Below are 57,671 nucleotides of genomic sequence, written 5' to 3' on the forward strand. Positions count from 1 at the left end.
GCGGCGTCGACGGGTCCAGCCCCGCGCTGCCCCGCCGCGCTACCTCGGCCCCGAAAATCAGCGTCGGGATATAAAGCGGCAGCACCAAAAGCGATAGGAGCAATCCCCCGCGTTTGATCCCCACCGTCAGTGCCGCCCCGAACATGCCAATCACTGAAAGCGCTGGCGTGCCAAGCGCCAGTGAGGTCAAGAGCCACAGATGACCGGGAGCCGCGAGTTGCAGCATCACGCCCAGGAAAGGCGCCGCCAGAACCAAGGGCAGCCCAGTTGTGAGCCAATGCGCCAAAGCCTTCACCGCCAAAGCCCCTTCGAGCGGCAGCGGCGCGGTCAGCAGCAGTTCGAGCGAGCCGTCCTCAAGATCCAGCGCCAGCAAACGGTCGAGCGACAACAGACAGGCCAGAAGCGCGCCGAGCCACAGCACACCGGGCGCAATCGCCTGTAAAAGCGCGGCCTCTGGCCCAACGCTGAAAGGCACCAGCATCGTCACAATCAGGAAAAAGGCGAGCCCGAGGCCAAAACCCCCACCTGCCCGCAGTGCGAGGCGCAGATCACGCAGCAACAGCGCTGTCATAGAAAGACCGCGTCACTGGCACCGAAATCGGCGTCTTCGGCGGCACGGTAGGCGCGGATGTCGAGGGTGCGTGCCTCCAGCCCCAGATCGATATGCGTGGCCATCACAGCCGCCCCGCCCGCTCCCAGATGACCGCGCAGCACCGCGCCAAAAAGCGCGACAGCCTCCGCGTCCAGCGAGACTGTCGGCTCGTCCAACACCCAAATCGGCCGCCCCGTCACCAAGAGCCGTGCCAGCCCCAAACGGCGTTTCTGCCCGGCGGACAGCGTCCCGGCCAGCCGATCCGCCAAGTCGCGCAGGGCATACCCCTCAAGCGCGGGAGAAATATCAGACTGGCCAAAGACTTGCGCCCAGAATCTCAGGTTCTCGCGCACGGTCAGCATGGCTTTCAGCCCATCCGCGTGGGCGGCATAGGCGATGCGATCCTCGGCCCCGTCGATGCGGCCTGCGAGCGCGGGCTGCAGCCCAGCGATACAGCGCAACAATGTCGTTTTTCCGGCCCCGTTTGGGCCACGCAAGACCAGCGCTTCGCCCGGCGCCAAGGTGAATGACACATCGGACAGCACCGGCACCCCGCCACGCGCAACGCTCAGATTGCTCACCTCAAGGGCTGCGGCCATTGCGGCCTCAGACCGGCAACAGGGCCAGCGCGATCCGCCGCCCCTCGCTCAGCAGGATGTTATATGTGCGACAGGCGGCGGGGGAGGACATGACCTCAACCCCCAGACCAGCCTCCTCTATGGTCTCGCGCAGATCGTCGGGGATATGCGCGACCTCTGCCCCGGTGCCGAGAAAGACCACATCGACCTTCCCCGCCAGCGCCAGAACCGGCGCGGCATCGGCAAGCCCGCCCCAGCCGGTGATCCCGTCCGGGCCGATGACCTGCGGCCCATGAACGACCTCGCCGTCGATGCGAAAGAAACCGGGGCCGTAGCCGTCAATCGGTTTGGCGTCGGTGTAGGTGATTTCGTTCAAACGCATGTGATGTCCTTTCCGCTACAAAGCGACGCGACCAGCTTAGCGCAGTGTGGGGCGGGCAAACAGGGGGGCGGCTTTGGCCCCAGCCGAAACCGGGGCCAAGGCATAACCATCAGGCGTCAATATTGGCGAATTGAGTGCCCGCGCCTGCATCCGGCTTGGACCAGTCGCGTTTCACGCCGAGGTAGAGAACCACGTTCTTCGCCACATAGACCGAGGAATAAGTCCCCACCACGACGCCCCAAGTGATGGCGAAAACAAAGGCCCGGATCACGTCACCGCCAAGGATCAGCAGGGCGATCAGCGCCAGCAACGTGGTGCCGGATGTCATCAGCGTGCGGCTCAGCGTTTCGTTCACCGAGAGGTTCATCACATCGCGCAAAGGCCGTTTTTTGTATTTGCGCAGGTTCTCGCGCAGGCGGTCAAAGATCACTACGGTGTCGTTAATCGAATAGCCAATGATGGTCAGGATCGCGGCCACCACCGGCAGATCGAAACGGATTTGCAACAGCGAGAACAAACCAATGGTCAGCACCACGTCGTGGAACAGCGCCACCACAGCGCCCACCGAGAACTGCCATTCGAACCGCAGCCAGATGTAGATCAAAATCGCGGCCAGCGCCCCACCTACGGCCAGGAACGCCGTTTGGATCAGCTCGCCCGAGACTTTGGGGCCAACGGATTCAACCGAAGTAAATTTGATGTCCGGCGAGACCGCCTGCAGCGCCGTTTGGATTTCTTCGATGGTATCTGTGGTCGCCGCTTCCTGCCCCTCTTGCGCTTGAACCCGGATCATCGCCACATGCTGATCATCGCGGAAACTGGGATCAAAGACCTCGGAAATGGTCACATCACCTAGCTCAAGCGGGCCTAGTGCGTCGCGGTAAGCGCCCACATCCACCGCCTGCGCCGCTTCGGTCCGCAGCGTGGTGCCGCCCCGGAAGTCGATGCCAAAGTTCAGCCCCATCACGCCCCAGACGATCAGCGACAGAACCATCGCTACAACAGAGAGGCCAAAGGTAATCTTCGCATAGCCGAAGAAATCGAAGTTCGTATTGTCGGGTACCAGCTTCAGTCGCATGTCAAACCTCGATTGTCTTGGGACGGCGGCGTTCAAACCAGATCACCACCAGCAAGCGGGTGACGAAATAGGCGGTGAAGACCGATGTGACGATGCCCAGCCCTAGCGTCACGGCAAAGCCGCGTACCGGGCCAGAGCCGAGCGCAAAGAGGATCACCGCCACAATGAAGGTCGTGATATTGGCATCCAGAATGGCGCTGAGTGCGCGTTCATAGCCCAGCGAGATCGCGCGAGCGGCACCCTTGGCGTTGCGCTGTTCCTCGCGGATACGCTCAAAGATGAGCACGTTGGCGTCGACCGCCATGCCGACGGTCAGCACGATGCCCGCGATGCCCGGCAGGGTCAGCGTGGCGCCGATGAGGCTCAGCAGGCCAAAGATCAAGCCGACGTTGATGATCAGCGCGATATTGGCGAAAAAGCCAAACAGCCCGTAGGACGCCCACATGAAGAACAGCACCGCGGCGAAGGCCACTGCTGTCGCAATCTTACCCGCGTCAATGCTGTCTTGGCCCAGTTCCGGCCCGATCGTGCGTTCTTCGACAAAGCTCAGCCCCGCAGGCAAAGCACCGGCACGCAGCAGCACCGCGAGGTTGGTGCTTTCCTCGACCGAGAAGCGCCCGGTGATGATGCCCGACCCGCCGGGGATGTGGCTTTGGATGGTGGGGGCGCTGATGACTTCATCGTCCAGCACAATAGCAAAGGGTGCGCCGATGTTCTCGGCGGTGTAGTCGCCAAACTTGCGCGCGCCGTTCGTGTCAAAACGGAAGGAGACAGCAGGCGCGCCGTTCTGGTCAAAGCTCGGCTGGGCGTCGACAAGCTGCTCGCCGGTAACGACCGGAGCAGTCTCAATCGTGTAGAACACGCCTTCTTCGTCTGCCGACGGCAGGATCGCATTGCCGATGCCGGGGTTGTCGTTTTGGTTCGAACCACGGTTCACCACAGGGTTAAAGGTCAGTTGCGCGGTCGTGCCGATGATCGCTTTCAGCTCAGCCGCCGAGCCGATACCCGGCACCTGAATCAAGATCCGGTCCGCCCCTTGACGCTGGATCGTCGGCTCGCGGGTGCCGACTTCGTCGATGCGGCGGCGCACGATTTCCAAGCTTTGCTGCATGGTGCGCTCGTCCGTCGCCTGCTTTTCTGCATCCGACAGGGTGATCGAGATAATGCCATTTGCTCCGCTGACATTGATGTCGCTGCCGCCTGCCCCGGTAAGGGTGGTGACGGGCCGCGCCAGACCACGGGTGATCTCCAAGGCTTCGGCCATCTTGTCCGGGTCGTTCAGCCGCACGCGCAATTCGCCCGCCGGCGCTTCTTCGCGCCGCACCGGGGTCAGACTGCGCAGCGCATCACGCACTTCAGGCCACTGCGCTTCCATCCGGCTCTCATAGACATCGGCCAGTTGCACTTCGGCCAGCAGATGCGCACCGCCGCGCAAATCGAGGCCGAGGTTCACCAGCCCCGAGGGCATCCATTCGGGCCAAAGCGCGCGCTGCGCTTCAAGCTCGGGCGTGCTGCCCTGCACTTCGATCGCGGCGACCGCATCATTGTGCTGCTCGACAGGGGTGTAAAACGCATTGGGCAGCGCCAGCCAAAGTCCCGCCAAACAGGTCAGGACAATGGCAATCCGCTTCCACAGATCAATCTGAAGCATGGTTCCGCCTTTGGGTTGCGGCCTCGGGGGAGGGTTTATTTCGCCGGTTCGGTCTTGGAGACAACGGTCGCGATGGTGGCCTGCACGACGCGGATTTTCACGCCCTCAGCGATTTCCACCTCAAGCTCGCCATCGTCTTTGACCTTAGAAACCTTGCCGATGATGCCCCCTTGGGTGACGACCTGATCGCCCCGGCGCAGACCGGCAACCATGGCTTGATGTTCTTTTGCCTTCTTCTGCTGTGGGCGGATGAGCAGAAAATACATGATCGCGAAGATCAGGATCAGCGGCACAAATTGCTGGATGCCTTCCATGGGGGTCGTCCTTTTCGATGGGTATTGGGCCGCAAAACGGCCTTGAGAATTTGGCCAGAACCTATGCGCGGTGGCAGCGGGGTGCAAGGTGGAAAGCCTATGGGACATACGGCCCAAACCTGAGCCGGATCGCCGCAGGGTTGCGGCCCCTACCCCCGCGCAGCACTTTAAGGCATAACGCCGCCAAACCGACTCACCTGATCCCGAGGACAGACCATGCACGACATCCGCGCCATCCGCGACAATCCCGAGGTTTTCGACGCCGCTTTGGCCCGCCGAGGAGAGGCTGCAATGTCCGAAGCCGTGCTGTCGCTTGATGCCGCCCGCCGCGCCAAAATCGCCGCCGCCGAGACTGCGAAAGCCGAGCAAAACAAGGCCAGCAAAGAGGTCGGCGCGGCCAAGGCCAAAGGCGATGAAGCCGAATTCGAGCGTCTGCGGGCGCTGGTCAGCGACAAGAAGGCCGAAGTCGCCGCGATGCAGGCCGAGGCGCAGGAGTTGGACGCGCAGCTAAACGACATGCTTGCGCGCATCCCCAACAATCCGGCGGACGATGTGCCGCAGGGTGCGAGCGAGGATGATAACGTCGAAGTGAAAGTTTGGGGCGACAAACCCAGCTTTGATTTCACCCCGGTGGAGCATTACGAGATCAAGGGCGTCAAAACTGGCATGGATTTCGAGACTGCTGCCAAGACCTCTGGCGCCCGTTTCGTCATGCTGAAAGGTGCCGTGGCGCGGGTCCATCGGGCGCTGGCGCAGTTCATGGTGGACACCCACGTTGATGAGAACGGTCTGACGGAAGTCAACTCGCCCGTATTGGTGCGAGATGAGGCAATGTATGGCACCGATAAGCTGCCAAAGTTCGGTGACGACAGCTATCAGACCACCAATGGCTGGTGGCTGGTGCCGACCTCCGAGGTGCCGCTGACCTATTCGGTGGCGGGCGAGACATTGGAGCAAAGCGCCCTGCCGATCCGCCTGACCGCGCATACGCTTTGTTTCCGGTCCGAGGCCGGCAGCGCGGGGCGCGATACTGCCGGAATGCTGCGCCAGCATCAGTTTGAGAAGGTCGAGATGGTCTCGATCACCCATCCCGACGAAAGCGACGCCGAGCAGCAGCGCATGGTGGGCTGTGCGGAAGGCATATTGGAAAAACTCGGCGTGCCTTACCGCACGGTGATCCTCTGCACCGGCGACATGGGCTTTGGCGCACGGCGCACCTATGACATTGAGGCTTGGGTGCCGGGGCAGAATTCTTATCGTGAGATTTCGTCGGTTTCGACCACCGGGGACTTCCAAGCGCGGCGCATGAATGCGCGTTTCAAGCCTGAGGGCGGCGGCAAGCCGCAGTTCGTGCATACGCTGAACGGCTCAGGCTTGGCCGTCGGGCGGTGCTTGATCGCAGTGTTGGAGAATGGCCAGCAGGCGGATGGGTCGGTGAAGCTGCCGGAGGTGCTGGGGCCGTATCTGGGCGGGAAGACGACCCTGACCGCCGAGGGCGTTCTCGCCTAAGAGGGAGACAACCACTAGCCCGTTTCCGCGCCACAGGCGCCGGGCTCATCGCCTTCCCGTTCCGTCACGCAAAAGACGTGCCAGAACATATTGAGGCTCGCCAGCACCCTCACAGGTCTAAATTGCCACCGCTGCCCGGAATCAAGCCGTAGGCGCCGGACCATCGCCTGCCCCCTCGGACGGCTTGGCGATTTGATGAGGCCGGGTGAGACTTGCGAAGTCACTCCATGGCTGAACCATAAAGTGACACGGCCCAGCCCTTGGATCGCCCACCCACGGGCAGGCGCTGGCCTTCGGTTGCCGTGGCGGGCAAGCGCCCTAGGATTAGCTGTACCGCAACAGTTAATTTCGCGAGGCCCCCGCTTGCCCAAATCATCCCGCACCCTGATCGCAGCGCTTGCCTTATTGCTCAGCATCGCCTTTGCGATCTCTCCCTTCTTTGTCCCCAGCTTTTCGGGTTTTGACCCAAACCAATTCCCGATCCCCCAAGACAACCCACCCGCGCAGCCCGCGGGCTATGCCTTTTCCATCTGGGGGCTGATTTACCTGTGGCTGATCGTAGGCCTCGCCTACGGCCTGTTGCGCGCCCCAAGAGATGCGCAATGGCACGACATGCGCGTGCCGCTCTGTCTGTCGCTGGCGGTGGGCGCAACATGGCTGGCGGTCGCGGTCATGAGCCCTGTCTGGGCCGCCGTGCTGATCTGGATCATGCTCATCACAGCACTTATCGCGCTCTTCCTCGCCCCGGTCGAAGACCCGCTTTGGGCCGCCGCCCCGGTGGGCCTTTACGCAGGTTGGCTCTCTGCGGCTTCCTGCGTCTCACTGGCGCTGCTGGCAGCGGGCTATGGATATTTGGAGGGGCAGACAGCGGCGCTGGTCTTTGTCGGGCTGGCGATTGCCGTGGGATTGGTCGTTCAGACCGCTTTGGGCCGCACGCCAAGCTATGGCATTGCGGTGATCTGGGGGCTCGTGGGCGTTGTCGTCACCAACTGGGGCGAGACGCCGAGTGTCGCTTATCTCGCGCTCGGGGGCAGCATCCTGCTGGCGCTGCCCACCCTTTGGGCGTTTCGACGGGGCTAGGCCCGCCAGTCAGTCTTTGCGGCGTCCTGCGGTGTGTTTGCGCAGTTTTGACGGCGCGGCTTTCTTGCGGTTCTTGTAGGGGTTCGCATCCGACTGGCCGCGCATCCACAGGCGGATCGGCGTGCCGGGCATGTCAAAGTCCACCCGTAACCCATTGACAAGATAACGCGAATAGCTGTCCGGCACCTTGTCTGGATGGCTGCACATGACCACGAAACCCGGCGGACGCGTCTTGGCTTGCGTCATGTAGCGCAGCTTGATCCGCTTGCCCTGCGGCGCGGGGGGCGGATGCGCTTCCATCATGCCCGAGAGCCAGCGGTTGAGCTGCGCGGTGGTCACGCGGCGGTTCCATGTCTCATAGGCCCGCATGATTGCGGCTTGCAGACGGTCGAGCCCCCTGCCCGTCTTGGCGGAAACGGTGATCAGCGGCGCACCGCGAAGCTGTGGCAACAGACGCTCAAAGCTTTCCTTAAGATCGCGCAGCTTTTCCTGACGGTTCTCTTCGATGTCCCATTTGTTCACCGCGACAACAACCGCGCGGCCTTCACGTTCGGCCAGATCGGCGATGCGCAGGTCTTGCTGCTCGAACGGGATTTCGGCATCGAGCAAAACCACGACCACTTCGGCAAATTTTACCGCACGCAGGCCATCGCTGACGCTGAGTTTCTCCAACTTCTCCTGCACCTTGGCCTTTTTGCGCATGCCAGCGGTGTCAAAAATCCGCATCGGCACCGGCTCACCGTCCGGTCCGGCCCATTCGGTCATCAGCGAGATCGCATCGCGGGTGATCCCGGCTTCGGGGCCAGTAAGCAAACGGTCCTCGCCCAAAATCTGGTTGATCAAGGTCGATTTGCCCGCATTCGGGCGGCCCACCACGGCGACTTGCAGCGGCTTCGCGCGGGTCGGCATCGGGATGGATTCAGCCTCAAGATCAGCATCATCTTCTGGCAGGTCTACATCCGTTTCCGGCGCGTCCTGCACGGCGCGGTCTTCGAATTCGTCGGCCAGCGGCATCAGCATGGTGTAGAGGTCGTTCAACCCTTCGCCATGCTCTGCGGACAGGCGGATCGGCTCGCCCAGCCCCAGCGAATAGGCTTCGATCATCCCCGCATCAGCGGCTTTGCCCTCCGCCTTGTTGCCCGCAAGGATCACATGTGCGGATTTCTTGCGCAGGATCTCGGCAAAGACCATGTCAGAGGGCGTCACGCCGACGCGGGCGTCGATCATGAACAGGCAGATGTCAGCCATATCAACCGCACGTTCCGTCAGGCGGCGCATGCGGCCCTGCAGACTGTCATCGGTGACTTCTTCGAGACCGGCCGTGTCGATCACGGTGAAACGCAGGTCGGCCAGTTTGGCCGCGCCTTCGCGCAAGTCACGGGTCACGCCGGGTTGGTCATCGACCAAGGCAAGGCGTTTGCCGACGAGGCGGTTAAACAGCGTGGATTTCCCGACGTTGGGGCGGCCCACGATGGCGAGGGTAAAGGACATAATTCAGGCTCCGGGCCCCGGTTGGACCAGTTCAGACACGCGCCTTAGCCTATTTGCGGCCTAACGGAAAGCGTGCAATTGCCCCTTGGTGGACACGACGTAGAGTGTCCCACCCGCCACGACCGGCGCGGTGGTTGCCCCGCCGGGGATTTGGGTGGTGCCAGTGAGCCTGCCAGTGGTGGGGTTAAAGCTGCGCAAAACACCGTCGTTCGAGGCGACAATGACGCGCCCCCCGGCAATGATCGGGCCGTAATGCGCCACGACTTCGGACTGTTTCTTGGGCTTATCTTTGACGAAATTCGGCAGTGGGGTGCCCCAGATGCGGCGGCCGGTGCTGGCATCAAGCCGCACGAGTTCATTGAGGTCAGTCACCGCAAAGACGGAATCACCCGCAGGCCAGACCGGGCCAATCGCCCCATCGCGTGCGACCCACTTGCGCTCCCCGCTGTTGACGTCGAGCGCAGCCAAACGGCCCGAGAAATTGCCTACATAAACCGTATCGCCCGACACGACCGGCCCGCTGGTGACATCGGCCACAAAGCTCATCGCGCGGCCCGGACGGCGGCCCAAAACCGAAGTGGACCAACGAGCCAATCCGCCTTTGCGGAAGGTGGCCTGCACCTCGCCAGACCCGAAGGCGAAAATGGCAAGGTCATTGGTTACAGCAGGCGCAGGCGCGCCAAGAACGTTGCTGATGTTCGGGGTGCCTTGGGTCTGCCACTGGATGCGCCCGTCAGATTTGCGCAGCGCCCAGCCGGTGTCGTCCCCGGCGGTCAGATAGACGAGATCGCCCGATACGGTTGGCGTGCCGGAGCCTGTGGCGTTGAGGTCTTGGGTCCAGCGGACGCCCCCGGTGGTCACGTCCAACGCGGCCAATACGCCAAAACCTACGGAGACATAAAGCGTGTCGCCATCCACGGCCAAGCCGCCGCCTGTTGCCTGCCCCTGATGGTCAGAGGCGGGGGTCAGATCGCGGCTCCACAGTGTTTGACCAGAGGTCGATGTCGCTGTGACCTGTGCGCCTGCATCGAGGGTGAAGACGCGGCCTGCGGCCACGACCGGATCGGCGGTGATCCGGAGCTTGCGGCTGTCGCCTTCCCCAATCTCAGCGCTCCAGACAGGCTGAAGCGCCGTGCGCAACGCGGGGTGGCCAATGCGCGTGGGCGTGGTGCCGATGCTGTGGGTCCAACTGGCGTTGTTCACCGTTGCCCCCAGAGCAATCGCGCGGCTGGTGTTTGCAGGGACAGGACCGCTGACGGTCTCACCGATGGTGGCATCCGCAGGGCCGGGATTTTGCAAAACAGACCGGATGTCCTCACGTTTGCCGGGCAGATAGACCTGTTCCTCGGCACAGGCGCTGAGCAAGAGCGCGGCACCCACGGCCCCCGCGACGCTCAAACCACGCAGACCCGGCGTGCCGGAATCGGTTTTGCGATGCTTCGTCATGGCCCTGCTCACTTTCTGTCTTCTTACACCCGTCACGCCCGGCCTTTTGCCGAGCGGTCGCGCATCTGTCGTCCTATCACTCGCCCAGAGGCGCAGAGGCTTCAAGCGCGGCTTCGGCCTCGGCACCGTTCAGGCTCGGTTCCTCGCCCAGGGCCACAATCACCTGAAGGGCGCGTTGTTGCAAGGCCGGGCTGGTTTCTGCATCAGAAAGAATGGATTGGTAGCGTGCGATGGCTTTCTCGGGGGCGCCTTCGCTGATGTCGATCAGGGCCAATTGCTCTTCGGCCAGAAGGCGCAGCGGCGCGCCGGGTTGGGCCAGCGATTCCAGTGACTGACGCCGTTCGGCTACGGGGACGCTTTTGCCCTGAAGGGTCACGGCTTTGAACTGTGCCATCTGGCGGTAGATCGGATCGACCCCACCATCGGTGGCCACTGCGTCCAACTGCGCGACGGCCGCGTCGATCTCTCCGGCTTCGGCCAGCGCATCGGCCCGCATGAAGTTCAACACCGCCTGCGCCCCCGGCGCTACGGCTGAGACTGTGCTCAGCGCTTCGGCGCGGTCGTTGCTGGCGTCTGCTTCAAGCGCGGCCAACATGGCATCCCCCAGGGCTTGGGCCTCGGCCCGCTCCTGTGATTTGGTGTATTCGTTCCAAGCTGCTGCTCCGACGATAAGCACCACCGCCAAGATCGCGATCCAGCCATAGCGACGCAGATAGCCATAAAGCCGGTCGCGGCGGACCTCTTCGTTTACTTCGTCAATAAAACTGTCGGTATCGCTCATCGCGCCCTGCCCCCGGCTTGGTTTTGTCCCTCTTATCGCGCAAGGCCAGCCAAGCCAAGACCCCGCGAACCGCAGGGCCGGGATGCGGGGCGCTGAGGCTTTGGGCATGAGCCATTCGGAGAAGATACGGGGCAAGGCGAAACCCCGCCACACGGCTTGGCGCGGCAGGGTTTCGCGCTAGCTCTGCCACAGGTTTTGAAAGAGGAAATCCGCTATGATGAAAGCAATGATCGTCGCCGCCGGTGTCACGCTGGCCGGAGCGCCCACTTGGGCGCAGGAACTGGTCGCGAAAATGTCCCCGCATGACGTCGCCACGACGATGGACCGGCTGGAAAGCGCTGTAGAGGCCGCAGGTGCCGAGGTCTTTGTCCGCGTCGATCACGCTGCCGGGGCCGAGAAAGCCGAGATGGAGTTGCGCCCCACGCAACTGCTGATCTTTGGCAACCCGAAGCTCGGCACCCCTGCGATGCAAGATGCCCAGACCGTCGGGCTGGACCTGCCCATGCGGGTCTTGGTCTATGCCGATGATCAAGGGGCCGTGCATGTGACCTATGAAGCACCCGAGAAATTGGTGACTGCGCATGGCCTGCCCGAAGATGCCGGATATATCGAAAAGATGACCGAAGCGTTGGACAATCTGACGGCCAAGGCGATCAGCGAAGAGTGACCTTGCGCCCCCGCCCGGCCTTTAGGGTTTGGGCGGGGTGTTTTGCGCCTTGATCAGGTTTTCCAGATCATTAAGACGGGCCAACACCTCATCGCGGTAATTGTCCGTCTTTTCATTGCTTTCCTCGTGATGCGCGTCCTGCATTGAGTTCACGATCAAGCCGACGAGCAGGTTCACCACAGCAAATGTCGTGACCACGATGAACGGCACAAAGAACATCCACGCAAAGGGATAGACCTCCATCACCGGGCGCACGATGCCCATGGACCACGATTCCAGTGTCATGATTTGGAACAGCGAATAACCGGACCGGCCCAGCGTGCCGAACCAATCGGGAAAGACGCCGCCGAAGAGCTTGGTCGCCATGACCGAGCCGATGTAGAAAATCACCCCCATCAGCAAAAACACCGACCCCATACCGGGCAGCGCGTTGACCAGCCCCTCAACCACGCGCCGCAGCGAAGGGGCGACAGAAACCACGCGCAACAATCGCAGGATACGCAGGGCGCGCAACACGCTGAGGCTTTGCGTAGCCGGGATGAGCGCAATGCCGACGATCACGAAATCAAAGAGATTCCAGCCGTTGCGGAAAAAATGCGTGCCGCGGCCATAGAGTTTCAACGCAATCTCAACGACGAAAATCGCAAGGCAGATCCGGTCCAGCACAAGGATCAGCGGCCCGGCCTGCGCCATCACCGCGTCGGAGGTTTCCAACCCCAAGATTATGGCATTGAACAAAATCACGCCGAGAATGAAATTCTGAACCGCCGTGCTTTCGACAATGCGGGCAACGCGGCGGCGGGCGGAGGATGGGGTGCTGGGGCTGAGATCGGTCATGGCCGTAGATATCATGCGCCAAGGGCCGTGGCGCAAGAGCAGAACGACGCGCTTTTTGATGGGTGGCGATGCCCCGCCCCTGCGACCATAATGGCAACAGAGGCGGGGATCAGGGTTTATCCGTCCTCTTCCTCGGCCTGCTGACGCTGCCACAACTGGGCGTAGCGCCCCCCTTGGGCGATCAGCGCTTCATGGCTGCCCTGCTCGATGATTTCACCTTTTTCCAGCACAACGATCCGGTCGGCTTCTGCGATGGTCGACAGGCGGTGCGCGATGGTGATGACCGTGCGCCCCTGCCCAGCCCGGCGCAGCGCGTCTTGGATTTCATACTCGGTCTCACTGTCGAGCGCGCTGGTCGCCTCGTCCAGCAGCAGGATCGGCGGGTCTTTCAGCAAGGTGCGGGCGATGCCGACGCGTTGTTTTTCCCCGCCCGACAGTTTCAACCCGCGTTCGCCCACGGTGGTGTCATAGCCCTGCGGCAACGACATGATGAAATCGTGGATTTGCGCCGCGCGAGCCGCGTTCTCGACCTCTTCCTGCGTCGCCCCATCACGGCCATAGGCGATGTTGTAGCCGATGGTGTCGTTAAACAGCACCGTGTCCTGCGGCACCACGCCAATGGCCAGATGCAGCGAGTGTTGGGTCACGTCGCGGATGTCTTGCCCATCAATCTTGAGCGCCCCGCCCGCCACGTCATAGAAGCGGAACAGCAAACGCCCAATGGTCGACTTGCCCGACCCGGTCGAGCCGACGATGGCCACAGTCTCCCCCGGTCGCGCCTCCAGCGAGATGCCTTTGAGGATCTCACGGTCCGTATCATAGGCAAAGCGCACATTCTCAAGCGTGACATGGCCGCCAGTGACCTTGAGATCCGGCGCATTCGGCTTGTCGTCAATCTCTGCCGGTTGTTCGAGCAGGCCGAACATCTGCCCCATATCCACTAAAGCTTGCCTGATTTCGCGGTAAACCGTGCCGAGGAAATTGAGCGGCACGGTCAGTTGAATCATGTAGGAGTTCACCATGACGAAGTCGCCGACGCTTAATTCGCCACTTTGCACACCCATCGCGGCCATGACCATGACCCCCACCAGCCCTGCGGTGATGATCAGCGCCTGACCAAAGTTGAGCATCGCCAGCGACTGGTTGGTCTTGATCGCCGCATCTTCGTAATCGGCCATTGCGGCGTCATAGCGTGCGGCCTCACGTCCCTCAGCGCCGAAATATTTGACGGTTTCGTAGTTCAGCAGACTGTCGATCGCCTTTTGGTTCGCGTCTGTGTCGCTGTCGTTCATCTTGCGGCGCAGGCGCACGCGCCATTCGGTCACGGCAAAGGTGAACCAGACGTAGATCGCGATGGTCACAGCCACCACGGCCAGATACCAAATGTCGAACAGTACGGCGAGGATGATGCCCACCAAGATCAGCTCAAGGATCAGCGGCCCGATGGAGAACAGCAAAAAGCGCAGCAGGAAGTCGACGCCTTTAACCCCGCGTTCAATGATCCGGCTTAGCCCGCCGGTCTTGCGCGTGATGTGATAGCGCATCGACAGTTTGTGAATGTGCTGAAAGGTCTCCAGCGCCAGCATCCGCAGGGCGCGCTGGCCCACGCGGGCAAAGACCGCATCGCGCAGCTGTTGAAAGCCCACACCCATGAGCCGCGCCATGCCGTAGGCCACCGTCAGCCCCACCGCGCCAAGTGCCAGCATCGGCGCGCCCTCGCCCGCCAGCGCATCCACCGCGTCGCGGTAGAAAAACGGCGTGGCGACGATCACGATTTTTGACAGCAAGAGCGCTAGCAAGGCCCAGATCACCCGGCGTTTGACCCAAGGCATGTCCTTTGGCCAGAGATAGGGCGCGACCTTGCGCAGCACCAAAAAGCCCGACTGTCGTTCGGCGGCATCGAGCATTTCGGCCTCAGTCGGGATGCGGTCAGGCTTGGGCGTTTTCGCGGCGCGCCTGTTGCGGCCCTCGGGAACGGGGGTGTGGTCTGTATCGGCTGGCATGTAATTTCCTGATGTGGTTACGGGCTACATAGGCCAGCAACCTGCCCGTGGCCAGTAGGCGGCCCTGCACAGCCGCCCTGCACGGAGCCTATGGCTCACTCCGCCGGAGCGGTCTCGGGCAGGTCGAACACCTGTCCGGGATAGATCAAATCGGGGTCGCGGATGTTGTCGCTGTTGGCCTCAAAGACCTTCACATAGAGGAACGGATCCCCATAACGCTCCCGCGAAATGGCCCAAAGGGTATCGCCCTTTTGCACCGTGACCACGCCCAAAGGACCGGTGAGCCCTGCCGAGGCTTGCGCCAATGTCTGAGGGGATTCACGTTTGAAAGGGGTCTCGACCCGGCTGGTCACATCACCGCCTTCGGACAGTTCGTCCACGCGCAGGGTGTAGATGCCCTCGTCGACATTGGGCAGATCACCGCGCCACCGGCCCTGAGCGTCGACCGGCAGGCTGATGATCGCGTCGTTGTTCAGATAGACCCGCACCTCGCGGGTTTCCGGCTGCGCCCGACCGGCCAGTTGCACATCGCCCTGATCTGAATAGCCGATGGTATCGAGCGCGACATTGGTCATCACCTGAGGTGGGGCGGTGTCGATGCGCTCAACCCCTTCGGCAGTTGATTTAAGCACGGCAACCGGGGCGGTGGCGGGCGCGGATGGCTTGCTGGGCACGGTTGTGGCGTCCACGTCGGCGCTGGTTTGCGGTGTCGTCACGTCGGGGGTATCGCCTGTGGGGGCGGCAGGGTCGGGTTTTGCAGGCGCTGCGGCCACGGCCTCCGGGGTTTGGGGCGTGGTTTGGGTGGTCGCGGTCTGCGCGGTCGATGTCGGCACGTCATCTATGGGGATGTCGGGATCGGCTTCTGCTGTGTTGGTGGTTGTATCTGTCTCAACGGCAGGCGCGTCCTGCTGGGACGGCGCAGTGCCTGAAGGCGACGGGACAGGTTCTGTTCCCTCTGTTGCCGCCGAGGGTGTCTCAGCGACCGAACCTTGGGATTTTTCGGCTTGGTTCTCCGTCACCGGGTCCGTCTCAGCCGTGACCGTGCTGGCGGGCGCTGTAGTCTGATTTGTCGTGGCTATGTCTGCCTGCGCGTCCCCGTCGCTGCCCCTCTTGGCTTCAACCTCTGGCGCAGTTGTACTGGCCAATGGTCCATCCTCGGCAGGCACTTTCTCTTCCAAGGTCGCAACGGTCGACGTTGGCTCAGACAGTTCCGCAGCCCCGTCAGGCTCTGGCGCTGTGACTTCTTTTGTGGTGGGCGTGCTGACTGGCGGTGCTGGCTCGGCGCGAAGCTCGTCGCTCAGCGCGGCGATGGCGATGTCATCGTCCTCCTGCGCATCCGGCGTTTCTGCCGTGGGAGCGGATGGCTGCACTGGGGTCGATGTGTCGGCGGTGGCCGTATCTATGGGGGCCGCAATTGGTGCGAGGATAATCTCTTCTGCCGACGCGATCTGCGTATCGCCGTCTTGCCCCATCAAGGTCAGCACATGGCCTTCCCCATCAGGTGGAATCATCGCCAGAGTTGCGAATTTCCCGGCCCCGTCCGCGGTGGCGCGAGCCACCTCCTTGCCGTCTTTCAAGACTGTGACAACGCTGCCGGGCGCGGCGCGTCCTGCGATGACGGTCATCCCATCGGGATCGCGGCGCACCTCGTCAAAGGCGGGGGGAAGCGTCGCTTCGGTTGTCTGTGCCTCAGTAGCTTCAGGCTTGCTGGCTTCCGGCCCAACGGCTTCTGGCTTAGTGGCTTCTGGCTCAGTAGCTTCCGTCTCACGTCCTTCCGGCTCAGCGGCTTCCAGCTCACTTCCTTCCGGCTCAGTAGTTTCCGGCTCAGTAGTTTCCGGCTTAGTAGCTTCCGGCTTGGTGGCTTCCGGCTTGGTGGCTTCCGGCTTGGTGGCTTCCGGCTCAATTGCTTTCGGTTCCGTCGCAGCAGTTCCTTCCGGTCCGACGGAGGCCCCCTGCACCGCATCCTGCGCCAGCATCGCTGTCTCAGAACCGTCGCTATCGCGCGGTTGCGAAACCGTCTGGGTCATCTCGGGAACGTCACGCTTGCTGCCGAGCCAGACCCCAAGCGCCAGCACCGCCGCCGCAACGGCCCCTGCCGCCATCGCCGTCTTGCCGCCCGCGTGGCCTAATCCCTTGAACATCGCACCGTTCCCCTATGGTTGAGCCTTTTTAGCAAGCAGGCTAACAGGGGTCAAAAGCGCAAAGTGATCCGCGAAAAATTATTCTGAACCAACAGGAGCTTACCATGGTCCAACATTCTGTCTGTGTGTACTGCGGCTCACGCCCCGGCGATAACCCGGCCTTTACCAAAGACGCCGAAGCTTTGGGGCGCGGATTGGCCGAAGCTGGGATGCGTCTGGTCTACGGCGCGGGTGACGTTGGCCTGATGGGCAGTGTGGCGCGGGCCGCGCAGGACGCGGGCGGCGATACCTTTGGGGTTATCCCGGCGCATCTGGTAGCCTGGGAAGTCGGCAAGGTCGATCTGACCCGCTACATCGTTACCGAGACGATGCATGAGCGCAAAAAGGTAATGTTCATGAACTGTGACGCGGTGGCGGTTTTGCCCGGTGGCGCGGGGTCTTTGGATGAGTTGTTCGAAGTGCTGACATGGCGCCAGCTCAGCCTCCACCAAAAACCTATTTTTCTTGTCAATACAGATGGTTATTGGGACCCCTTCATGGCGCTTCTGCACCATGTCGTAGACCGCGGCTTTGCCGAAGCAAGCCTTCTGGACTATGTCACCGTGGTGGCAGATGCCGACGCCGCTCTGGCCGCCTTGCGGCGGGCCTTGTCCTGACGGAAAGTGGTCACCGAATAGAACGCCAAGGCGCACCAGATCAGCGCGAAGGCCTGCACATGCCAGCCTGTGAATGGCTCTTGAAACAGCACCACCGCGCAGAAAAACTGCAACGTGGGATTGAGATAGCTCACCAGCCCGGCCGTGGCCATCGACAGCCGCCGTGCGGCGTAGCTAAACAGAATAAGCGGTGTCGCGGTGATCGGCCCGGCCAGCATCAGCAAGGCGCTGTCGTGAAAGGACGCGCCAAAAGCGCTTGCTCCGATGTGACTTGTTTGCCACAGAACGAGCAGCGCAACCGGCGACAGCAGCAACACCTCTGCTGTAACCGACACGACCGGCCCGACCGCCATGCGTTTCTTTACCAGCCCATACAGGCCAAAGGACGCGGCCAGTGCCAGCGCCAACCAAGGGGCGGTGCCAAGCCCATAGGTCAATATCGACACCGCCACCGTCACCAGCCCCACAGCCAGCAACTGCACGCGGTTGAGCTGCTCGCCCATCACCAAACGGCCCAGCAGGACCGAGACCAAAGGGAAAATATAATATCCCAAGGCCGCCTCTGTGGCCTGACCTGATTGCACCGCCCAGATGAACAGATACCAATTCGTCGCAATCATAAGCGCAGCCACGAACATTAGCCCTAACGCGCGGGGGCCGGCCATGGCCTCAAAGATCATGCGCAACCGTCCCTGCACCCCTAAAACCAGCAGGAAAAAGACCAGCGACCAAAGGGTGCGATGGGCCAGCACCTCGGCCGCGGGCACATGCGATAGCAATTTGTAGAAGATAGACGACAGCCCCCAAATACAACAGGCCGCGACGATGGCGGCGAAACCTTTGGCGGGGTCGGTCATGGAAAATCCTTGGCGCGGTTTGCTGCCTTCCTTGTGAAGGCAATCAATTCCCGCGCCAAGGGAAAAAATCAGGCGTCAGCGAGTTCGCCTGCGACGATCTTTTCGATCTCGTCGATCGGATGGTTGGTCAGCGTCTTGGGAATTTCTCCGACAACCCTCTCCTGCACCTCTTTGTGCAGGTCACTGCGCAGGTCGCCAAGCACCGATGGGGGTGCAACGAGCACAAGACGATCATAACGGCCTTTATGCGCCAGCTTATACAGAATGTCCGACAAGTCTTTGGCAAAACGCTCCTTGCCCAACTCATGCCAATCCGTGTCCTCAAAGGCCGAGCGATGTCCGCTTGGACCATCACTCATCCGACCGGGTCTGTTCGCTGCTTGCTCGCCGGTGGGCGGGTTCTCCTGCTCTTCCTTGCGTACGACCTGGAGATAGGGGTCTTCGCCATCCGTGTGGTTTTGCAGGAAAAGGGCCTTTTCACCATCCGCGATCAGCACCCATGTGTCTTGGCTGAGTTTTGTCATGAAGGCTCTCCGTGGTTACGTTTATCTTCGCCGGTGACGCGTGTGACGCCATCCTCGCCCTTTTCAGCACGGCGCATGGCGTCTTGAGTGCCAACGTCCTTTTGCAGATCGCCGCCAGCGCGGCCGCCATGATCTGGCGTTTCGGTGTCGGAGACGAATTTCTCGGTCTCTTTCGACCCGTCGTTTGATCTCTTCCGCTCGGCCATGTGGTTCTCCTTTTGACATGTTGTGTCAGTGGAAAAACAGTTGCCAAAGGCTTTAAGTTCCGACGAAAAAACCCCGCAGACGGTCTGCGGGGTTTAGGGTTGAAAATGCAGGATTAAAGCTGCGACGTCAGATTACATGCGCGAGGCGACATTTTCCCAGTTCACTCAGCCTACGACACCGTCGTGGGCGTCAGTGACTGGGAGAACCACATCCGCAAAAAGCGCGGACGTGGCGAAACGCGGTCCGATGCGTCACATGCGCGAGGCGACATTTTCCCAGTTCACAAGGTTGTCGAGGAAGTTCGACAGATAGTCAGGACGCGCGTTGCGGTAGTCGATGTAGTAGGAGTGCTCCCACACATCACAGCCCAGCAGCGCGGTCTGACCAAAGCAAACAGGGTTCACGCCGTTTTCAGTCTTGGTGACCTTAAGGCCGCCGTCCTTGTCTTTGACAAGCCACGCCCAGCCAGAACCGAACTGACCAGCACCAGCGGTCTTGAACTCATCCTTGAACTTATCGACGGAGCCGAAGCTCTCAGTGATCGCTTTTTCCAGCTCACCGGGCATCTTGCTGTCGTTCGGGGTCATCATTTCCCAGAACTGGTTATGGTTCCACAGCTGGCTGATGTTGTTGAAGATGCCATTCTGGGCGACCGCATTCGGGTCATAGGTGCCTTTGATGATTTCTTCGAGGGTCTTGCCCTCCCACTCGGTGCCCTCGATCGCCTTGTTGCCATTGGTGACATAGGCGTTGTGGTGTTTGTCGTGGTGGTATTCCAGCGTTTCCTTGGACATGCCTTTGGATGCAAGCGCGTCGTGGGCATAGGGGAGATCGGGAAGTTCAAAAGCCATTTCTGGGCCTCCTCATTTGGAAATTTCGCTGCGGCCACTTGAGGGGGATCAAGCAGCAACGTCAAGGTCAACGTCTGCAAATGATAAGTGTTCCGAGCGAAATAGTCAGACTTTCTCCCGGTTTACCTCTGTCGTTGGTTGGAAGTACCCGACTTCGCTGCCGGGTTGGGCGGCGGCTTTGAGCAGGTCGAACATGTATTGCGCGACCGAGCGGAAGCAGAACAGTTGAAAGCTGCCATCCCCGCGCAGCCAGATCGCGGCAGGCACCTGTCCGACCCGGGTGCGACGGAACATGCCGGGGGTGAATTTTTCAGGCGCGAGGTCCACGGGGGCGAGTTTGGCCAGCACCTCGCGGGCGCGGGGGCCAGCGACGCGAAACACGGCCCGCGCACCAGAGACATTCGCGGCGAATGTATGGGTATCCTCAAAAGCTGCGTGCAACCGATTGAGCACTTCGCTCACCTGCACATGGGGGCAGAACAGCAGCAATTCATCGGGCGACATCCAGGCGATGCCTGCTTCGCCTTCGCTGTTGCACATGCCGCGCGCCGGGCGTTCGACCCCGGCGACTTTCTTGGCCACCTTGCGCACGAAAGGCGCGTCCAGATCGCCGCGAATGGTGATCATGCCAAGAGGGCCAATCTCAGAAATCTCTGCGATTCCAGCGCTATAGCGGGCGTTCTTCAAGGCGGTGACAGTCTCAGACATTCTGTTTCTCCCCTTTGGGGTCATAAAACACCGGATCGACGATCATCGCCTCATAGGTCTTGCCATCGGTGCCGGGGAAGGTGAGCACTTCGCCCATCCGGTCCGGCCCGTTCAGCACCAACCCCATGGCGATGCCCCGGTCGAGCGTGGGCGAGTGATAGGTCGATGTGACGCGCCCCTCCACGACCTTTTGTCCGTTCTCATTCTCCCCCCGACCAAGCGCATAGGCACCATCCGGCAGGGTGCTGCCGTCGGTGGTCTCCAGCCCCACCAGTTTCCACCGGTTGGGGTCTTGCATATGACTGCGCTGTTGAGCGCGTTTGCCGAGGTAGTCGTCCTTCTTTTTCGAGATCGCCCAGTTCAGCCCAAGGTCTTGCGGGATCACCGTACCGTCGGTCTCATCCCCGATCATGATGAAGCCCTTTTCGGCCCGCAGGATGTGCAGACATTCCGTGCCATAGGGCATGACGCCCAAGGAATGGCCCGCCACCAACAGCGCATCCCAGAAGGCTTGGCCCTGCCCGGCTTCCACCGCGATCTCATAGCTCAATTCGCCTGAGAAGGAGATGCGGAAGACCCGCACTTTGAAGCCGCCCAATTCACCGTCGGTCCACTCCATGAAGCCAAGCGCCTCGCGGCTAAGGTCCATCCCACCGAGCTTTTCCAGACACTTCCGCGCGTTCGGCCCGACCACGGCCACTTGCGCGTAATGCTCAGTCGCGTTGACCATATGCACTTTCCAGTCCCACCACTCGGTCTGAAGCCATTCCTCCATATGCGCATGGATGCTGTCGGCCCCGCCCGTCGTCGTATGGCAGAGGAAGGTCTGTTCATCGAGCCGCGCGACCACGCCGTCGTCGATCAGGAAGCCGTTCTCATTGCACATGAGGCCATACCGGCATTTGCCCGGCTTCAGCGTTGACATCATATTGGTGTAGAGCATGTCGAGGAACCGTCCCGCGTCCGGCCCGCGCACAATCAGCTTGCCCAAGGTCGAGGCATCCAGCAAGCCGAGGTTCTGGCGGGTGTTCGTCACCTCGCGCATCACCGCGTCATGGGTGCTTTCGCCGCTTTGCACATAGGCATAGGGCCGCCGCCATTGGCCGACCGGCTCCCACACCGCGCCATTGGCCTCATGCCACTCACACAAGGGCGTGCGACGGATCGGTTGGAAGGTATCGCCGCGTGCGTCGCCCGCAATCGCGCCCATTGAGATCGGGTGATAGGGCGGGCGAAAGGTCGTGGTTCCAACGCTTGGGATTTCAGCATCCAATGCGCCCGCAAGGGTGGCCAGACCGTTGATGTTGCTCAGCTTGCCTTGATCTGTTGCCATGCCAAGCGTGGTGTAGCGTTTGGCATGTTCGACCGAGACAAACCCTTCCTGCGCGGCCAGCCGCACGTCCGAGACTTTTACGTCGTTCTGATAGTCCAGAAACGTCTTTTCCCGCAGCTTGACACTCGCCCCCTGCGGCATCTGCCAGACCGGAGACATCGGCGCCTCTTCGCGCCGCTCGGCCACGGGGGAGCGGGCCTCTCGCGCGGGTTTGAACCCTAGCGTTGTGGCAACCCCTTCAGCGGCGGCATGGGCATCGTGCAAGACGTCATCCAGCGCGAACATGCCCGCAGCCGCCCCGGCAGGGGTGACAAAGCCCAAGCCATCGGCCCCGGTGGGCGGATGGTCTTGATCCGGACGGAAACAGGCGCGGGCTTTGTCCCACGTCAGCTTGCCGCCACAATGAGACCAAAGATGTACCACAGGCGACCAGCCGCCCGACATCGCCACCGCATCGCAGGCAATTTCCTCCAGCACCGCGCCTTCGCCCGCCTGCGAACAGACAGCGACCCCGGTGACCCGCTTGCTACCCTGCACCGAAGAGACGCCCTGCCCCATCAGCACCCGAATACCGAGCGCCTTGGCCTGCGCGACAAGCTGCGAATCCTGCGGCAACACGCGGGCGTCGAGGATGGCAGGCACGTCGAGCCCCGCATGTTTCAGCGCAATGGCGGTGAGATAGGCGTTGTCATTATTGGTCACCAGCACGGTCCGGTCGCCGGGCGAGACAGCATAATTCGTCACATAGTCGCGCACCGCCGAGGCCAGCATCACCCCCGGTACGTCATTGCCAGCAAAGCTCAACGGGCGTTCGATTGCACCGGTTGCGGTGATCACATGCCCCGCCCTGATGCGCCACAAACAGTGGCGTGGGCCGGGTGCGTCGGGCGTATGATCGCGCAGCCGCTCATAGCCCAGCACATAGCCGTGATCGTAGACACCCGCGCCCATTGTCCGCTCGCGCAGGGTGACATTCTCCATCCCGCGCAGTTGGGCCAGTGTCTGCGCGATCCAATCCTCCACCGATGCGCCGTCAATGCGGCCCCCATCCACCGGCGCACGCCCGCCCCAGTGGGGGGACTGCTCCAATACAATCACCCGTGCGCCGCTCTGCCCGGCAGCCAGAGCCGCTTGCAACCCGGCGACCCCGCCGCCGACAATCAGGACATCGCAGAAGGCGTAGAAGTGTTCATAATTGTCCGCATCTGCCGCCTTCGGCGCTTTGCCCAAACCCGCCGAATGGCGGATGATCGGCTCATAGACGTGTTTCCACAGCGGGCGCGGATGCATGAACATCTTGTAGTAAAACCCGGCAGGCAGAAAGCGGCTGAGGTGTTTGTTGATCGCACCTACGTCGAACTCAAGGCTCGGCCAGTGGTTCTGGCTCGCCGCCTCCAACCCGTCGAAAAGCTCGGTGGTGGTGGCGCGGGCGTTGGGCTCGAACCGACCCTCTTGGCCGAGATTCATCAACGCATTGGGCTCTTCCGGCCCAGAGGTGACGATGCCGCGCGGGCGGTGGTATTTGAACGAGCGACCCACCAGCACCTGATCATTCGCCAAAAGCGCCGAGGCCAGCGTGTCGCCTTCATAGCCGCGCATCTGTTTGCCGTTAAAGGAAAAACTTAGCGGAGCGGATTTGTTCAATAGGCGGCCGCCTGTGGCCAGTCTTGTGCTCATCTTAGGACACCTTCAGGCTGTTAAAGGTCATTAAGGGCTGCGCAGCTGGTAATGCACTCATTGATTCACCTCCCCCTGCCAGCGCCAATCCGGATGCCGATCCTTGATCGCGGTGCGGATGTGATCGGGGGGTGCCGTGGTCTGCGCGCTATAGGCACCGTAAACGTGCAACGTCGCAGTGTCTCGCGCCAGATGGAACCACTTGCCGCAGCCATAAACATGCCGCCAACGCTCCAGATGCACGCCCTTCGGGTTTTGCCGCATGAAGAGGTAGCTTTCAAATTCCCCCTCAGATCCCCCCGGCCCGATACGTGTCAAATGCGCCTCGCCGCCGGCGTGGAATTCGGTTTCCTCGGCGGTGACATGGCAACAGGGACAGGTCAGGATCAGCATGGGCAAGCTCCTATGCGGGGGGCGGACAGCGAAACGCCGCTCTGGCCCAAGGGCGCAGAACGGCGTTCATTAGTATGTGAGAGCAGCATAGGTGCTGCCAAAGCGGTCTTAGTCAGTCGCGACAGCGCCTTCTTCAACAGCGTCGGCGGTGCCTTCAGCTGCGCCTTCAATGGCGTTACCTGTGTCTTCAATGGCTTCACCAGCGGTTTCGCCCGCGCCTTCGACGTTGACGTTAACGTCATTCGTGCCGTCCACATCCGCGCCAGCAAAGAGGAAATAGGCCAGCAATGCGACAACCACGACAACGGCGCCCACAATAAACGCAAGGCCGCTGCTGCTGCGCTCGGTTGCTGTTGTGGTGGTTGTGGTGGTGTTTGTGTGGTCGGTACGGTCGGTTGTATTTCGATCAGGGGTTGCCATTGTTCAGCTCCACTTATTGCATTGTCTGAACAGGAAACTGCGCGTGGAAGCAAAGCGTTCCCCCCTTTATTGCAGGGTGGCGGATTGTGGCGCAGACGCAACATCAATGCGCTACCCCTGCGGCAACGGATTCGTCGATGAACCGGCCTTCGGCAAAGCGTTCCAGCCCAAAAGCTTGAGTGAGCGGGGAATGCCCCTTGGCCATCAACTCAGCAAAGCCCCAGCCTGAACCGGGGATCGCCTTGAACCCGCCCGTCCCCCACCCGGCGTTGATAAAGATGCCTTCGACCGGGGTTTTCGACAGGATCGGTGAACGGTCGCCCGTCACATCCACGATCCCGCCCCATTGGCGCAGCATTTTCAGGCGCGAGATCATGGGGAAAGTCTCAACCAGCGCCCGCACCGTTTCTTCAATGTGGTGGAAACTGCCACGTTGGGTGTAGTTGTTATAGCCATCTGTGCCGCCGCCGATGACCATCTCGCCCTTGTCGGACTGGCTCATATAGCCATGCACCGTATTGGCCATGACGACAACATCCATGCACGGTTTGATCGGCTCGCTGACCAGCGCTTGCAGGGCAACGCTCTCAATCGGCAGACGGAAGCCCGCCATCCCTGCCAGTTGCCCCGAATGCCCGGCGACCACCAGCCCGAGCTTATCGCAGTCAATATCGCCCCGCGTGGTGCTGACGCCTGTCACCTTGCCGCCCGTCTGCCGCACGCCGGTGACTTCGCATTTCTGGATGATGTCCATGCCCATGTCTGAGCAGGCCCGCGCATAGCCCCAAGCCACCGCATCATGCCGCGCCGTGCCGCCGCGCGCTTGCCACAAACCGCCCAGCACCGGATAGCGCGGCCCGTCGAGGTTAATAATCGGCACGAGTTGTTTCACACGCTCTGGCCCGATGAATTCCGTGCTTACCCCTTGCAAGGCGTTGGCATGGGCCGTGCGTTTATAGCCGCGCACCTCATGTTCGGTCTGCGCCAGCATGATGACACCGCGCGGGGAGAACATGACGTTGTAGTTCAGGTCTTGGCTCAGAGTCTCATAGAGGCTGCGGGACTTTTCATAGATCGCCGCCGAAGGGTCTTGCAGGTAGTTGGAACGGATGATCGTCGTGTTGCGCCCGGTGTTGCCGCCGCCAAGCCAGCCTTTTTCCAGCACCGCCACATTGGTGACGCCAAAGTTTTTGCCCAGGTAATAGGCCGTGGCAAGCCCATGCCCGCCTGCCCCTACGATGATCACATCATAGCGCCTTTTAGGCTGCGCATCGCGCCAAGCACGCGGCCAGCCGCTGTGGTGGCGCATTGCCTCTCGGGCGACGGCGAAAACGGAGTATTTCTTCATCACGTACCTTCCCGGCAAAGATTCGGACCGCCTTGGCGGTTGGGGTCAGTACTGAGCCTAGGAGCGAATTATCGAAATAGCCACCACGGCATTTCCCAGCGGTTTTGCGACATCATCCCAGGTTGGTTAAATATGCCGCAGGGGTCTGCGCAATTGCGGTCTTTTGTCCGCGTCGGGCAAAGGTTAGGTAGGGGGCATGACATTCTGGATTATCTCCGGCGCGATGGCGCTAATCGTGGGCGGTCTGCTGGCGCGGGCCGCTTGGCGGGGGGCCGATACGCCCCTGCCCGCTCAGGCGGATTATGACCTTAAGGTCTACCGCGACCAATTGGCCGAGGTGGAGCGTGACTTGGCCCGCGGTGTGGTGCCAGAGGCCGACGCGCAACGCATCCGCACCGAAATCTCACGCCGTATCCTTGCCGCTGACGCGGCACAAGACAAAGCGGCGAGCGCCGGCGGGCGCCCCGCTGCTTGGGTGCTGGCGCTTGGGGTGCTGCTGCTGGGTGGCGGCGCGTTTGGGCTTTACTGGACACTCGGCCAGCCCGGCTATGGCGATCTGGCGCTGGCCGACCGTATCGCTTTTGCCGAAGACATGCGCCGCAACCGGCCCGACCAAGCCACCGCCGTGGCCAGCCTGCCCGCCAGCCCCACGACCGAAGGGCTGAGTGCCGATTACCTCAAGCTCATTCAGCAGTTACGCGCCACGGTCGAGGAACGGCCCAACGACATGCAGGGCCACGTTCTGCTTGCCCAAAACGAAGCGCGGATCGGCAATTTCGCCGCCGCCGCCGAAGCACAGGGCAATGTGTTGCGCCTGAAAGGGGATGAGCGGACCGCAAAGGACATCGCCGACTATGCCGAGCTGCTGGTGCTCGCCGCAGGCGGCTATGTCTCGCCCGAGGCCGAAACCGCCCTGCGCGAAGTGCTGAACCGTGACGAAGACAATGGCCGGGCACGCTACTACCTCGGTCTAATGATGGTCCAGACCGGGCGGCCCGATGTGGGCTTCCGTCTTTGGGACGCGTTGCTGCGCCGGGGGCCAGAGGATGCGCCGTGGATCGACCCCATCCGCGCACAGATCCCGCAGGTGGCAGCCCTCGCCGGGGTGGCTTATGACATCCCGCAGATCGGCAGCGGTGCGCCGGCGCGCGGGCCGAGTGCGGATGACATCGAAGCGGCTTCCGAGATGACAGCAGATGACCGGATGGAGATGATCGGCGGCATGGTTGCAGGCCTCTCGGACCGGCTCGCTACCGAGGGCGGCCCGCCGCAGGATTGGGCGCGGCTGATCACCTCGCTCGGCGTCTTGGGCGACACCGATCAGGCCCGCGCAGTCTATGAAAACGCGCTTGAGGTCTTTACCGGCGACAACGCGGCGCTCGACATGATCCGCGCCGCAGGCGAACGCGCAGGGGTGGCAGGATGATTTTTGACGATACGGCTGAGTTCATCGCCGCCCTGCCCCCGATGCAGGCGCTCATCGGGCTGGACCTTGGCGAAAAGACCATTGGCGTGGCGGTGAGCGACAGCTTTCAATCCGTTGCCACCCCGCTGGAAACGCTGCGCCGCAAGAGATTCGGCGTCGATGCCGCCCGTCTGGCTGAGATCATCGCTGCGCGGCGCATCGGCGGGCTGGTGCTGGGCCTGCCGCGCAATATGGACGGCTCCGAAGGCGCGCGCTGCCAGTCGACGCGGGCCTTCGCACGCAACTTTGACCGGCTGACGCCCTTGCCCATCACCTTTTGGGACGAACGCCTGTCCACCGTGGCCGCCGAACGCGCCTTGCTGGAGGCTGATACCACCCGCAAGCGCCGGGCCGAGGTGATCGACCATGTGGCGGCGGGCTATATCTTACAAGGGCTGCTTGATCGCTTGCAGGTCCTGCGTCGGAGCAGTGCCACATCATGAACAACGACACGGCCGACGACATCTGGAAGCGCGACGAAGTGCAAAGTCCCTGCATCAACATTTGCGTGGTGCATCCCGAAGCGCGGATTTGCACCGGGTGCTTGCGGTCCATTCAGGAAATTACCGAGTGGTCACGCATGAGCGCCGCTGAACGAGAGGCACTGATAAAGGCTCTGCCTGAGCGGGAAGCCTTGCTTAAAAAACGCCGTGGTGGCCGCGCCGCGAAACTGGCCCGCCGCAAGGCCTGAGCCGCTCAGGCTCCCCGGCGGTGCAGGATATCTTGCAAGATGATCAAAGCAGAATGCTCCGACGTCGCTCCTGCACGTGCCGGAGCGCGGTTTGCATTGGCCGCAGGAACAGCGGCGCGGGCGAAGGTCAGGCAGGTCTCACGGGTGAACATCCCGTCAAAGCGAAAAGCCCTGCGGCCCGTTCGCTGCGGTTTCCAATAGGCCAGATTGTCCCCCCGGCCCTTGAGAATAATTGCCTTGGTCCGTTTCTGACCCATGCCGTCTGTCCCTCGATTCCCTTGTTCCCGCCCTATTATCCCCAAACTTGTGGCGGAAATGCGGCGAATTGATGAAATTTGTCCGAAGTTTGTCGAAAACAGGACGCGCTTTTTATGTATTGTGTCGCCGTACATGCGCCCCGCTCTAAGCCCCGACCAATCGGTCTTAAGTCTCGGGACTCAAGCAGCCCATTTGGTCCGCAGCCCAAGCGCTACCCCGCCGTGGCAAGGTCTTGCGCCGCGGCAACTTCGGCCAAAGCGGTGAGAACCAGTTCCGGCCCTGCGCCCGGCTTATGCGCCCCTTCCGACAATATGCGCCGCCACTGCCGCGCACCGGGCCGCCCGGCGAACAAGCCCAGCATATGCCGGGTGATCTGACCCAAACGCCCGCCAGCGGTCAGATGCGCCTCAATATAGGGCAACATCCCCTGCACTGCAGCCTCGGCGCTGCTGTCACGGCCCTTCCCAAAAACGCGCCGGTCGGCGGTGGCGAGGATATCCGCTGGTGTGTGATACGCACTGCGGCCCACCATCACGCCATCCAACCCGCCCTCAAGAAAGCGCAACGCCTCATCCAGCGAGGTGATCCCGCCGTTGATGGAGATATGGAGGTTGGGAAACAGCACTTTCATCTCATGCACAAGACCGTAATCGAGCGGAGGAATGTCCCGGTTCTCCTTAGGGCTTAGACCTTGCAGCCACGCTTTGCGGGCGTGGATCGTCACCCGCGTACAGCCAGCCGCGACGATACGGGCCAAAAACTCGGGCAAGATTTCAGCCGGGTCTTGGTCGTCCACGCCAATGCGGCATTTGACCGTGACTTCAACATCACAGGCCGCACGCATCGCCTCCACACATTTGGCCACCAGCGCAGGCTGCAGCATCAAGATGGCCCCAAAAGCGCCGGACTGAACGCGATCTGACGGGCAGCCCACGTTGAGATTGATCTCATCATACCCCGCCTCCGCCCCCAGCCGCGCCGCCTGCGCCAGTTCCGCCGGGTCTGATCCCCCGAGCTGCAGCGCCACAGGGTGCTCAGAAGGGTCATGGTCCAACAAATGCAACGCCCCCCCGCGCACCAAGGCAGGCGCGGTGACCATCTCGGTATAGAGCAAGGTTTCGCGGCTGAGCAATCGGTGCAGATAGCGGCAGTGGCGGTCGGTCCAATCCATCATGGGAGCGACCGACAAGCGGGCGGCGCGGGTGAGGTCCGCAGAGCTAATGGGTGATGTCATTGACGTCATGGCAGAGTAATCCGATGCAAATGTCGCGCCCTTTTGCCTTTGATCGACCTGAGGATGCAACTCAAGTTCTGGCGACCGGGCAAAAGCGCGGTCTCTAGCCGCCCATACGCCGCGCCAGATAGCGCTCCAACTGGACCAGCGCGTCATAGATCAGCACCGCGAACAGACCGACCGCCAGCCCCCCTTGCAAGACGAAGGCGGTGTTGCTGGTCAGCAGCCCTGCAATGATCACCTCGCCCAGAGTCCGTGCCGCCACGGTTGAACCGATCGTCGCCGTGCCTAGTGCGATAACGACTGACAGGCGAATGCCCGTTAAGGTCACTGGCAGCGCAAGCGGCAGTTCTACTTTGATGAGCCGCTGCCAGCGGCTCAACCCGATGCCGCGGGCCGCTTCCATGGTGGCCGGTGGCAGGGTTGTCAGCCCGGTGACCGCATTCTCAAATATCGGCAACAAACCGTAGAGAAACAGCGCCACCAGCGTCGGCCCCGCACCAAAACCCAAGGCAGGCACCGCCAGTGCCAAGACCGCCACCGGAGGAAAGGTCTGCCCCATATTCGTAATGGTCCGCGACAGCGGGCGGAAGGCGGCACCGGCGGGGCGTGTGACAAGGATCGCGAGCGTCACCGCAACAACCGTTGCCGCCGCCGAGGCCGCAGCGACGAGCGCGAGATGGCTCAACGATAGAGACAGGAGCGAACTGCGGGTGTAGATCACCGGGCCGCCCTCCGGCGCAAGTGGCGCGAAAAGCGGGATAAACCACTCTGGGCGCAGCACCAGCGCCAGCAGCAGCAGTATTAACAGTGGGCGCAGGATAAGCCCCGGCGTCATGCCCGCATCTCCGCCCGTTCCCGGATGGCGGTGAGCGTGACTCGCCCGACCGTTGCGCCGTCCCGCATCACAGGCACGGCGTTGCGCCCGGTCCAAAGACAGGCGGACAAGGCGTCGCGCAGGCTGGCGTCAGCCGGCAGCGGCTCTCCTTCCGCCGCGCCATCTTCGACAACCTCTGACAGAGGGACCAGCGACAACAGCCGCAGAGGGCGTTCCACATCGCCGACCATATCGGCCACGAAGCCGGTGGCGGGTTTGGCGATAATCTCGGCAGGCGGCGCATATTGCACCAGCTTGCCGCCATCCATCACCGCCACCCGGTCGCCAAGCCGGATTGCCTCTTCCATGTCGTGGGTGACCAACATGATCGTTGAGCCCAAGCGCCGTTGGATATGGCGCAGGTCCTCTTGGGCGCGGGTGCGGATGATCGGGTCCAACGCGCCGAAAGGTTCGTCCATCAACAGCAGATCGGGCCGTGACGCCAGCGCCCGCGCGACCCCTACCCGCTGCTGCTGCCCGCCCGACAGTTCTGCTGGATAGCGGTTGCGAAATTGCGCCGGGTCCATTGAGAAGAGCTCAAGCAGTTCGTCCACCCGTGCGCGGATTTTATCTTTGGGCCAATTCAGCAGCCGTGGCACGGCGGCAATATTGCGCGCCACGGTGTAATGCGGAAACAAGCCATGACCCTGAATCGCATAGCCAATACGTCTGCGCAGGATATGCGGCTTGACCGACAGCGTGGAGTCGCCATTGATCCGCACCTCGCCGGAGGTTGGCTCCTCTAGTCGGTTAATCATGCGCAACAGCGTGGTTTTGCCTGAGCCGGAGGTGCCGACAATCACCGTGATCGTACCGGTCTCCACCGTCATCGACACGGCATCCACAGCCTTGATGGCGCCATAGGCTTTGGTGATACTGTCGATCTCAATCATGTTTTATCCTTCGGCGTGCGGCGGGTCAGATCGACCAAAATGTCCATCACGATGGCGGCCGAGAGGGCCATGACCACGGTAGGCAACGCGCCCAAGAGGATCAGGTCCGTTGCGGTTTGGTTCAGGCCTTGAAAGACGAAGGTGCCAAATCCCCCGCCGCCGATCAGCCCAGCGATCACGGCAAGGCCGATGTTCTGCACCAGCACGATGCGCAGCCCCGTCAGGATGATCGGCAGGCCAAGCGGCAGTTCCACGCGCCGCAAGCGCTGACCGGGGGTCATCCCCATACCGCGTGCGGCCTCAAGCGCTGCGGGCGGTGCAGAGGCAAGACCCGCGACGGTGTTGCCCACCACGGGCAGCAGTGAATAGAGCACCAACGCGGTAAAGGCAGGCGCAAAGCCGATGCCCGCGATGCCTAAAGCCCGCGCGCCGGGCAGCGTGGCCCCGACCCAACTGAGAATCGGTATCATCAGGCCGAACATGGCGAGCGAGGGGATGGTCTGCAAAAAGCTCAGCACCGGAAGGGTTGCGCTGCGCAAGGCGGCACGTCGATGCGCCAGTATGCCCAGCGGAAAGCCGATCACCACAGCCGCCGCGAGCGAGCCGAAGGCAAGCCCCAGATGGCGCATCGTCTCGCGCAGGAAAGCATCGCGGCGGCTGGCAAATTCCTGCATGACCGACAGATCAGACAGCGCCCCTGACCAAAGGATCAGCCCCAGAGCGCTGAGGATAGCGACCAATATTGCACCACGCGTTAATGGTCTGGGGGCCATCGCCGTCAGCGCATCGGCCATCAGCAGCATCAACACCACCAGCAAGACCCAGAACCCAACAGCCGGAGAGACCCGCGCGTATTCGCCCGTTTCAGCTAAAAGGCTGCTGGCGCCCTGCGTGAGAAGCCATAGCGCCCCGCCCAACCCCAGCACGGCCCCGGCAAACCGCAGAGATGCAGGCTGTTGCAGCAACCCAAGGCCCAAACCCGCGAGCACGGCAGCCGCGCCGGGTATCACCGCGCCTGCGCTAGCCATGTTCCACAGGAAAATGCCCTCCCCCGCGACGATCCGGTTCGCTGCAAGTGTCATAAAAGGTGACAGCAGCGCGGCCAAACCCGCCACAGCAAAGAGCAAACCCGGTGCGGAAAGGCCCGCACCGGTCGTTTTCACGGATATTGCGGAGATCAGTCCAGAACCCCGGTCTCGGTCAGGTAATCACGCGCGACCTTTTCGGCAGGTTCACCGCCGACTTGAATACGCCCGTTCAGCTTTTGCAGGGTCGCCATGTCGAGGCCCGCAAAGATGGGGTTCAGCACTTCAGAAATCTTGGGGTATTCTTCCAGCACCTCGGCCCGAACGATGGGCGCGGGTTCATAGACAGGCTGAACGCCTTTGTCGTCCTCCATCACCACCAGCCCGGTCGCGCCAACACCGCCATCTGTGCCATAGACCATTGCCGCATTAACGCCCGAGGTGCCACGCGCTGCCGCTTGGATTGTCGCTGCGGTGTCGCCACCCGACAGGATCACGGTCTGGTCTTCCGACAGGGTAAAGCCATAGGTCTCTTGCATAGCGGGCAGAACGGCAGGAGAGGATACAAACTCGGTGGATGCGGCGAGCTTTACATCACCCCCATCGGCCACCCAAGCGCCGAAATCAGACATCGTGACCAGCTTGTTCTCTTCGGCCAGCGGCCCTGTCACGGCAATGGCCCAAGTGTTGTTGGCCGGGGCGGAATCGAGCCAGACGACGTCGTTTTCAGCCTTGTCCAACTCTGCCGCGCGGGCATGGGCGGCTTTGGCATCTTTCCAAACATCGCTTTCCGCTTCGCTAAAGAAGAACGCCGCGTTGCCTGTGTATTCGGGATAAATGTCGATCTGGTCGGCCATGAGCGCCTCGCGCACGACCTGCGTGCCGCCCAGTTGCAGACGCCGCTCCACCGGCAGGCCCGCGTCTTCGAGTGCAAGTGCGATGACGTTGCCCAAAAGCCCCCCTTCGGTGTCGATCTTTGACGACACGGTAATTTCAGCCTGTGCCGCCGTGGCGAACAGCGCGCCAAGGCTCAGGGCGGTTGCAGCAACAAATTGAGGGGATTTCATAACGGGGCAAACTCCTTGAAATACGATGCTTTAAGGGCATAGCGCCCCTTCCGCGGAGTAAGGTAGCGGACAATGAGCCAAAGCCAAGTCGCCTTGCCCCCCGGTACGGATTTTTTTCGAAAAACCCGCCCAAACGCCCCCTCGCGCGCTGATTTAGCCGCGCAATGCACCAATTTCCCTTGCGAAAACCCTATGCCGACGCCAGCGTTTTGGTCTTTGGCAGCACCCCGACCTGCTCAAGCGCACGCGCAAGATCGCGGTCCCCGAAGGGTTTGTTGACAACTGCGCAATTGCCCAGCTTCCGTGCTGCGGGCACATCAGATTGGCCTGTGGCAAAGATGATCGGGATGTCCGGCAGGCTATCGCGCACTTTGATCGCAACCTCCTCGCCAGAGATATCCGGCAGCCCCACATCTATCAGCAGCGCATCAAACGCGCCCGTCTTCAGCATCTGCAGCGCTTCTTGCCCGGTGCCGGTTTCGGTCACATTGGTTCCCAGACTTTCCAAGATATCAGCGATATCCAAGCGGATCAGCGCGTCATCCTCGCACAGCAATATGCGGCGGGGGCGATCAGGGGTCTGGTCTGCTGTGGACCTTCCGCTTTCATCAAGTGCCTCACGAACGCGCAGGGCCAAGGCATCATGGGTGAAGGGCTTGCTCAGCAGGTTCACGCCGGCATCGACCCGCCCGTCGCGCACGATCGCGTCTTGCGAATAGCCAGAGATGAACAGGAACGGCAGCCCCGGGTGTTCGGCCTGCAAAATATTGGCCAGTTCGCGGCTGGTCATCTTGCCGGGCATCACCACGTCAGAGATCACGAGGTCAAAATCCGGTTCCACCTGCGCAAGGCTCAGCGCCGCTGCCGGGTCCTGCGCACTGCGTACGCGGTAGCCCAAATCGCTTAGCATCGCCGAAGTCGCATCGCGCACTTCGGCATCGTCTTCGACCAAAAGCACGGTTTCAGTACCGCCTTTGATGTCGTCCGTGTCATGCCACCGCAAGGGTTCGGCAGCGTCCTGCGCGCGGGGCAAAAGCAGGCTGACAGTCGTGCCAGCACCCACCACGCTTTCGATGGTCACGCGTCCGCCCGACTGGCGGGCAAAGCCGTAAACGGTCGACAGGCCCAAGCCGGTACCTTTGCCCACCGGTTTGGTGGTAAAGAAAGGGTCGAACACTTTCTCAAGTGTTTCTGGCGGAATGCCCGGCCCGTTGTCCATGACTTTGATCTCGACATATTTACCGGGGGACATTTCCGGCTCGTTTTCAAGGTCTTTCGCTGTGAACTCCTTGTTCGCAATTGCGATGCGCAAGGCACCCCGGTCTTCGAGCGCGTCGCGGGCGTTCAAGGCGAGGTTCAGCACAGCGTTTTGCGTGCTGGCCGCGTCCACAAAGGCGGGCCAGAGCGTGTCCGGCGCTTTGATGTCAAAGCTCACGCCTTCGCCCAAAGCGCTGCGCAGCATGTCGTCAATGTCTTCCAGCAACTCCCGAAGATCCAAGGGCCGGGGCTGCAACGGTTGGCGGCGGCTGAAGGCTAGAAGCTGCGACGACAGAGATGCGCCGCGCTCTACCGCGCGCATCGCAGCGTCGATCCGCACCCGTGCTGGGCTTTCAGCAGGCATTTCCCGCGCGGCCATGGTCAGGCTGCCGGTCATCACCTGCAACAGGTTGTTAAAGTCATGCGCGATGCCGCCGGCGAGGTTGCCTATCGCCTCAACCCTTTGGCTTTGCGCGAGGCGTGTGTGTAGTTCTTCCAGCTCACGATTGCGCTTGGTCACCCGCTCTTCCAGCGTGGTGTTAAGGTCAACCAACTGTTGAGACATGGCTTTCTGGTCGTGAATGTCGGAATTGGTCCCCACCCACCGCGACAGGTTGCCTTCTGCATCACGGATCGGCGTCGCCCGCACGATATGCCAGCGATAAACCCCATCCGCCCGCCGGATGCGGAATTCGGTTTCGTATTTCGTTTGATTACGGAGTGTGGAAGTCCACACTTCTATTGCAGCATCGCGATCGTCAGGGTGGATGATGGAAGGCCAGACATCGCCCTCAAGCGAGCCTGGTTCCGCGCCTGCGTAGCTGTAGATCTGATCACTGAGCCAATCCAGCCGCCCATCTGGCGATGCTGTCCAGACATGGACCGGCATGACATGCGCCATAGAGCGAAACCGTTCTTCAGCCTCGCGCAGATTGGCCTCGGCGACTTTTTGGGCGGTAACATCGTGGCCCTGAACCACAATTCCTATCACGTCGCCCGCGTCAGTGGTGAGCGGCTGAAAGACAAAATCAACATAGACCCGTTCATGAGGGCCCTCAGGCGTGCGCTGCAAAATCGCTTCTGCCCCCGATTGGCGCACAGCCGTGCCGGTGCGGTACACATCGTCCAGCATTGTGATAAAGCCTTGACCTTCAATCTCGGGTATCGCCTCACGCAGCGTTTTGCCGATAAGTTCGCGATGCCCAACGACTTGGTAATAGGCATCGTTCACGGTGCGATACACATGGTCGGGGCCGATCAACGTGGCCATAAAGTTCGGCGCTTGTTCAAATATGAGTTTGAAAAAGCGGATGGCCGTTTCCTGTTCGAGGTTCTGCTGCGAGACTTCTCTGGCCCGGCGCACCATATCGGCCTGCATCCCCACCGCGCCTGCGTCTTTGGTCTTGCTGTCGTAAACTTCGGTAATGTCCTGCGTGTGTTGCAAGATAAATTCGACCTTGCCTTCACTGTCGAGGATCGGCGTATGGGTCGCGCTCCAAAAACGCTCACGAATTCTACCTTGAGCATCGGTGATCGGATAGGGAATGACCGGCAGGTGATCCGCAACACCGCTGCGCAGGACGCGCTCAAATGACCCAATGAGCATTTGTTCCGATTCACTGTCCGGATCGGCTGGGAACTCCTCAAGCACTTTGCGACCAAACAGTTTATCAGCCTCACGCTCCGTGACGTCGAGGTAAGCGGCATTGGCCCAGACCACGCGCAGTTCATGATCCAGCAACATGAATGGCGAGGGTGCGGCTTCGAGGATTTTTTGGAAATTCTGAATCATGGTTTCTGTTTCTGCTGAAATGCGGTGACGGAAGCGCTGCGATGGGCCGCAACAAAACCGATGATAGGAAAGCGAGGGAAAGCGGTGTCGCCCGGTTTTAACCGCAATCGTAAAAGCAAATCTATTTGCAGCTTTGTCATGGTCTTTTGGGCTCAATCGTTATTACATGCCGCGAGGCATGAACTCGTTCCCCCATGATCTAGTCCAAAGTACAAGTTCCACCACTAGTCGTTGTCACTTTTTCGCCTTTTGGCTGTATCCCTCCTCTCTACAGGTCAGTTTTATCAGTAGATTGCGCGTGCGACGTTGCGCGCACGACCCGATCTGCGTGGGTGCCACGCAGGGCCGCTGGCCCGCCTTTTTCGTAAAGTTCAAGGTTAATCGCAGAGTTAATAAGCGCCAGATGGGTAAAGGCTTGGGGGAAGTTTCCTAGAAACGCTTGATCATGGGGATCGATCTCTTCGGCATAGAGCCCTACGTCATTGGCATGGGCCAAGAGCCGCTCGAATAGCGCCCGCGCTTCGGTGGCGCGGCCCATGCAAAGCATTGCATCCACCAGCCAGAATGAGCAGATTAGAAACGCCCCTTCCCCGCCTTCCAACCCATCGTCGGTGTTTTCAAGACTATAGCGCAAGACGTAATCCCCATCGCGCAAAGCCCGCTCCACACCGCGCACGGTTTCATCCAATACCGTGTCAGACAGAGGCAGGTTAATCATCGGCAAAAGCAACAGCGCCGCGTCCATTCCGCCATCTGTCAGCGTCTGTTCCAAGCCATCATCTTCGCCATCGTCTGCCAGATCCTGCAGAGTCTTCAGAATGTCGTCACGCGCAGCGCACCAGTCCTCTCTTTCTCCCAAAAGCTGGATCGCGCGGTCCAGTGCCACCCAGGCCATTGCTTTGCCATGCACGTAATGACGCGGCGCGCCGCGCATTTCCCAGATGCCCTGATCCGGCTCGGACCACAGAAGAACTGCTTGGTCAGCAACCTCTTCCAGCATGGTTTGTAAGGCGTCATCAATCGGGCCGCCCAAGGCGCGGTAGGCCAGTGCCCAATCGGCAACCTCTCCGAAAATATCAAGCTGCAACTGATCCGACGCGGCATTGCCCACCCGCACGGGTTTCGAGCCGCGGTAGCCGTCCAGATGATGCAACGCGCGTTCCTCTATGTCGCTTTCAGAGGCAATCCCATAAAGAATACGCAGGTCTTGGACGCAGGTGCTGCCAAGGTATTCGCAATAGCGCCCTGCCTCGTCTTCATACCCCAAGCCTCCTAGCGCTTGGAGAACAAAGGATGAATCCCGCAGCCAACTGTATCGGTAATCCCAGTTTCGTTCGCCGCCGATGTTCTCCGGCAGCGAGGTTGTCGGCGCGGCAACAATTGCGCCGGTCGGCGCATAGGTCAGCGCCTTAAGCGCCAAGGCACTCCGGCCCACCGCATCGCGATAGGGCCCCCGGTAGCGTGACGCATTCGACCATTTCCGCCAGAAGTCGATGGTCTTCTCAAGCAGGGCTTCAGCCTGCTCTGCCGGAGCACGCGCGGCGTCCTGATGCGGAGCCAAAACAAAAACGCGGCGTTCATTAGCTTTGAGCGTGAGGGTGGTATCGATCTGCTTCACCGGCGCGCCCTCTTGTTGGTAGAGCCGCATGTCGGGCGCGCTGTCGTGGCGCGGATCAAATGCCCCCTCGCCCGGGTGGTAGGTTAGCGCGATCTCGCAATCGCTGTCACTGGCTTCGACCACACGTACCAGCCAACCGGGGGCGACCAGATCAACGCTTGGCTGCTCTGCCTTCTCAGAACTCTCCACGGGTAGAAAGTCCGTAATGGTCAAAACGCCCTTAGGATGCTCGAACATCGTTGACAGAACGTTGGTTTGCGACAGATAGGCGCGTTTGCTTTCGAACTCACCTACAGGCGCGATGCGCAAACTTGCCCCCTTCTTCGCATCCAGCAAGGCCCAGCAAGTGGGCTGTGCATCAAAACGGCCAGCGCAGAACCAGTCCACCGCCCCGTCCACACCGACAAGCGCCGCGCCGTGGCAATCACCCAGCAAAGCATAGTCGCGCAGGGACAGATAGCCATCTGTGCGCCCGGCCATTATCCTCCCTCGCGGAAGGACGGGTAGAGCGCCATGCCACCGTCCACGAAAAGGGTTGTGCCAACGACGTAATCGGATGCGTCTGAGGCCAGCCAGACAGCGGCACGGGCGATGTCGTCTGGCTCTCCGATGCGGCCATAGGGGATCAGTTCCAGCATCTTCTTGCGTCCTTCTTCGTCTTCCCATTCCGCGCGGTTGATATCGGTCTTGATCGCGCCGGGGGCGATCGCATTCACACGTATCTTTTCACCTGCGACTTCTTGAGCCAAGGACTCCATCAGGGCTTTCACGCCGCCCTTGGCGCTGGCGTAGTTAACATGGCCCGCCCATGGGATCGCCTGATGTACGGAACTCATCAGTATGATCTTGCCCAGCGCGGGGCTGCGTTTTGCGTCATGGCCCTGAGCGCGGAACCGACGCACCGCCTCTTGCGCACAGAGAAACTGACCCGTCAGATTCAGGTCTATAACCTGCTGCCAATCACCAAGGCTTAGGTCCGTGAAGGCTGCGTCCTTCTGGATACCTGCGTTGGACACCAGAATATCGACACCGCCAAACTTGGTCTCCGCCGTGGCGAACAACTGCGCGCAGTCTTCGGCTTTTGAGACATCCGCCTTGACCGCTTCCCCTTGGCCGCCTGCGCTGCGAATGTCCTCGACAACCTTAGCAGCGCCTTCCTCATCTGAGTGGTAATTCACAACGACACTGGCACCTGCTGCGCCAAACGCCTGCGCAATAGCGGCGCCGATGCCAGAGCTTGCCCCCGTTACAATGGCGCGTGCGCCTTCAAGGTCTCGCGGCATACTATCCTCCGTGTATATGACACCCCAACCCCCGATCTCAGCGAGGGGTTCCGGCGGGGGGCTATCACCTCTGCTTGAACTTCCCGCCCAGTTTGCCATGAATGGCTGAGCACCGCGCTACAGGGTGGCTTTCACCTCTGACCCCAGCTTTTCAGGACATCTGCATGAGTTTTCGTTTCATCCACGCCTCTGACCTGCACATTGGCCGGAAATTCGCCAATATTCCCCAGCCGCCGGACGGCAATATTCGGGGCCGGTTGATGGAGGCCCGTCACGCGGCGATTGTGAAACTCGGTCAGGCCGCGCAAGCGCAGGGTGCAAGCCACGTCCTGCTGGCGGGAGATACGTTTGACACCGCCACCCCGTCGCCCAGTGTGGTCCGCCAAGCGCTGATGGCGATGGGCGAGACGCCACAGGTCACTTGGTGGCTCCTGCCCGGCAACCACGACAACCTGCGCGATGCCGAACCGTTGTGGGAGGTGATCCGCCGCGACGCGCCCGACAATGTCCGCCCATTGACCGAAGCCGCGCCTGTTGAGCTGGACGGTGGGGCCACCCTTTTGCCCTGCCCCGTGGCCTTTCGCGCCGGGGCCAGCGATCCGACAGCGCCGCTGGATCAGATGGAAAGCCCAGAGGGCAACTTGCGGATTGGCCTTGCCCATGGCACTGTCACCGATTTCACTGAAAGCGGCGATGCCATTGCGCCTGATCGGGACCGCAGCGCGCGGTTGGACTATCTCGCCCTTGGCGATTGGCACGGGCGCATGGCGGTGTCGGACCGGGTGCATTACTGCGGCAGCCCCGAACAGGACCGTTTTAAACATGGCCGACGCGGGGTCTGCCTGCTGGTGACGCTTGGCACAACGGGCGCCGCGCCTGCGGTCGAAGAGATCGAGACCGGCAGCTTCCTATGGTCAGAGACAGAGTTGACACTTCACCCCAGACAAGATGCGGCAGCCGCGCTCGCAGCGGTGTTGCCGCAACAGGGACGGCGCGACCACCTGCTGCGGGTTTCGGTAAACGGCTGGGTCAGCCTGCCGGACCGGGCCGACCTTACCCAGGCCGCAGCACTTTATGCGCCGGACTTTGCGCATTTCGATCTGGTGACAGAGGCGCTTGGCACACAATACGACAGTGCCGATCTGGATGAAATCGACCGGGGCGGCGCGTTGCGGTTGGCGGCAGAAACCTTAATGACTGAAGCCAAATCCGAAACGCTCTCGCAAACCGAACGCGATGTGGCCGCAGATGCTTTGGCCCGGTTGCACGCCTATGTGCGGGGGGCCAACGCATGAAGATCCGCAGCATCACCCTTAACAACGTGCGCCGCTTTACCGACCCCGCGCAGGTTGCTGGCATCAGCGACGGGATCAACGTGCTCTGCGAGCCGAATGAGCATGGCAAATCGACCCTCTTTGACGCCATCCAAGCGCTGTTTTTCAAGCCCTATGGATCACGCGACAAGGACGTCACGGCGCTGCGGCCCCATGCAGGCGGGGCGCCCGAAGTCACGGTCGAGGTTGAGACTGAGAATGGCCATTTCGTCCTATCCAAACGCTGGCTGCAAAAGGCACAGGCAACGGTTCACCAAAGCGGCAGGCTGATTGCACAGGCGGATGAGGCCGAAGCATGGATCGCGCAGCTGCTTGGCGGCGATGCGGGCGGCCCTTCGGGTCTGATCTGGGTCCGGCAGGGGATGACAGCGCTGACCGGCGGGTCGAACAAAGAAGAGAAACTAGCGCTAGAAGCACGGCGCGATCTGATGACCTCCGTCGGTGCCGAGGTGGAGGCCATGACCGGCGGGCGGCGTATGGATAAGGCGCTGGCCCGCTGCCGCGAAGAGCTTGGGCTATATGCCACCAACACCGGTCGGCCCCGCAGCGGCGGGCCTTGGAAAGAGGCGCAAGACAGGGTGGCAGAGCTAACCCAGCGGCGCGAAGCCCTGACAGCAACCGCGCAGGAATTGCAGCAGGCACTGGCCGAACGGCACCGCAGCCGCCGCGCCCTGCAAGATTTGGAAGCCCCGGATGCGGTTGAGGACCGTCGCGCAAAACTCGAAGCCGCCCGCGCGGCGCACGCCGCCGCCGTCCGCCACGCAGAGGAGGTCGAAACGCTCGGTCGCGCAGTGGAACTGGGCCGGCTAAATGCCGAAAACGCTACCGCGCAGCTGGACAGTCTGCACGCGTTGCAAAGCGAACAGAAAGCCGCTGAGACGGAGGTACAGCAGGCCGAGCAATCGGCCCAAACCGCCCGCGAGCGGCTTGCCCAACAGCGCAGCGCTATGGAGAAGGTCGAGGCCGATTTGCAGGCCGCGCGTGAGACACTTAAGCAGGCCCAAGACCAACACCGCCGCGCTCTGCGCGCCCGCGCGGCCCAAGAGGGGGCGGAGCGCCGTCAGGCCTTGGAAGCCCGCATTGTGCAGGCCGAAACCGCGCGCAGCCAGATGGAAGCCGCCGAAGCCGCAGCGCGACTTGGCCCCGACAGCGCCGCGATGCAACGCATTGAGACCTTGGCCGCCGAAGAGGCCGCCAGCCGCGCGGCCCGCGACGCCACAGCCACGCAGGTGATCGCTCATTACGCCCCCGGCCATGCCGAAACGATCGCTGGCCCTGACGGTCCCCTGACCGATGACACCCCCCTGCCCCTGCGCCAAACAACCCGGTTGGAGATCGCTGGCATCGGCGCGTTGGACATCCACCCCGGCGCGGGCGAACAGAACGGCCAAGCGCTTGAGCAGGCCACGGCCAAACTGCGCAAAGCGCTCGAAACTATTGGCGCGGAAACCTTAGATGCGGCGCGGAATGCCGCCGCTGCCCGCGCTGACGCGCAGCGGCGCTATGGCGAGGCGAAAGCCGTGCTGGCAAGCCTCGCCCCCGATGGGATCACCCCGCTACGCGCCGCCCTAGCAGAAATCCCCGCGCCGGACAGCGATGCAGATGCCCCGGACCTTGCCACGGCGGAAACTGCTTTGCACAGCGCGCAGGAGGCCCAAGACAGGCACAACAGCGCCCGCGAGGAGGCCGCAGAGCAACTGGCCGAACGGCGCACCGAAGCTGCCCGCGCGGAAACCCTTCTGACTTCGGTCCAAGACCGTCTGGCCCGCGCCGAAGCGCAGAGGGCCAAACTGGGCGATTTGTCTGAGGTTGCCTTGCGGGCGCAGGTCGAAAGCACCGCTGCGGCGCTGCGCGAAGCACGTGATGCCCATGCCGAAAAAGCCGCCGACGCGCCTGATTTGGCAAGCCTCAAGGCCGCGCTGGACAGGGCCGCATCTGTCGAGAGCCAAGCGCGGGAAGAAATCGCCCATCTCCGCCCCTTGCTGGCCCGTCTGAATGAACGGATCAGCCGCGCGTCCGGCGATGCGGTCGAAGAGCGTCTCGAAGAAACCACGCAGGAGTTGCACGCAGCGGAGGCCAATTTGGCCCGGATCGCCCATGAGGTCGCGGTCTTGCTGCGGCTTGAAGACTGCTTGCAGACCGCACGGAACGAGGCCAGAGACCGCTATTTCGCGCCGATTGTGGCCGAGTTGAAGCCCCTGCTGCACTTGCTTTGGCCGGATGCGGAACTGACTTGGGGCGAGGAATCCCTACTGCCGCACGCGCTGGTGCGCAATGGCCGGGAAGAGCCAATAGATATCCTCTCGGGCGGGACACAAGAACAGGTGGCGTTGATGGTGCGGCTGGCGTTCGCCAAGATGCTGGCGCGGGCCGGTCGCATTGCACCGGTGATCCTTGATGATGCATTGGTCTTTACCGATGACGACCGGATCGAGCGAATGTTCGACGCCCTGCACCGCCAAGCCAGCGATATGCAGATCATTGTGCTCACCTGTCGCCAGCGGGCGTTTCGCGCCCTTGGGGGGCAAGCGCTGCGGTTGCAATCAGACGTCAGTACCTGACGGCACACCAAAGCATTTTCCGGCCTGCGCAGAATTACTTGCGCGCAAATGAACCATTGCGCCCGTTACGCGTTACCCTCGCAAGGTACGCGCCAGCAATAGAGCGCGGCGCAAGGGGGACGGACATTGAGTGACATCACCGCGATCAGACGGCTATTGGAAGTGTTGGTTCTTATCGCGCTTTTCGTCACCGCCTATTTTGCCAAAGACCTGCTGCTGCCGATCCTACTTGGTTTCCTCCTGGCGCTGACCCTGAGCCCCCTGAACCGCGCGTTGGAAAAACTGGGCATTGCCCCGCCCATAGGCGCGGTGCTGTTGATCGGCGCCGCGGGGCTGGTGATTTTCATTCTTGTGGGTCTTTCGGCGGGCACGATGGCCTCTTGGGCCGATGAAATCCCACGTATGGGAGATGAGATCCGGCGCAAGCTGCAAGGCTGGGCGCAAACGGTTGAGGACGTGCGTTCGGCCACCGAAGAGGTGGAAAAGATCACCGACGAAAACGGTGGCGGCAAAGCCGAGGAAGTGGTGGTCAAACAGCCTGGCCTGCTCGACAATGCGATGAACACCGGGGCTAGGATCGGCGGCACCATCGCGGTGGCACTGGTGCTCGCCCTGTTCCTGCTGGCCTCGGGCGATCTGTTTTACCTCAAGCTCGTTCAGTCCTTTCAGACCTTCACTGGCAAGAAACGCGCGTTAAAGGCCGTCTATGACGTAGAGCGCCGCGTGTCGCGCTATCTGCTGACCATCACGATGATCAACGCGGGGCTTGGTGTTGCCGTCGGGCTCTACCTTTTCGCGCTTGGGCTGCCTGTGCCTTACGTCTGGGGGCTCGCGGCCTTCCTATTGAACTTCCTGCCCTATATCGGCGGTGTGATCGGCGCGGTGCTGGTGGGTGCCTATGCCATCGCGACCTTTGATAGCTTGGGCTATGCGATCCTTGCCCCGCTTGGCTATCAAATCCTGACCGGGTTGGAGGGGCAGTTCATCACGCCCTATCTCGTCGGTCGGCGCTTGGAGTTGAACACCGTGGCGGTGTTTCTCACGGTGGTCTTTTGGGGCTGGCTTTGGGGCATTGCCGGTGCGCTGGTCGCGGTGCCCTTCCTCGTGGTGTTTAAGGTGATTTGCGAGAATGTTACCGCGCTCAATATGATCGGCAACTTCCTTGATAAATCCGAACCGGAGGAGAACCTCCCCGCGACGGAGGAGACCGACGCGGGAAAGCCAAGTATTGGGTGATCAGCCGGCCAAAGACGGCAGCCAAAGCACGATCTGCGGGAAGGCCACCAGCAAGCCGATGGTCACCGCATCCGCTACGAAAAACGGCATTACGCCACGGAACACATCCTGCACACTCAGGTCAGGCCGCACGCCCGCGACAACAAAACAGTTCAGGCCGATGGGCGGGGTGATCAGACAGAACTCCGCCATTTTCACCACCAAGATACCGAACCAGATCGCGCACATCGGGCCGGACATGCCAAAGGCACTGTCAGCGGCCGAGACCATTTCGCCCCCGTTCAGCGCCATGACCGCCGGGTAGACCACCGGCAGGGTCAAGAGCAGCATCCCGATGGCGTCCATGAACATGCCCAGCACGGCGTAGGCCAAGAGGATGCAGATCAGGATCAGCATGGGCGAGGTTTCGAGCGAGGAAATCCAGTCTGCAAAGGCCCCCGGCAGGTCGGCAAAGCCCAGAAAGCGCACATAGATCAACACGCCCCAGATGATGGTGAAGATCATCACGGTGAGCTTGGCGGTCTCCAACAGCGCGTCCTTCAACTCCGTGAGGCGCATGCCGCGAAAGACCGCCATGCAGAAGACGATGAAGGCGCCCACCGCGCCGCCCTCTGTCGGGGTGCCCCAGGCGTCGCCAAAGGGGTTGTAGACAAAGAAGATGATGATCACGACCACCGCCACGATCGGCAAGGCGGCGGGCAGCGAGGCAAAGCGTTCGCGCCATGTGAAGCCGCCCACGGGCGGGCCGACGCTTTTCCAGATCATCGCGATACCGACGATTAGCACCGCGTAGACAACCGCCGAGAACGCGCCGGGGATAAAGCCTGCCAGCAGCAGTTTGCCCACGTCTTGCTCCACAATAATCGCATAGATCACAAGGATTGCCGAAGGCGGGATCAGCGAGGCCAGCGTGCCACCCGCTGCGACGACCCCCGCGGCGAACTGCTTGTTATAGCCGATCTTGAGCATTTCAGGGATCGCGATGCGCGCAAAGACCGCCGCTGTGGCCACCGATGCGCCCGAGACAGCAGCGAAGCCTGCCGTGGCAAAGACGGTCGACACGGCCAAGCCGCCGGGCACCCAAGCGATCCAACGTTTGGCCGCCTCAAAAAGCGCCTTGGTCAGGCCCGCATAGTAGGCAAGAAAACCAATGAGAATGAAGGTCGGGATCAGCGACAGCGTCTGGCTCGAAACCTTCGAGTGCGGCACCTGCCCGGCGGTCTTGATCGCCACGGTCAGCGCCCAGCCCAGCTGGTCCCACTCCATGCCCTTCTTGGCCCAGAAAATCCAAATGAGGCCCACCAGCCCTGCCATGGCGGCGGCAAAGGCCACCCGCATGCCGAGCACCACCATCACCATCATGCCGCCCGAGACCCAAAGGCCGATTTCAATAGGATCCATCAGTCACGTCCATCCAGATGTTCGGCCTCGGCCATTGCTTGTTCCGCCGCGGATTGTACCAGCGGCACGGCGACAGGGCGCTCCAGCCCCAGCACCAACGCCCGTCCGTAGCCCCAGATTTGCAGCGCCAACCGCAGGCAGATCACCGCAAAGGCCAGTGGCACCACCAGCTTGCTCGGCCAGATCGGCAGGCCGATGTCGATCGAACTGTCGCGGCTCCACAGTGGTTTGGTCATGTCAAAGCTGCGGTCGAAATGCGCCCATGCACCCCAAGTGAGCGCCAGCATCAGCAAAAGGATCAGCACCACCGAAAGCAATTCCGCCGCCCAAAGCGCGCGGCCTTTAAGCTGCCCGATGACGATGTCCATCCGCACATGGCCGCCCATCCGCTGGGTGTAGGCAATGCCCATGATTGCGATGAAAGGCATCGCGGCTTCGATCCAATCAACATAGCCCGCGAGCGGCGTCGAGAAGAACTTGCGCCCCCCCACGGACCAAACGGCAAGCACCATCAACATGAAAACTGCAATGCCCGAGATCAGGGCAAAGAAGGTTTCCAGCTTTAGCAATCCCCGGTCGAGGCGGCTAAGAAGACTGCTGTCCTCCAGCACGGCAGATGAACCAGCCATCGGCGATCCCTTTCAATGAATATCTGCGCAGAGACCAAGGGCCGCGCGGTGATCCGCACGGCCCCAAATCGCTCTGAGCGCGCGTCGGTTAATTGGACGCGCGTTCTTTTTCAAGCGTTTCCATTACGAGGTCATAGAGCTCTTGGCCCGGAATGCCTTGGGCTTCCATCTCCTTAATCCACGCCTCACGCGCCGGATCAGCAGCCTGCTCTTTGAACTTTGCGATCACGTCGTCGCTGTATTCGACCTTCTCAACGCCCTTCTCCTCAAGGATGGAATCCCATTTCTTGAGCAGTTCGGCGTAATTAGAAAGATAGTGATCCAGCGCCTCATCCACCGATCCATCCAGCGCTTCGCGCTCTTCGTCGCTCAGCGCCTCATAGGCGTCGACATTGACCACCACCGGGCAGTTCACCGTGCCGGGGTTGAGGTTTGCAGTCCACCAGTCGGCCTTGTTGATCGTGCCAAAGCTCAGATGTGCGTGCTGGGCAAAGGCCACGGTGTCGACCACACCCGATTCCATCGCGTTATAGGCTTCCGTCGCGGTGACAGAGGTCGGCACGGCGCCAACCGCCTCAAAGGCTTTGCCCAGACCACCGGTCGCACGCACCCGCATCCCGTCGAAGTCCTCCAACGTGGTGCGCGGCTCGCCGGTGCCAACAAGGTTGTATTGTGGCATTGGCGAGGTCATCAGCATCTTGGCGTTCCACTGGGCCATCTCTTCGGCCACGGCGGGGTGGTCATAGACCGCCTTTGACACGGCGACTTCTTCTTCAAGGTTGCTGACCCCAAGGAACGGCAGTTCCAGCACGGTGATCGCACGGTTCTTGTCGGGGTGATAACCGGCGCAGAACTGGGCCATCTCGAAGGCGCCGATTGAAATGCCATCAAGGTTTTCGCGGTTCTTGGACAGGCCACCGTAGCTTACGTTGATCGTAAATTCACCGTTGGTCTTCTCAGAAACGAGTTCAGCAATCTTCTCAATATGTTCGGTGAAAGCGCGGCGCTTGCCCCAGACAGAGGCGTTCCATTCGGTTGCAGCAGCCTCGCCCACAAAGGCAACACTCAGCGCACAGGCGGCAGCGCCGCTCAGCAATTTGTTCATAGTTCTCTCCCATATGTCCCGCCCCTTTGCGGGCGGATTGGCGGACAGGCTACCGCGCGCGGCACGACCTGCCAACCCTGTGATGCCGCGCAAATTTACCGCCCGCAAGGCGGATGAACAATTTTTAACCGCCAATAGGTTGAAACTAGGCGCAAAACCGGGAGCATCCGCGCAAAATTGACAGCTTCCGGTCAAAGCGGGAAAAACCTTTACAGACAACCCCTTGCATTCCGGTTGCTTATTCACTTCTTTTCACGGAGCGTTATGATCCCGCCAAGGAGGACGCCAAGGGGACGCAGGCTCGGCCCGCTCGCCCTGGCATGACGCGCACATCAAGGGAGGAACCACCATGTCCGACGCCACCGCCAAGACCTATCCGCCATCCGCCGACATGGCCGCCCGCGCCCATGTGAACGCAGAGCGTTATGCCGAAATGTATGACGCCTCGATCAACGACACCGAAGGTTTCTGGCGCCAACAGGCGCAGCGGATCGACTGGATCAAACCCTTTACCCAAGTCAAAGAGGTCAGCTTTGATCCCGGCGCGGTCAGCATCAAGTGGTTCGCGGATGGGGAGCTGAACGTCAGCGCCAACTGCATTGACCGCCACCTTGAAACCCGTGGCGATCAGACGGCGATCATCTGGGAGCCGGATGACCCTAAAGACGACGCCCTGCATATTTCCTACCGCGAGTTGCACGCGAACACCTGCCGCATGGCGAACGTTTTGCGCGACCTCGGCGTGGGCAAAGGCGACCGCGTCGTCATCTACATGCCGATGATCCCCGAAGCGGCCTATGCGATGCTGGCCTGTGCGCGGATCGGTGCGATCCACTCCATCGTTTTCGCGGGCTTCTCGCCCGACGCCCTCGCCGCCCGCGTGAATGGCTCTGAAGCAAAGGTTGTCATCACCGCCGACGAAGCCCCCCGCGGTGGCAAAGCAACCCCACTGAAAGCCAATGCTGACAAGGCGCTGGCGCAATGTGACGCGTCTGTGCAATGCCTTGTCGTGCGCCGCACAGGGGGCGATGTGGCATGGGACGATGCCCGCGACCGGGACTACAACGCGCTGGCCGAAAAGGCATCCGATAGCTGCGAGCCGGTCGCGATGGGGGCCGAAGACCCGCTCTTCATCCTCTACACCTCCGGCTCTACCGGTCAGCCCAAGGGCGTGGTGCACACCACCGGCGGCTACCTTACCTATGCCGCGCTGACCCATGAGGTGACTTTCGACTACCATGGCGGCGACGTCTACTGGTGTACGGCAGACGTGGGTTGGGTCACGGGCCACAGCTATATTGTCTATGGCCCGCTGGCCAATGGCGCGACCACGCTAATGTTCGAAGGCGTGCCAACCTACCCCGACGCCAGCCGCTTTTGGCAGGTCTGCGAGAAACACAAAGTCACGCAGTTCTACACCGCCCCCACCGCCATTCGCGCGTTGATGGGACAGGGCAACGACTATGTGACCCAAAGCGATCTGTCATCGCTGCGCATCCTTGGCACCGTGGGTGAGCCGATCAACCCCGAAGCGTGGAACTGGTATCACGACGTCGTCGGCCAATCCCGCTGTCCCATTGTCGACACATGGTGGCAAACCGAAACAGGCGGCCACCTGATGACCCCCCTGCCCGGCGCGCATGACATGAAACCGGGGGCGGCGATGAAACCGTTCTTTGGCATCAAACCCGTCGTGCTCGACCCAACCTCAGGCAAAGAGATCGAAGGCAACCCCGCTGAGGGCGTGCTCTGCATCGCTGACAGTTGGCCCGGCCAAATGCGCACCATCTGGGGCGACCATGAGCGCTTCGAGAAAACCTATTTCGCGGATTATCCGGGCTATTACTTCACCGGCGACGGCTGCAAACGGGATGCGGACGGCGACTATTGGATCACGGGCCGGGTCGATGATGTGATCAACGTCTCTGGCCACCGTATGGGCACGGCAGAGGTCGAAAGCGCGCTTGTCGCCCATGACAAAGTCGCCGAAGCCGCCGTAGTCGGCTATCCGCATGATGTCAAAGGCCAAGGCATCTATTGCTACGTCACGCTGATGTCCGGCGAAGAGCCGAGTGAGGAACTGCGCAAGGAACTGCGCGACTGGGTGCGCCAAGAAATCGGCCCGATCGCCTCGCCCGATCTGATCCAATGGGCGCCCGGCCTGCCCAAAACCCGCTCCGGCAAGATCATGCGGCGCATCCTGCGCAAGATCGCTGAGGACGATTACGGCGCCTTGGGCGATACCTCGACATTGGCCGATCCAACTGTGGTCGAAGATCTGATCGGCAACCGCATGAACCGCTAAGCATAAAGGCCGCCCCACTGGGCGGCCTTTTGGATTTCACGACAGAGCTTGCCTGTCGGGATGGGCTTTACCCTTCAACGCGCTGAAGATTGATTTCACCTACGCCGACGGCAAAGTTCACGCCCGTCTGGGTGTTTACACTGAGCGGCTGAAGCATCAGCGTGTCCTCTGAGCCACCAGTCATCAGATTTGCGCCCGCGCCCACACCGACTGTTGCCTCGGCGGAGACACCCTTAAAGCTGCCATTCAAACCGCCTTCGACATATTCGGACTCGGTAGGAGCCAGCACCAGCCACGACATCTGACCGTTCTGCGTCTTGCCGATGTCCACACCCCAGCGGTTGATCTCACCGACATAGGTTTCATCCTCCAACCCCTCTTCGATGGGGTTAAAGGTGCAGGTCAGCTCGCGGGTGGAGCCAAAGATAAAGCCAGTGCCATCGCCCACATCGCAAGACAGTGAGCCAATTTCAGCGTGGTCTACCGTTTCATTATCATCTGCCAGCGCGGTGCTGGCGAAACCCGCGCTCAAAAGCGCGGCGGTAAGGGTGAGTTTGCGCGTGTTCAACATTGTCTGTCTCTTTCCGATGCGTATTGGCACATCTTTCCTTCAGTGAACGGCATTCGGGTGCCTGATTGAGTGGGCGAATATCCCCCACCCCCGACAGCCAGCATCTGCCCCTTAACCGGGGCCGATGTTGCCTCTCATCGCGGGGTCAACCCTTGGCAGGGGCCGCAGTTCCACGCGCCGTTGGATATGTCGCTCTGCCCGCGCCCGCGCGTGACCCAAATGCCGCGCAATCGCGGCTCTCGGCTGGACAAATCACCGATCACATGGCACCGCTTGTCGCTATGAGTGATGAACCGATCCCCTTTACCCCCGCCAGTGGCGATGCCACCGCCCTGCGCCGCGCCTTCGGGCGTTTTGGGACCGGGGTGACCGTTGTAACTACGCAAACGCCGCGGGGACCGCTGGGGATGACCGCGAATTCTTTCGCGTCTGTTTCGCTCGACCCCGCGCTAGTGCTTTGGTCGCCCGCGATTTCATCTAAACGACATGACAGTTTCGTCGCAGCCGCGTCGTTTTGCATTCATGTGCTGGCCGCCGATCAAGAAGCGCTCGCTCAGCATTTCGCAACACAGGGCCATGATTTCAGCCCGTTTGATTGGACCAAAGGCCCCGGCGGCGCGCCGACCTTTGCGGGCGCTTTGGCGCAGTTCCACTGTGACACCTTCGCCGTGCATCCGGCTGGGGATCATTCGCTGATCCTCGGTCATGTGCGCCATATCGCGATGCGCGACGATGGCGCGGCGGGGCTGATGTTTGACCAAGGCCGTTATGGGCAGTTCACCCCGCGTGACTAAGCGGGTATGAAAGGGCGCCAGATCGGCGCCCTTTGATCTTTAGTAATCCCGCTCAAAGAAGATACCGATGCTGCTTTCGCCATCGGACTCCAACGTCCCCTTAGCCGTCAGACTTTCGGTGATGTCGAGGTTCAGCGAAACCTCTCCGGTGCCGTCGGATGCGGCGGTGACATCGGTATAGACGTTATCGGTCAGGTATTTGCCCAAGCGCAGAGCGGTCGCCCCGTCCTCGGTCGTGGTCACGTCAAGGTCATCGAGCCCAAAGCCCTCGCGCAGGTTGCCGATGATGCCGTCCCCGCCCCGTCCGGCAAGCGTTGCGACGGCGCTGGCCAGTTGCAGTGCCTGAAAGGCCGAGATTTCGGAAATGTTGCGCCCAAAGAGCAGTTGCGACAAGACCTCATCCTGCGGTGCAGCGGGGGTGGATTCAAAGGTCACCTCAGGTTCATTTGCCGGACCGCTGACAATCACCCGCACCTCGCCCGACTTGGTATCGGTGGAGGTGACAAAGCGGATATAGGGGATCAGATCGCCCTGAAACTGAACCGACCCTTCGTCCAACAAGAACCGTTTACCCAAGATATCAAGCCGCCCGCGAATGAGTTCAAAACGCCCAACGGACAACAGTTGATTGGTCGAGCCTGTAAGGCGCAGATTACCGCCCAATTCGGCGTCCAGCCCCCGGCCACGGACAAAGATCCGGTTCGGCGCATTAACCAGCACATCCAGCCCAAACCCCGGCCCAGAGGCGCGTTCCACCGGATCAGCGCCCGCTTCGGCACCATCAAGCTGCGCCTTGCGACGGGTCACGAGAACATCTGCTGGGGCATTCACATGGGTAATCGGAGGGATGTCACCAATCGAGGTCAGCCCGGTTGAAGGCACCTGCACATTGGTCTCACCCACATCGATCCGCCCGGCGATGCGCGCACCGCCCGTCAGCGGACCGCTAAGGCGCAGATCACCGTTGAGCGTGGTGGAGTAGAGGCTTGGGTCCGCAAAAACGAGACCGCGCAGCGTGACGCTTAGATCAGCAGGGTAGCTTGGTGTGAGCGTCACTGCGCCCGTCACGCGCACTTGTCCCCCATCGACCGCTTGCCCGGTGACATTGATCTGCGCGCGGTTGTTGCCAAGCTGAATATCCGCGTCGATCCCCTGCAACGCGACCCGCAAATTGGGCGCGGTAAAGGTGGCATCATCGGTGGTGATGCGCCCGCTCACCGAACTGACCGCCGGGGGACCGTTGATCTGCAAATCAAACCGCGCCTGCCCTTGCAGATCGCGGGGTGCGAGGAACGGACGGCTTAGCCCCAAAGGCGCATTGCCAGACACGTCAAGGTTCAGCGTGCCATCGGTGTTCACCAGACCCTCAATGCTGGCCGTTGTGCCAGACGGACCTGTCGCATCGGTATCAACCCGCCAAGCCGATCCCTCGCGCCGGGCGGAGCCTGCAACGCTCAATGGGCCGTTCACCTTATCAACCAGCACGCCGATGTCAGGCATGTTAACCTGAAAATCGACCGCCGCATTGGGGCCTGTCACCAAACCCTCAATCGTGGCCCTCGCCCCGTAAGGACCGCTGGCGCTGGTATCGATCATCACCCCTTGCTCGGTCTGGCGCAGCACTCCGTTGGCCGCCAAACGGCCCGATACGCTTGGCGCAAAGGGGCTTACATCTGGCACGGCGAGGTCAAAGCGCAAAGAGACTTCGCCCGTCGCAAGCCCTTCGACCATGGCGCGGCTGCCGTGGGGGCCATTGGCATTTACATCGACCGCGATGCCCTGCGGCGTCTGACGAACACTGCCCGCCGCGGTCAAAGCGCCGTTCACGCCGGGGGCCAAGGGGCTGACATTCGGCACGGAAAGATCAAAGTTCAGCGCCATCTCCGGCCCCGTTGCCAACCCTTCGACAGAGGCAGTGCTGCTGTAGGGGCCATCTGCGTCCACATCGACAAAGATGCCATCTGACGTTTGCCGAACATCGCCGCGCGCCGACAATGGGCCGTTCAGTTGCGGCACCACCGGGTTCACGTCGGGCATCGACAGTTGAAAGCTCAGCGCCATATTCGGCCCGGTGGCCAACCCTTCCAGCGCCACGCGGCTGCCATAGGGACCGCTGGCGATGGTGTAGATGACAAAACCCTGTTCGGTTTGCTCAAGCGAGCCGCTGGCCTCAACCGCGCCACTGACCTGTGGGACCAAAGGTTCGATATTGGGCAGAGAAAGATCGAATGTCACATCAACGCGCGGCGTCACCAACCCTTTGACAGCAGCCTGAGCGTCCAAGGGGCCGCTGGCCTGGGTGTCGATCTGCCAGCCCTGCGGGGTTTGACGCAATTCGCCCTTGGCGGTGACTGGCCCGGTGATATCCGCATCAGGCAGGAAGTCCTCGATCCGGGGGACATCGGCGGTAAAATCGATCTGCGCGTCAGGGCCAGTGGCCAACCCCGATACGGTCAGCGCCGCGCCATAGGGGCCGTCTGTCACAGCATCGACTGTCCAGCCACGGCTGTCCTGCACCGCTGTTGCCTTGACGTCGATCGGGCCTTCATATTGCGGCGCGACCAGACCGATGTCGGCCAAGGTGAAGTCCAACTCGGCGCGGCTGTCATCGCTGCGCAATTCGGCGGTGCCCGACAGATCAAGCGCCGCGTTCTCAAGGTCCAATGCCCGCAGGAATGTCCCGTTTTCATTGCGAAGCGCGATCATGCGGAGATTGGTGCGCCCTGCGAGCAACGCATCCGCCTGCTCGATCCCGATCTTGAGGTCTTCGGTGATACCAGCCAGAGCCAGATCGAACATGCCGCTTAAAGGGGTCACGGTGCCATTCAGCGCCATCGCGGTCGCCCCGGCGAGGTCGCGCCCTGCCAAACTGGAAAAGCGCGATATATCATCGGCTTCGACGGTGACCTTCAAGTCTGTCAGCAGCCCTGTGTCGATTCCGTCAACCGTCGCCTCTCCGGTCAGCCCGTAATCTTCGCCGGTTAGGGTCAGGCCGCTGATCTGCACCGGATCGCCCTCAACAAACCGCACTTCGGCGCTGCCGGTGATCTTGTCCCCAATCGCGGCGGAACTGGCAGGGTCGGTGAGTTCCACCCCTTCGGCTGCAAAGCTCACATCGCCCAGAAACTGTCCCAGACTGCCAAGATTGCCTTCGAGGATCCCGTCTAAGGTCAGTGTGGTCTGCCCGATCTTCAAAGCACCGGTGTCGAGCCCGGTAATGTCGAAATTCCCGTCAAACCGGTCCCCATCGGCGGCGTCGTAATCGACCTCCAAAATCACCCCTTCGACCCGCGTCCCATCGCCCGAGACGGGCAAAAGGATCGACGTGCCGTCGGGATTGGCGATACGCCCCTTAATATCGATCAGGCTGGGCCATTTCTCTTGGTTAAGCCTGACCTTGCCTTCCAGATCGACCGCATTGGCCGTGATCGTGAAGCTGCTCACGTCCACCGCGCCTGTGCTCTCAACCAAAGCGTCGAGCGCCAACCGCACATCCTCGCCAAAGAAATCACGGTAACGAGGGGCCAAAAGCGCTGTGATATCGCCGCCGATGTTGGCCTGAATACGCCGATCTGGGCTTTCGCTCGCACGCTGCGGGGTCTGGGTGCCCAGCGTCACCTGCCCGGCCAGCCGCTCTTGTCCATCGGTCGCGATTGTCACATCGGTCGCGTAGTCATCCAGCGGGCCGCTGCCCGCAACGGTCATCTCGACCGAGGGTTTCCCCGGCAGGTTCAACAGCCGTGCCGCAATGCCTTCGGGGTCTTCTTGTAGGTTCAACAGCAGATCGAGCAAACCTTCACTGCGGTCATAGTCCGCCTGAATGTCGAACACGCCCATTTTGCCATCCGTGCGGCGGGCCTGAAAGTCGACAATGCCCACCGTGTCCGTCAGCCGCGCATTGGCCTCAATCGACAGTTGCGCCGCTTCGCCCAAGATCGGCTCGCCCAGATTGATCTCCCCCACAGAAAAATCCGCGATTTCAACCGAGACCGGCAGGTCCGGCAGAGCAAAGGGTTTCGCCTCGGCATCGGGCAGCGTGGTTTCATTGCTGACCGGGAGCCGCTCTACATCCAGCCGCTCGGCGGTCAGCCTTTCGACTTCAAGGCGACCGCGCAGCAAGGCCGAGCGGTTCCAATCCAGCACGACACCTTCCAGCGTTAGCCAGATGCCATCGTCATCCGCGATGGTCATCTGGTCAAAGGACGCTTCCGAACTCAGCGCCCCTCTGAAACCATCGATACTGACCGTCCGGCCCGCGCCGCTTAGCGCGTCTTGGATGGTGCGGGTCAGAAAGCCCTTGTCGTCGTCTTGGGCCAAGGCCGGCACAAGACTGGCAAACCAGACAAAAGCGATGGCGAGGAACTGAAAAAACTGCCGCATTAGAAAGACTGCCCAATCCCGATATAAACTTGGAAATCATCATCGACTTCTGGCCCCGAGGTTGGCACGGCCACATCAACCCGGATCGGGCCAATTCCGGTGGCATAGCGCAGACCAAGCCCCGCGCCAGAGTGCCAAGTGCCTGACCCGTCATAGAACTCTTCCGAGCCAATATAACCTGCATCGGCAAAACCCACGACGCCGATCTTTTCAGTAACGCTCACCCGCGCCTCGGCAGACAGGCCTACAAAGCTGCGCCCGCCCACGGTGTCGCCGCTTGGCAGATCGACCCCAAGCGATTGGTAAGGCTGCCCGCGCACGGTCCCGCCGCCGCCGGAATAGAATAGGTAATCTGCCGGAGCTTGGTCGAGATCAGGCCCCGCCAGCGCGCCCAACTGGCCCCGAAAGGCCAGTGTCACCGGCCGTTCCGTGCCAAAGGTGTGGTAGTACCGCGTGTCAAAAAGCGTCCGCAGACCGCTTTGCGAGCCAGAGATCGCGGCGAAGGGGGTCAGGCTTGCTTTGGCGTAATAGCCTTCTTTCGCATCCAGATCTTTGTCGCGATAATCAAATTCGGCACTGAGCGGCAGGGTCAGCAGCGTGTAACGTTGGGTGCCAAAAGCATCGCGGGTCTCCGCCGCACGAATCCCCAAGCCTGCTGTATAGCGTCGCTGCTGGTTCGCAATGCGGGTGATTCCGGCTTCCAAGTCCAGCTGACGTGAGAAAAAGTTCACCTCATCCAACTGCTCCAGCTTTGCCAGCGCATAGAAGTCCGTGTCGGCGTTAAACGTGGCAGGCCGCTCAAATCGGGCAGACAGACGGTAATCCTCACCACCTGAATTGCCCCCAATCCCTTCGACCTCAGCCGAAAGCCGCAGCCGTTCCGCGCCGCCCATCAGATTTCGATGCAGCCAAAAAGTGCTCAGCCGCAACCCTTCGAGAGAGGAAAGCTCTGCGCCAAAGCCGATACGGCGTTTGGGCGCTTCCACCACCCGCGCGGTGATCGGCAGTGTGGCGTCGGGGCCGATGTCGTCCGCCTCGGTCAGCGCCACCGCATCAAAAGCCCCGGTTCGGCGCAGGCGCTCGGTCGCGAGTTCGACCTCTTCAGGGTCAAAAACCTCGCCCACCGGCAGCCCCGCGATCTCGCGCACGCGTTCGGTCCGCACATCTTCGTTGCCGGTGATCGCCAGCGCCCCAAAGCGCAGCCGCGGTCCGGGGGCCAAGCGCAGATCGGCATCGATCTGACGCTCTTTATGACGCGCCACCAAATCCTGATCGGCCAGTTCCGCCTTCGCGTGGCCGACCGCGCGCCAACCGGCAATGCCGCTCGCTACGGTTTCTTTCAATACGCCAAGGCTTGCGGTCTGCCCCGAAGCAAAACCATCCGGCAGTTCCGTTTCAGGCGCAAGCGGCGCGATGCGGGCCGTACCAAAGCGAAACTTTGGGCCGGGATCGACGCGAATAACGGCTTGCGCCACATTGCGCGGCGGGCGCACTGGGGGAATCGCTGCTGCATCAACACCATCAAGAGTGATTTTAAGCGTGGGGCCGAAATACCCATTGTCATAAAGCACCGCCAAAAGCCGTGCGTAATCCGCCTGCGCGGCGGCAACCAGTTCTTGCGGCGTAGCGGGTTCGGCGTCCTCATCGGTTTGCTCTGCCAAAAGCGAGCCCCGGCGCAGAGTGTCATACAGGTCCGAATCCTCAGATACCCCGGTGATGCTCAACTGCGCCGCCGCCCCAAGGCCCGCACCGCCTAAAAGAAGGCCAATCGCGAGAGATAGTGCCGATGTATGGTTCCCTGCTCGCCTCACGCGCCGCCCTCCTGTTTAGCCGCCCCGCCTCCGTCGTTGCGGCTCGCAAGGCATTGACCCCGTTAAACGGCATCGCCGCCGGGCCTGCAAACACTCTGCGGTCATAAAAGGAAGATGTGAACCATTCATCCGCGATCTGATGATCGCAGCGCACAAAGGATCGGCAGTTTTTCGCGCAAAGCGTCTTGCGCCGCGCGTATCGTATATGTGCGTAAGGAAGTTTACCTCACAAGGCCCCGCCTTGTCTTAACAACCATGGTGCGGTCGGAGAGACTCGAACTCTCACGGGTGTTACCCCACAGCGACCTCAACGCTGCGCGTCTACCATTCCGCCACGACCGCACGCCATGGTTGGTGCGTGCGGTTTAGCCAAAGGCAAAAGGATTGTGAAGAGGCAATCAGCAACTATTTTCACTCTTATGAAATCGCCGTCAAAGCCGCCCTTCCTGGCCCCATTCCGCTGCCGAAAAACCAGCGCCGCCACTGGTCAAACGCAGATGACCGTTGAAACGTGGGCAACACACGCCCATCTGACGGCTAGCAATAAGGAACATATGATG

49 protein-coding genes and 1 tRNA gene (2 of these 50 only partly in view) are annotated in these 57,671 nt (G+C 61.5%); 13 read left to right on the top strand and 37 right to left on the bottom strand.

The window, feature by feature from the left end; genetic code table 11:
* From ccmB to yajC, 6 genes are all read right to left on the bottom strand, one after another.
* On the bottom strand, nt 1–571 hold the 5' portion of the coding sequence (gene ccmB, locus HTT03_RS05305) for a heme exporter protein CcmB (protein ID WP_174858808.1). Its footprint begins 86 nt before the window's first position; only the first 571 of its 657 coding nucleotides appear in the window; its start codon is at nt 569–571; the stop codon falls past the left edge of the window.
* Nucleotides 568–1,191: a heme ABC exporter ATP-binding protein CcmA gene (gene ccmA, locus HTT03_RS05310; protein WP_174858809.1), complete on the bottom strand. Its 624-nt coding sequence runs from the start codon at nt 1,189–1,191 to the stop codon at nt 568–570. The genes ccmB and ccmA overlap by 4 nt, the downstream gene beginning before the upstream one ends.
* A 7-nt stretch (nt 1,192–1,198) precedes the next feature.
* Complete coding sequence (locus HTT03_RS05315; RefSeq protein WP_174858810.1) at nt 1,199–1,552, bottom strand: Mth938-like domain-containing protein; 354 nt, start codon at nt 1,550–1,552, stop codon at nt 1,199–1,201.
* A gap of 109 nt (nt 1,553–1,661) precedes the next feature.
* Nucleotides 1,662–2,630, bottom strand: coding sequence for a protein translocase subunit SecF (secF, locus tag HTT03_RS05320; protein WP_174858811.1), 969 nt, complete (start codon nt 2,628–2,630; stop codon nt 1,662–1,664).
* A gap of 1 nt (nt 2,631) precedes the next feature.
* Complete coding sequence (secD, locus tag HTT03_RS05325) at nt 2,632–4,281, bottom strand: protein translocase subunit SecD (protein ID WP_174858812.1); 1,650 nt, start codon at nt 4,279–4,281, stop codon at nt 2,632–2,634.
* 35 nt (nt 4,282–4,316) lie between these two features.
* Nucleotides 4,317–4,595: a preprotein translocase subunit YajC gene (gene yajC / locus HTT03_RS05330; protein WP_067627241.1), complete on the bottom strand. Its 279-nt coding sequence runs from the start codon at nt 4,593–4,595 to the stop codon at nt 4,317–4,319.
* Between the two features lie 216 nt (nt 4,596–4,811).
* Here yajC and serS point away from each other — a divergent pair, with 216 nt between their 5' ends.
* Together serS and HTT03_RS05340 are read left to right on the top strand one after the other, a co-directional pair.
* Nucleotides 4,812–6,104, top strand: a complete 1,293-nt coding sequence (gene serS / locus HTT03_RS05335) for a serine--tRNA ligase (protein ID WP_174858813.1) — start codon at nt 4,812–4,814, stop codon at nt 6,102–6,104.
* Nucleotides 6,105–6,467: 363 nt separating this feature from the next.
* The gene (locus HTT03_RS05340; RefSeq protein ID WP_174858814.1) at nt 6,468–7,184 is read left to right on the top strand and encodes a hypothetical protein; all 717 of its coding nucleotides are present in this window, start codon (nt 6,468–6,470) and stop codon (nt 7,182–7,184) included.
* Nucleotides 7,185–7,193: 9 nt separating this feature from the next.
* On the opposite strand, the gene der is transcribed toward HTT03_RS05340, so the two are convergent.
* From der to HTT03_RS05355, 3 genes are all read right to left on the bottom strand, one after another.
* Nucleotides 7,194–8,675 (bottom strand): ribosome biogenesis GTPase Der, encoded by a 1,482-nt coding sequence (gene der / locus HTT03_RS05345; RefSeq protein ID WP_174858815.1) that lies wholly within the window; start codon nt 8,673–8,675, stop codon nt 7,194–7,196.
* A gap of 60 nt (nt 8,676–8,735) precedes the next feature.
* Nucleotides 8,736–10,121: a PQQ-like beta-propeller repeat protein gene (locus HTT03_RS05350; RefSeq protein ID WP_174858816.1), complete on the bottom strand. Its 1,386-nt coding sequence runs from the start codon at nt 10,119–10,121 to the stop codon at nt 8,736–8,738.
* Between the two features lie 76 nt (nt 10,122–10,197).
* The gene (locus HTT03_RS05355) at nt 10,198–10,902 is read right to left on the bottom strand and encodes a hypothetical protein (RefSeq protein ID WP_174858817.1); all 705 of its coding nucleotides are present in this window, start codon (nt 10,900–10,902) and stop codon (nt 10,198–10,200) included.
* A gap of 217 nt (nt 10,903–11,119) precedes the next feature.
* Between HTT03_RS05355 and HTT03_RS05360 the strand changes: the two genes are divergently transcribed.
* On the top strand, nt 11,120–11,569 hold the full coding sequence (locus HTT03_RS05360; RefSeq protein ID WP_425506300.1) for a DUF302 domain-containing protein: 450 nt from the start codon (nt 11,120–11,122) through the stop codon (nt 11,567–11,569).
* Between the two features lie 21 nt (nt 11,570–11,590).
* Here the strand turns inward: HTT03_RS05360 and HTT03_RS05365 are convergent, their stop codons facing one another.
* The 3 genes from HTT03_RS05365 to HTT03_RS18550 form a co-directional block, all read right to left on the bottom strand.
* The gene (locus tag HTT03_RS05365) at nt 11,591–12,421 is read right to left on the bottom strand and encodes an ion transporter (protein WP_246253350.1); all 831 of its coding nucleotides are present in this window, start codon (nt 12,419–12,421) and stop codon (nt 11,591–11,593) included.
* 101 nt (nt 12,422–12,522) lie between these two features.
* The gene (locus HTT03_RS05370) at nt 12,523–14,409 is read right to left on the bottom strand and encodes an ABCB family ABC transporter ATP-binding protein/permease (RefSeq protein WP_425506290.1); all 1,887 of its coding nucleotides are present in this window, start codon (nt 14,407–14,409) and stop codon (nt 12,523–12,525) included.
* A 95-nt stretch (nt 14,410–14,504) separates the two neighbouring features.
* Entirely contained in the window at nt 14,505–16,550 is a 2,046-nt protein-coding gene (locus tag HTT03_RS18550) for a LysM peptidoglycan-binding domain-containing protein (RefSeq protein ID WP_246253351.1), read from the bottom strand.
* Nucleotides 16,551–16,654: 104 nt separating this feature from the next.
* Here HTT03_RS18550 and HTT03_RS05380 point away from each other — a divergent pair, with 104 nt between their 5' ends.
* Nucleotides 16,655–17,206 carry an LOG family protein gene (locus tag HTT03_RS05380; protein ID WP_174858819.1) on the top strand — a complete coding sequence of 184 codons (552 nt, stop codon included), beginning with the start codon at nt 16,655–16,657 and terminating at the stop codon, nt 17,204–17,206.
* Here the strand turns inward: HTT03_RS05380 and rarD are convergent.
* The 9 genes from rarD to HTT03_RS05425 form a co-directional block, all read right to left on the bottom strand.
* Nucleotides 17,143–18,063: an EamA family transporter RarD gene (rarD, locus tag HTT03_RS05385; RefSeq protein ID WP_174858820.1), complete on the bottom strand. Its 921-nt coding sequence runs from the start codon at nt 18,061–18,063 to the stop codon at nt 17,143–17,145. The two genes, HTT03_RS05380 and rarD, sit on opposite strands and share 64 nt — an antisense overlap.
* Before the next feature lie 68 nt (nt 18,064–18,131).
* Nucleotides 18,132–18,587 (bottom strand): host attachment family protein, encoded by a 456-nt coding sequence (locus HTT03_RS05390; RefSeq protein WP_174858821.1) that lies wholly within the window; start codon nt 18,585–18,587, stop codon nt 18,132–18,134.
* Nucleotides 18,584–18,793, bottom strand: coding sequence for a hypothetical protein (locus tag HTT03_RS05395; protein WP_174858822.1), 210 nt, complete (start codon nt 18,791–18,793; stop codon nt 18,584–18,586). The genes HTT03_RS05390 and HTT03_RS05395 overlap by 4 nt, the downstream gene beginning before the upstream one ends.
* 252 nt (nt 18,794–19,045) lie before the next feature.
* On the bottom strand, nt 19,046–19,645 hold the full coding sequence (locus tag HTT03_RS05400; protein ID WP_174858823.1) for a superoxide dismutase: 600 nt from the start codon (nt 19,643–19,645) through the stop codon (nt 19,046–19,048).
* A 105-nt stretch (nt 19,646–19,750) separates the two neighbouring features.
* Nucleotides 19,751–20,353: a sarcosine oxidase subunit gamma gene (locus tag HTT03_RS05405; protein WP_174858824.1), complete on the bottom strand. Its 603-nt coding sequence runs from the start codon at nt 20,351–20,353 to the stop codon at nt 19,751–19,753.
* Complete coding sequence (locus HTT03_RS05410; RefSeq protein WP_174858825.1) at nt 20,346–23,363, bottom strand: sarcosine oxidase subunit alpha family protein; 3,018 nt, start codon at nt 23,361–23,363, stop codon at nt 20,346–20,348. Before HTT03_RS05410 ends, HTT03_RS05405 begins: the two co-directional genes overlap by 8 nt.
* 57 nt (nt 23,364–23,420) lie before the next feature.
* Nucleotides 23,421–23,756, bottom strand: coding sequence for a sarcosine oxidase subunit delta (locus tag HTT03_RS05415; protein WP_174858826.1), 336 nt, complete (start codon nt 23,754–23,756; stop codon nt 23,421–23,423).
* 108 nt (nt 23,757–23,864) lie between these two features.
* The gene (locus HTT03_RS05420; protein WP_174858827.1) at nt 23,865–24,176 is read right to left on the bottom strand and encodes a hypothetical protein; all 312 of its coding nucleotides are present in this window, start codon (nt 24,174–24,176) and stop codon (nt 23,865–23,867) included.
* 103 nt (nt 24,177–24,279) lie between these two features.
* On the bottom strand, nt 24,280–25,524 hold the full coding sequence (locus HTT03_RS05425) for a sarcosine oxidase subunit beta family protein (RefSeq protein WP_174858828.1): 1,245 nt from the start codon (nt 25,522–25,524) through the stop codon (nt 24,280–24,282).
* Between the two features lie 196 nt (nt 25,525–25,720).
* On the opposite strand from HTT03_RS05425, the gene ccmI reads away from it, so the two are divergent.
* From ccmI to HTT03_RS05440, 3 genes are read left to right on the top strand one after another with little or no spacing between them, the layout of a single operon-like run.
* Entirely contained in the window at nt 25,721–26,950 is a 1,230-nt protein-coding gene (ccmI, locus tag HTT03_RS05430; protein WP_174858829.1) for a c-type cytochrome biogenesis protein CcmI, read from the top strand.
* Entirely contained in the window at nt 26,947–27,432 is a 486-nt protein-coding gene (gene ruvX / locus HTT03_RS05435; RefSeq protein WP_174858830.1) for a Holliday junction resolvase RuvX, read from the top strand. The genes ccmI and ruvX overlap by 4 nt, the downstream gene beginning before the upstream one ends.
* Nucleotides 27,429–27,680, top strand: coding sequence for a DUF1289 domain-containing protein (locus tag HTT03_RS05440; RefSeq protein ID WP_174858831.1), 252 nt, complete (start codon nt 27,429–27,431; stop codon nt 27,678–27,680). The genes ruvX and HTT03_RS05440 overlap by 4 nt, the downstream gene beginning before the upstream one ends.
* Nucleotides 27,681–27,685: 5 nt before the next feature.
* Here HTT03_RS05440 and HTT03_RS05445 read toward each other — a convergent pair whose 3' ends face one another.
* The 9 genes from HTT03_RS05445 to HTT03_RS05485 form a co-directional block, all read right to left on the bottom strand.
* Nucleotides 27,686–27,937, bottom strand: coding sequence for a hypothetical protein (locus HTT03_RS05445; protein ID WP_174858832.1), 252 nt, complete (start codon nt 27,935–27,937; stop codon nt 27,686–27,688).
* 212 nt (nt 27,938–28,149) lie between these two features.
* On the bottom strand, nt 28,150–29,181 hold the full coding sequence (gene dusA / locus HTT03_RS05450) for a tRNA dihydrouridine(20/20a) synthase DusA (protein ID WP_174858833.1): 1,032 nt from the start codon (nt 29,179–29,181) through the stop codon (nt 28,150–28,152).
* 94 nt (nt 29,182–29,275) lie between these two features.
* Nucleotides 29,276–30,010, bottom strand: a complete 735-nt coding sequence (locus tag HTT03_RS05455) for an ABC transporter permease (RefSeq protein ID WP_174858834.1) — start codon at nt 30,008–30,010, stop codon at nt 29,276–29,278.
* On the bottom strand, nt 30,007–30,942 hold the full coding sequence (locus HTT03_RS05460) for an ABC transporter ATP-binding protein (protein WP_174858835.1): 936 nt from the start codon (nt 30,940–30,942) through the stop codon (nt 30,007–30,009). Before HTT03_RS05460 ends, HTT03_RS05455 begins: the two co-directional genes overlap by 4 nt.
* Nucleotides 30,939–32,105, bottom strand: coding sequence for an ABC transporter permease (locus HTT03_RS05465; protein WP_343035703.1), 1,167 nt, complete (start codon nt 32,103–32,105; stop codon nt 30,939–30,941). The genes HTT03_RS05460 and HTT03_RS05465 overlap by 4 nt, the downstream gene beginning before the upstream one ends.
* Nucleotides 32,106–32,119: 14 nt before the next feature.
* Nucleotides 32,120–33,034: a glycine betaine ABC transporter substrate-binding protein OsmF gene (osmF, locus tag HTT03_RS05470; protein ID WP_174858836.1), complete on the bottom strand. Its 915-nt coding sequence runs from the start codon at nt 33,032–33,034 to the stop codon at nt 32,120–32,122.
* A gap of 190 nt (nt 33,035–33,224) precedes the next feature.
* Nucleotides 33,225–36,083, bottom strand: coding sequence for a hybrid sensor histidine kinase/response regulator (locus HTT03_RS05475; protein ID WP_174858837.1), 2,859 nt, complete (start codon nt 36,081–36,083; stop codon nt 33,225–33,227).
* 268 nt (nt 36,084–36,351) lie between these two features.
* Nucleotides 36,352–38,181 (bottom strand): glycoside hydrolase family 15 protein, encoded by a 1,830-nt coding sequence (locus tag HTT03_RS05480; RefSeq protein WP_174858838.1) that lies wholly within the window; start codon nt 38,179–38,181, stop codon nt 36,352–36,354.
* Nucleotides 38,181–38,984, bottom strand: a complete 804-nt coding sequence (locus HTT03_RS05485; RefSeq protein WP_174858839.1) for a glucose 1-dehydrogenase — start codon at nt 38,982–38,984, stop codon at nt 38,181–38,183. Before HTT03_RS05485 ends, HTT03_RS05480 begins: the two co-directional genes overlap by 1 nt.
* A 164-nt stretch (nt 38,985–39,148) precedes the next feature.
* Between HTT03_RS05485 and HTT03_RS05490 the strand changes: the two genes are divergently transcribed.
* The 3 genes from HTT03_RS05490 to HTT03_RS05500 all read left to right on the top strand — a co-directional run bounded on the left by HTT03_RS05490 (nt 39,149) and on the right by HTT03_RS05500 (nt 44,115).
* Nucleotides 39,149–40,279: a metallophosphoesterase family protein gene (locus tag HTT03_RS05490; RefSeq protein ID WP_174858840.1), complete on the top strand. Its 1,131-nt coding sequence runs from the start codon at nt 39,149–39,151 to the stop codon at nt 40,277–40,279.
* Complete coding sequence (locus tag HTT03_RS05495) at nt 40,276–42,879, top strand: AAA family ATPase (RefSeq protein ID WP_174858841.1); 2,604 nt, start codon at nt 40,276–40,278, stop codon at nt 42,877–42,879. Before HTT03_RS05490 ends, HTT03_RS05495 begins: the two co-directional genes overlap by 4 nt.
* Nucleotides 42,880–43,005: 126 nt before the next feature.
* Nucleotides 43,006–44,115, top strand: a complete 1,110-nt coding sequence (locus HTT03_RS05500) for an AI-2E family transporter (protein WP_174858842.1) — start codon at nt 43,006–43,008, stop codon at nt 44,113–44,115.
* Here the strand turns inward: HTT03_RS05500 and HTT03_RS05505 are convergent, their stop codons facing one another.
* The 3 genes from HTT03_RS05505 to HTT03_RS05515 form a co-directional block, all read right to left on the bottom strand.
* A complete protein-coding gene (locus HTT03_RS05505) occupies nt 44,116–45,516 on the bottom strand; it encodes a TRAP transporter large permease (protein ID WP_174858843.1) in 1,401 nt (466 codons plus the stop codon).
* The gene (locus tag HTT03_RS05510) at nt 45,516–46,145 is read right to left on the bottom strand and encodes a TRAP transporter small permease subunit (protein WP_174858844.1); all 630 of its coding nucleotides are present in this window, start codon (nt 46,143–46,145) and stop codon (nt 45,516–45,518) included. The genes HTT03_RS05505 and HTT03_RS05510 overlap by 1 nt, the downstream gene beginning before the upstream one ends.
* Nucleotides 46,146–46,233: 88 nt before the next feature.
* A complete protein-coding gene (locus HTT03_RS05515) occupies nt 46,234–47,250 on the bottom strand; it encodes a C4-dicarboxylate TRAP transporter substrate-binding protein (RefSeq protein ID WP_174858845.1) in 1,017 nt (338 codons plus the stop codon).
* A 349-nt stretch (nt 47,251–47,599) separates the two neighbouring features.
* On the opposite strand from HTT03_RS05515, the gene acs reads away from it, so the two are divergent.
* The gene (acs, locus tag HTT03_RS05520; protein WP_174858846.1) at nt 47,600–49,555 is read left to right on the top strand and encodes an acetate--CoA ligase; all 1,956 of its coding nucleotides are present in this window, start codon (nt 47,600–47,602) and stop codon (nt 49,553–49,555) included.
* Between the two features lie 67 nt (nt 49,556–49,622).
* Here acs and HTT03_RS05525 read toward each other — a convergent pair whose 3' ends face one another.
* Nucleotides 49,623–50,126, bottom strand: a complete 504-nt coding sequence (locus HTT03_RS05525) for a DUF992 domain-containing protein (protein WP_174858847.1) — start codon at nt 50,124–50,126, stop codon at nt 49,623–49,625.
* 152 nt (nt 50,127–50,278) lie between these two features.
* On the opposite strand from HTT03_RS05525, the gene HTT03_RS05530 reads away from it, so the two are divergent.
* Entirely contained in the window at nt 50,279–50,920 is a 642-nt protein-coding gene (locus HTT03_RS05530) for a flavin reductase family protein (RefSeq protein ID WP_425506291.1), read from the top strand.
* Nucleotides 50,921–50,959: 39 nt separating this feature from the next.
* Here the strand turns inward: HTT03_RS05530 and HTT03_RS05535 are convergent, their stop codons facing one another.
* The 3 genes from HTT03_RS05535 to HTT03_RS05545 all read right to left on the bottom strand — a co-directional run bounded on the left by HTT03_RS05535 (nt 50,960) and on the right by HTT03_RS05545 (nt 57,453).
* Nucleotides 50,960–55,300 carry a translocation/assembly module TamB domain-containing protein gene (locus HTT03_RS05535; protein WP_174858848.1) on the bottom strand — a complete coding sequence of 1,447 codons (4,341 nt, stop codon included), beginning with the start codon at nt 55,298–55,300 and terminating at the stop codon, nt 50,960–50,962.
* Entirely contained in the window at nt 55,300–57,111 is a 1,812-nt protein-coding gene (locus tag HTT03_RS05540; RefSeq protein ID WP_174858849.1) for a BamA/TamA family outer membrane protein, read from the bottom strand. Before HTT03_RS05540 ends, HTT03_RS05535 begins: the two co-directional genes overlap by 1 nt.
* A gap of 256 nt (nt 57,112–57,367) precedes the next feature.
* Nucleotides 57,368–57,453 (bottom strand) — tRNA-Leu (locus HTT03_RS05545).
* Between the two features lie 215 nt (nt 57,454–57,668).
* Here HTT03_RS05545 and HTT03_RS05550 point away from each other — a divergent pair.
* On the top strand, nt 57,669–57,671 hold the start of the coding sequence (locus HTT03_RS05550) for a DsbA family oxidoreductase (RefSeq protein ID WP_174858850.1). 687 nt of this gene lie beyond the right edge of the window; only the first 3 of its 690 coding nucleotides appear in the window; the start codon lies at nt 57,669–57,671; its stop codon lies off the right edge, out of view.

Origin of the sequence: Sulfitobacter maritimus, assembly GCF_013346665.1 — a bacterium.
GTDB lineage: Bacteria > Pseudomonadota > Alphaproteobacteria > Rhodobacterales > Rhodobacteraceae > Sulfitobacter > Sulfitobacter maritimus.

Coding starts and splice junctions, on each gene's coding strand:
- HTT03_RS05395 (WP_174858822.1), bottom strand. CDS start 18,793: ATGGCCGAGCGGAAGAGATCAAACGACGGGTCGAAAGAGACCGAGAAA.
- HTT03_RS05515 (WP_174858845.1), bottom strand. CDS start 47,250: ATGAACAAATTGCTGAGCGGCGCTGCCGCCTGTGCGCTGAGTGTTGCC.
- HTT03_RS05420 (WP_174858827.1), bottom strand. CDS start 24,176: ATGGCAACCCCTGATCGAAATACAACCGACCGTACCGACCACACAAAC.
- rarD (WP_174858820.1), bottom strand. CDS start 18,063: ATGACCGACCCCGCCAAAGGTTTCGCCGCCATCGTCGCGGCCTGTTGT.
- HTT03_RS05365 (WP_246253350.1), bottom strand. CDS start 12,421: ATGATATCTACGGCCATGACCGATCTCAGCCCCAGCACCCCATCCTCC.
- HTT03_RS05510 (WP_174858844.1), bottom strand. CDS start 46,145: ATGGCTGGTTCATCTGCCGTGCTGGAGGACAGCAGTCTTCTTAGCCGC.
- HTT03_RS05440 (WP_174858831.1), top strand. CDS start 27,429: ATGAACAACGACACGGCCGACGACATCTGGAAGCGCGACGAAGTGCAA.
- HTT03_RS05525 (WP_174858847.1), bottom strand. CDS start 50,126: ATGTTGAACACGCGCAAACTCACCCTTACCGCCGCGCTTTTGAGCGCG.
- HTT03_RS05410 (WP_174858825.1), bottom strand. CDS start 23,363: ATGAGCACAAGACTGGCCACAGGCGGCCGCCTATTGAACAAATCCGCT.
- HTT03_RS05360 (WP_425506300.1), top strand. CDS start 11,120: ATGAAAGCAATGATCGTCGCCGCCGGTGTCACGCTGGCCGGAGCGCCC.
- HTT03_RS05490 (WP_174858840.1), top strand. CDS start 39,149: ATGAGTTTTCGTTTCATCCACGCCTCTGACCTGCACATTGGCCGGAAA.
- ccmI (WP_174858829.1), top strand. CDS start 25,721: ATGACATTCTGGATTATCTCCGGCGCGATGGCGCTAATCGTGGGCGGT.
- secD (WP_174858812.1), bottom strand. CDS start 4,281: ATGCTTCAGATTGATCTGTGGAAGCGGATTGCCATTGTCCTGACCTGT.
- HTT03_RS05380 (WP_174858819.1), top strand. CDS start 16,655: ATGGTCCAACATTCTGTCTGTGTGTACTGCGGCTCACGCCCCGGCGAT.
- HTT03_RS05495 (WP_174858841.1), top strand. CDS start 40,276: ATGAAGATCCGCAGCATCACCCTTAACAACGTGCGCCGCTTTACCGAC.
- ccmA (WP_174858809.1), bottom strand. CDS start 1,191: ATGGCCGCAGCCCTTGAGGTGAGCAATCTGAGCGTTGCGCGTGGCGGG.
- secF (WP_174858811.1), bottom strand. CDS start 2,630: ATGCGACTGAAGCTGGTACCCGACAATACGAACTTCGATTTCTTCGGC.
- HTT03_RS05405 (WP_174858824.1), bottom strand. CDS start 20,353: ATGTCTGAGACTGTCACCGCCTTGAAGAACGCCCGCTATAGCGCTGGA.
- serS (WP_174858813.1), top strand. CDS start 4,812: ATGCACGACATCCGCGCCATCCGCGACAATCCCGAGGTTTTCGACGCC.
- HTT03_RS05455 (WP_174858834.1), bottom strand. CDS start 30,010: ATGACGCCGGGGCTTATCCTGCGCCCACTGTTAATACTGCTGCTGCTG.
- ruvX (WP_174858830.1), top strand. CDS start 26,947: ATGATTTTTGACGATACGGCTGAGTTCATCGCCGCCCTGCCCCCGATG.
- der (WP_174858815.1), bottom strand. CDS start 8,675: ATGTCCTTTACCCTCGCCATCGTGGGCCGCCCCAACGTCGGGAAATCC.
- HTT03_RS05460 (WP_174858835.1), bottom strand. CDS start 30,942: ATGATTGAGATCGACAGTATCACCAAAGCCTATGGCGCCATCAAGGCT.
- HTT03_RS05400 (WP_174858823.1), bottom strand. CDS start 19,645: ATGGCTTTTGAACTTCCCGATCTCCCCTATGCCCACGACGCGCTTGCA.
- HTT03_RS05505 (WP_174858843.1), bottom strand. CDS start 45,516: ATGGATCCTATTGAAATCGGCCTTTGGGTCTCGGGCGGCATGATGGTG.
- HTT03_RS05535 (WP_174858848.1), bottom strand. CDS start 55,300: ATGCGGCAGTTTTTTCAGTTCCTCGCCATCGCTTTTGTCTGGTTTGCC.
- HTT03_RS05370 (WP_425506290.1), bottom strand. CDS start 14,409: ATGCCAGCCGATACAGACCACACCCCCGTTCCCGAGGGCCGCAACAGG.
- osmF (WP_174858836.1), bottom strand. CDS start 33,034: ATGAAATCCCCTCAATTTGTTGCTGCAACCGCCCTGAGCCTTGGCGCG.
- HTT03_RS05355 (WP_174858817.1), bottom strand. CDS start 10,902: ATGAGCGATACCGACAGTTTTATTGACGAAGTAAACGAAGAGGTCCGC.
- acs (WP_174858846.1), top strand. CDS start 47,600: ATGTCCGACGCCACCGCCAAGACCTATCCGCCATCCGCCGACATGGCC.
- HTT03_RS18550 (WP_246253351.1), bottom strand. CDS start 16,550: ATGTTCAAGGGATTAGGCCACGCGGGCGGCAAGACGGCGATGGCGGCA.
- HTT03_RS05475 (WP_174858837.1), bottom strand. CDS start 36,083: ATGATTCAGAATTTCCAAAAAATCCTCGAAGCCGCACCCTCGCCATTC.
- HTT03_RS05480 (WP_174858838.1), bottom strand. CDS start 38,181: ATGGCCGGGCGCACAGATGGCTATCTGTCCCTGCGCGACTATGCTTTG.
- yajC (WP_067627241.1), bottom strand. CDS start 4,595: ATGGAAGGCATCCAGCAATTTGTGCCGCTGATCCTGATCTTCGCGATC.
- HTT03_RS05425 (WP_174858828.1), bottom strand. CDS start 25,524: ATGAAGAAATACTCCGTTTTCGCCGTCGCCCGAGAGGCAATGCGCCAC.
- HTT03_RS05390 (WP_174858821.1), bottom strand. CDS start 18,587: ATGACAAAACTCAGCCAAGACACATGGGTGCTGATCGCGGATGGTGAA.
- HTT03_RS05350 (WP_174858816.1), bottom strand. CDS start 10,121: ATGACGAAGCATCGCAAAACCGATTCCGGCACGCCGGGTCTGCGTGGT.
- HTT03_RS05445 (WP_174858832.1), bottom strand. CDS start 27,937: ATGGGTCAGAAACGGACCAAGGCAATTATTCTCAAGGGCCGGGGGGAC.
- HTT03_RS05315 (WP_174858810.1), bottom strand. CDS start 1,552: ATGCGTTTGAACGAAATCACCTACACCGACGCCAAACCGATTGACGGC.
- HTT03_RS05415 (WP_174858826.1), bottom strand. CDS start 23,756: ATGCTGATCCTGACCTGTCCCTGTTGCCATGTCACCGCCGAGGAAACC.
- HTT03_RS05485 (WP_174858839.1), bottom strand. CDS start 38,984: ATGCCGCGAGACCTTGAAGGCGCACGCGCCATTGTAACGGGGGCAAGC.
- dusA (WP_174858833.1), bottom strand. CDS start 29,181: ATGACGTCAATGACATCACCCATTAGCTCTGCGGACCTCACCCGCGCC.